This is a genomic window from Haloarcula sp. 1CSR25-25 (assembly GCF_032027985.1).
Classification (GTDB): Archaea; Halobacteriota; Halobacteria; order Halobacteriales; family Haloarculaceae; genus Haloarcula.
Genome location: NZ_JAHYBW010000010.1, coordinates 1 through 57671, shown reverse-complemented (window position 1 = coordinate 57671; position 57671 = coordinate 1). Strand labels below are relative to the sequence as shown.

Annotated in this window: 49 protein-coding genes, 5 pseudogenes and 1 CRISPR repeat array (1 of these 55 running past the window's edge); of the genes and pseudogenes, 26 read left to right on the top strand and 28 right to left on the bottom strand. The window is 55.8% G+C overall.

All coding sequences use genetic code 11. The annotated features are described in order from the left end of the window. Positions 1–394: the beginning of a hypothetical protein gene (locus KZ498_RS21185; protein WP_312621417.1), read on the bottom strand. Its footprint begins 443 nt before the window's first position; 394 of the gene's 837 nt are visible here — the first part of the coding sequence; its start codon is at positions 392–394; its stop codon lies beyond the left edge, outside the window. 711 nt (positions 395–1105) lie between these two features. Here KZ498_RS21185 and KZ498_RS21180 point away from each other — a divergent pair. Together KZ498_RS21180 and KZ498_RS21175 are read left to right on the top strand one after the other, a co-directional pair. Beyond that, the gene (locus tag KZ498_RS21180) at positions 1106–1801 is read left to right on the top strand and encodes a PH domain-containing protein (RefSeq protein ID WP_312621416.1); all 696 of its coding nucleotides are present in this window, start codon (positions 1106–1108) and stop codon (positions 1799–1801) included. A 6-nt stretch (positions 1802–1807) separates the two neighbouring features. Then, a complete protein-coding gene (locus tag KZ498_RS21175) occupies positions 1808–2380 on the top strand; it encodes a PH domain-containing protein (protein ID WP_312621415.1) in 573 nt (190 codons plus the stop codon). Positions 2381–2924: 544 nt separating this feature from the next. Here KZ498_RS21175 and KZ498_RS21170 read toward each other — a convergent pair. Further along, the gene (locus KZ498_RS21170) at positions 2925–3794 is read right to left on the bottom strand and encodes a CPBP family intramembrane glutamic endopeptidase (protein ID WP_312621414.1); all 870 of its coding nucleotides are present in this window, start codon (positions 3792–3794) and stop codon (positions 2925–2927) included. Between the two features lie 102 nt (positions 3795–3896). On the opposite strand from KZ498_RS21170, the gene KZ498_RS21165 reads away from it, so the two are divergent. From KZ498_RS21165 to KZ498_RS21140, 6 genes and pseudogenes are all read left to right on the top strand, one after another. Next, positions 3897–4244, top strand: a complete 348-nt coding sequence (locus KZ498_RS21165; protein WP_312621413.1) for a winged helix-turn-helix domain-containing protein — start codon at positions 3897–3899, stop codon at positions 4242–4244. A gap of 2 nt (positions 4245–4246) precedes the next feature. After that, positions 4247–4585, top strand: a complete 339-nt coding sequence (locus KZ498_RS21160; protein ID WP_312621412.1) for a hypothetical protein — start codon at positions 4247–4249, stop codon at positions 4583–4585. A 293-nt stretch (positions 4586–4878) separates the two neighbouring features. Next, a complete protein-coding gene (locus KZ498_RS21155; protein WP_312621410.1) occupies positions 4879–7587 on the top strand; it encodes a PAS domain S-box protein in 2709 nt (902 codons plus the stop codon). A gap of 99 nt (positions 7588–7686) precedes the next feature. After that, positions 7687–8521 (top strand): annotated as a pseudogene (locus KZ498_RS21150) (IS5 family transposase); the annotation flags it as partial. Positions 8522–8652: 131 nt separating this feature from the next. Beyond that, positions 8653–9501 (top strand): hypothetical protein, encoded by an 849-nt coding sequence (locus tag KZ498_RS21145; protein WP_312621408.1) that lies wholly within the window; start codon positions 8653–8655, stop codon positions 9499–9501. 717 nt (positions 9502–10218) lie between these two features. Continuing rightward, positions 10219–11793 carry a GAF domain-containing sensor histidine kinase gene (locus KZ498_RS21140; protein WP_312621406.1) on the top strand — a complete coding sequence of 525 codons (1575 nt, stop codon included), beginning with the start codon at positions 10219–10221 and terminating at the stop codon, positions 11791–11793. A 222-nt stretch (positions 11794–12015) separates the two neighbouring features. Here the strand turns inward: KZ498_RS21140 and KZ498_RS21135 are convergent, their stop codons facing one another. The 4 genes and pseudogenes from KZ498_RS21135 to KZ498_RS21120 form a co-directional block, all read right to left on the bottom strand. Next, a complete protein-coding gene (locus KZ498_RS21135) occupies positions 12016–14196 on the bottom strand; it encodes a universal stress protein (protein WP_312621404.1) in 2181 nt (726 codons plus the stop codon). Continuing rightward, positions 14193–14651 (bottom strand): NAD-binding protein, encoded by a 459-nt coding sequence (locus tag KZ498_RS21130; protein ID WP_312621402.1) that lies wholly within the window; start codon positions 14649–14651, stop codon positions 14193–14195. Before KZ498_RS21130 ends, KZ498_RS21135 begins: the two co-directional genes overlap by 4 nt. 151 nt (positions 14652–14802) lie before the next feature. Then, positions 14803–15012, bottom strand: a pseudogene (locus tag KZ498_RS21125) (ArsR family transcriptional regulator); the annotation flags it as partial. Between the two features lie 702 nt (positions 15013–15714). Then, a pseudogene (locus tag KZ498_RS21120) lies at positions 15715–16254 on the bottom strand (hypothetical protein); the annotation flags it as partial. A gap of 161 nt (positions 16255–16415) precedes the next feature. On the opposite strand from KZ498_RS21120, the gene KZ498_RS21115 reads away from it, so the two are divergent. Then, a complete protein-coding gene (locus KZ498_RS21115) occupies positions 16416–16697 on the top strand; it encodes a hypothetical protein (RefSeq protein ID WP_312621400.1) in 282 nt (93 codons plus the stop codon). Between the two features lies 1 nt (position 16698). Next, entirely contained in the window at positions 16699–17085 is a 387-nt protein-coding gene (locus tag KZ498_RS21110; RefSeq protein WP_312621398.1) for a hypothetical protein, read from the top strand. 62 nt (positions 17086–17147) lie between these two features. On the opposite strand, the gene KZ498_RS21105 is transcribed toward KZ498_RS21110, so the two are convergent. Then, positions 17148–18197: a hypothetical protein gene (locus KZ498_RS21105; RefSeq protein ID WP_312621396.1), complete on the bottom strand. Its 1050-nt coding sequence runs from the start codon at positions 18195–18197 to the stop codon at positions 17148–17150. 144 nt (positions 18198–18341) lie between these two features. Between KZ498_RS21105 and KZ498_RS21100 the strand changes: the two genes are divergently transcribed. Then, a complete protein-coding gene (locus tag KZ498_RS21100) occupies positions 18342–18605 on the top strand; it encodes a hypothetical protein (protein ID WP_312621395.1) in 264 nt (87 codons plus the stop codon). 733 nt (positions 18606–19338) lie between these two features. Here the strand turns inward: KZ498_RS21100 and KZ498_RS21095 are convergent. Then, entirely contained in the window at positions 19339–20760 is a 1422-nt protein-coding gene (locus tag KZ498_RS21095; protein WP_312621394.1) for an oligosaccharide flippase family protein, read from the bottom strand. A 90-nt stretch (positions 20761–20850) separates the two neighbouring features. Between KZ498_RS21095 and KZ498_RS21090 the strand changes: the two genes are divergently transcribed. Further along, positions 20851–21180 (top strand): hypothetical protein, encoded by a 330-nt coding sequence (locus KZ498_RS21090; RefSeq protein WP_312621393.1) that lies wholly within the window; start codon positions 20851–20853, stop codon positions 21178–21180. Positions 21181–21182: 2 nt separating this feature from the next. On the opposite strand, the gene KZ498_RS21085 is transcribed toward KZ498_RS21090, so the two are convergent. The 3 genes from KZ498_RS21085 to KZ498_RS21075 form a co-directional block, all read right to left on the bottom strand. After that, the gene (locus KZ498_RS21085; RefSeq protein WP_312621392.1) at positions 21183–22487 is read right to left on the bottom strand and encodes a hypothetical protein; all 1305 of its coding nucleotides are present in this window, start codon (positions 22485–22487) and stop codon (positions 21183–21185) included. Positions 22488–22674: 187 nt separating this feature from the next. Further along, positions 22675–23076, bottom strand: a complete 402-nt coding sequence (locus KZ498_RS21080; protein ID WP_312621391.1) for a hypothetical protein — start codon at positions 23074–23076, stop codon at positions 22675–22677. After that, a complete protein-coding gene (locus tag KZ498_RS21075) occupies positions 23077–23946 on the bottom strand; it encodes a ParA family protein (RefSeq protein WP_312621390.1) in 870 nt (289 codons plus the stop codon). A gap of 202 nt (positions 23947–24148) precedes the next feature. On the opposite strand from KZ498_RS21075, the gene KZ498_RS21070 reads away from it, so the two are divergent. Continuing rightward, positions 24149–24514: a hypothetical protein gene (locus KZ498_RS21070; RefSeq protein ID WP_312621388.1), complete on the top strand. Its 366-nt coding sequence runs from the start codon at positions 24149–24151 to the stop codon at positions 24512–24514. Between the two features lie 380 nt (positions 24515–24894). Here KZ498_RS21070 and KZ498_RS21065 read toward each other — a convergent pair whose 3' ends face one another. The 3 genes from KZ498_RS21065 to KZ498_RS21055 all read right to left on the bottom strand — a co-directional run bounded on the left by KZ498_RS21065 (position 24895) and on the right by KZ498_RS21055 (position 27677). Beyond that, positions 24895–26121 carry an orc1/cdc6 family replication initiation protein gene (locus KZ498_RS21065; RefSeq protein ID WP_312621387.1) on the bottom strand — a complete coding sequence of 409 codons (1227 nt, stop codon included), beginning with the start codon at positions 26119–26121 and terminating at the stop codon, positions 24895–24897. Between the two features lie 726 nt (positions 26122–26847). Next, positions 26848–27354 (bottom strand): twitching motility protein PilT, encoded by a 507-nt coding sequence (locus KZ498_RS21060; protein ID WP_312621385.1) that lies wholly within the window; start codon positions 27352–27354, stop codon positions 26848–26850. Beyond that, the gene (locus KZ498_RS21055) at positions 27351–27677 is read right to left on the bottom strand and encodes a UPF0175 family protein (RefSeq protein ID WP_312621384.1); all 327 of its coding nucleotides are present in this window, start codon (positions 27675–27677) and stop codon (positions 27351–27353) included. The genes KZ498_RS21060 and KZ498_RS21055 overlap by 4 nt, the downstream gene beginning before the upstream one ends. A gap of 342 nt (positions 27678–28019) precedes the next feature. Here KZ498_RS21055 and KZ498_RS21050 point away from each other — a divergent pair, with 342 nt between their 5' ends. The 4 genes from KZ498_RS21050 (at position 28020) to KZ498_RS21035 (ending at position 31051) form a co-directional block, all read left to right on the top strand. Beyond that, positions 28020–28367: a hypothetical protein gene (locus KZ498_RS21050; RefSeq protein ID WP_312621383.1), complete on the top strand. Its 348-nt coding sequence runs from the start codon at positions 28020–28022 to the stop codon at positions 28365–28367. 52 nt (positions 28368–28419) lie between these two features. Next, positions 28420–28878 carry a universal stress protein gene (locus KZ498_RS21045; protein WP_312621382.1) on the top strand — a complete coding sequence of 153 codons (459 nt, stop codon included), beginning with the start codon at positions 28420–28422 and terminating at the stop codon, positions 28876–28878. Positions 28879–29357: 479 nt separating this feature from the next. Continuing rightward, positions 29358–30152, top strand: a complete 795-nt coding sequence (locus tag KZ498_RS21040) for a sugar phosphate isomerase/epimerase family protein (protein WP_312621380.1) — start codon at positions 29358–29360, stop codon at positions 30150–30152. 95 nt (positions 30153–30247) lie between these two features. After that, positions 30248–31051 carry a sugar phosphate isomerase/epimerase family protein gene (locus tag KZ498_RS21035; RefSeq protein WP_312621379.1) on the top strand — a complete coding sequence of 268 codons (804 nt, stop codon included), beginning with the start codon at positions 30248–30250 and terminating at the stop codon, positions 31049–31051. Between the two features lie 69 nt (positions 31052–31120). Here the strand turns inward: KZ498_RS21035 and KZ498_RS21030 are convergent, their stop codons facing one another. The 5 genes from KZ498_RS21030 to KZ498_RS21010 form a co-directional block, all read right to left on the bottom strand. Next, the gene (locus KZ498_RS21030) at positions 31121–32209 is read right to left on the bottom strand and encodes a Gfo/Idh/MocA family oxidoreductase (RefSeq protein WP_312621377.1); all 1089 of its coding nucleotides are present in this window, start codon (positions 32207–32209) and stop codon (positions 31121–31123) included. A gap of 138 nt (positions 32210–32347) precedes the next feature. Beyond that, a complete protein-coding gene (locus KZ498_RS21025) occupies positions 32348–33205 on the bottom strand; it encodes an ATP-binding cassette domain-containing protein (RefSeq protein WP_312621375.1) in 858 nt (285 codons plus the stop codon). 98 nt (positions 33206–33303) lie between these two features. Then, positions 33304–34929 carry an ABC transporter permease subunit gene (locus KZ498_RS21020; protein WP_312621373.1) on the bottom strand — a complete coding sequence of 542 codons (1626 nt, stop codon included), beginning with the start codon at positions 34927–34929 and terminating at the stop codon, positions 33304–33306. Between the two features lie 162 nt (positions 34930–35091). Beyond that, positions 35092–36345 (bottom strand): substrate-binding domain-containing protein, encoded by a 1254-nt coding sequence (locus KZ498_RS21015; RefSeq protein ID WP_312621372.1) that lies wholly within the window; start codon positions 36343–36345, stop codon positions 35092–35094. 121 nt (positions 36346–36466) lie between these two features. After that, positions 36467–37564 (bottom strand): Gfo/Idh/MocA family oxidoreductase, encoded by a 1098-nt coding sequence (locus tag KZ498_RS21010; protein WP_312621370.1) that lies wholly within the window; start codon positions 37562–37564, stop codon positions 36467–36469. 218 nt (positions 37565–37782) lie between these two features. Between KZ498_RS21010 and KZ498_RS21005 the strand changes: the two genes are divergently transcribed. Further along, the gene (locus KZ498_RS21005; protein WP_312621369.1) at positions 37783–38586 is read left to right on the top strand and encodes an aldo/keto reductase; all 804 of its coding nucleotides are present in this window, start codon (positions 37783–37785) and stop codon (positions 38584–38586) included. Positions 38587–38700: 114 nt separating this feature from the next. On the opposite strand, the gene KZ498_RS21000 is transcribed toward KZ498_RS21005, so the two are convergent. Continuing rightward, complete coding sequence (locus KZ498_RS21000) at positions 38701–39768, bottom strand: 2,3-butanediol dehydrogenase (protein ID WP_312621368.1); 1068 nt, start codon at positions 39766–39768, stop codon at positions 38701–38703. A 124-nt stretch (positions 39769–39892) separates the two neighbouring features. Continuing rightward, positions 39893–41125 (bottom strand): mandelate racemase/muconate lactonizing enzyme family protein, encoded by a 1233-nt coding sequence (locus KZ498_RS20995; RefSeq protein ID WP_312621367.1) that lies wholly within the window; start codon positions 41123–41125, stop codon positions 39893–39895. A 381-nt stretch (positions 41126–41506) separates the two neighbouring features. Between KZ498_RS20995 and KZ498_RS20990 the strand changes: the two genes are divergently transcribed. Beyond that, on the top strand, positions 41507–42304 hold the full coding sequence (locus tag KZ498_RS20990) for an aldolase/citrate lyase family protein (protein ID WP_312621366.1): 798 nt from the start codon (positions 41507–41509) through the stop codon (positions 42302–42304). 144 nt (positions 42305–42448) lie between these two features. Here the strand turns inward: KZ498_RS20990 and KZ498_RS20985 are convergent, their stop codons facing one another. Next, positions 42449–43951, bottom strand: a complete 1503-nt coding sequence (locus tag KZ498_RS20985; protein WP_312621364.1) for a CoA-acylating methylmalonate-semialdehyde dehydrogenase — start codon at positions 43949–43951, stop codon at positions 42449–42451. A 152-nt stretch (positions 43952–44103) separates the two neighbouring features. On the opposite strand from KZ498_RS20985, the pseudogene KZ498_RS20980 reads away from it, so the two are divergent. Together KZ498_RS20980 and iolM are read left to right on the top strand one after the other, a co-directional pair. Next, positions 44104–44853, top strand: a pseudogene (locus KZ498_RS20980) (SDR family NAD(P)-dependent oxidoreductase). 83 nt (positions 44854–44936) lie between these two features. After that, the gene (gene iolM / locus KZ498_RS20975) at positions 44937–46091 is read left to right on the top strand and encodes a scyllo-inosose 3-dehydrogenase (RefSeq protein ID WP_312621362.1); all 1155 of its coding nucleotides are present in this window, start codon (positions 44937–44939) and stop codon (positions 46089–46091) included. Positions 46092–46183: 92 nt separating this feature from the next. Here iolM and KZ498_RS20970 read toward each other — a convergent pair whose 3' ends face one another. Continuing rightward, positions 46184–47923, bottom strand: coding sequence for a thiamine pyrophosphate-binding protein (locus tag KZ498_RS20970; protein ID WP_312621361.1), 1740 nt, complete (start codon positions 47921–47923; stop codon positions 46184–46186). 77 nt (positions 47924–48000) lie between these two features. Continuing rightward, a complete protein-coding gene (locus KZ498_RS20965) occupies positions 48001–48978 on the bottom strand; it encodes a TIGR03557 family F420-dependent LLM class oxidoreductase (protein WP_312621359.1) in 978 nt (325 codons plus the stop codon). A gap of 271 nt (positions 48979–49249) precedes the next feature. Here KZ498_RS20965 and KZ498_RS20960 point away from each other — a divergent pair, with 271 nt between their 5' ends. Together KZ498_RS20960 and KZ498_RS20955 are read left to right on the top strand one after the other, a co-directional pair. After that, positions 49250–50011: an IclR family transcriptional regulator gene (locus tag KZ498_RS20960; RefSeq protein WP_312621357.1), complete on the top strand. Its 762-nt coding sequence runs from the start codon at positions 49250–49252 to the stop codon at positions 50009–50011. A 263-nt stretch (positions 50012–50274) separates the two neighbouring features. After that, positions 50275–50905, top strand: a pseudogene (locus KZ498_RS20955) (IS6 family transposase); the annotation flags it as partial. A gap of 1041 nt (positions 50906–51946) precedes the next feature. Here KZ498_RS20955 and KZ498_RS20950 read toward each other — a convergent pair. Further along, on the bottom strand, positions 51947–52657 hold the full coding sequence (locus KZ498_RS20950) for an endonuclease/exonuclease/phosphatase family protein (RefSeq protein WP_396276156.1): 711 nt from the start codon (positions 52655–52657) through the stop codon (positions 51947–51949). 492 nt (positions 52658–53149) lie between these two features. Between KZ498_RS20950 and KZ498_RS20945 the strand changes: the two genes are divergently transcribed. After that, entirely contained in the window at positions 53150–53401 is a 252-nt protein-coding gene (locus KZ498_RS20945; RefSeq protein ID WP_312621355.1) for a hypothetical protein, read from the top strand. 46 nt (positions 53402–53447) lie between these two features. Continuing rightward, positions 53448–53993 (top strand): transposase, encoded by a 546-nt coding sequence (locus KZ498_RS20940; protein ID WP_312621575.1) that lies wholly within the window; start codon positions 53448–53450, stop codon positions 53991–53993. A 319-nt stretch (positions 53994–54312) separates the two neighbouring features. Here the strand turns inward: KZ498_RS20940 and KZ498_RS20935 are convergent, their stop codons facing one another. From KZ498_RS20935 to KZ498_RS20925, 3 genes are read right to left on the bottom strand one after another with little or no spacing between them, the layout of a single operon-like run. After that, the gene (locus KZ498_RS20935; protein ID WP_312621354.1) at positions 54313–54612 is read right to left on the bottom strand and encodes a hypothetical protein; all 300 of its coding nucleotides are present in this window, start codon (positions 54610–54612) and stop codon (positions 54313–54315) included. Next, on the bottom strand, positions 54609–55010 hold the full coding sequence (locus KZ498_RS20930) for a hypothetical protein (protein ID WP_312621352.1): 402 nt from the start codon (positions 55008–55010) through the stop codon (positions 54609–54611). The genes KZ498_RS20935 and KZ498_RS20930 overlap by 4 nt, the downstream gene beginning before the upstream one ends. Further along, the gene (locus KZ498_RS20925) at positions 55010–55882 is read right to left on the bottom strand and encodes a ParA family protein (protein ID WP_312621351.1); all 873 of its coding nucleotides are present in this window, start codon (positions 55880–55882) and stop codon (positions 55010–55012) included. Before KZ498_RS20925 ends, KZ498_RS20930 begins: the two co-directional genes overlap by 1 nt. Before the next feature lie 369 nt (positions 55883–56251). Here KZ498_RS20925 and KZ498_RS20920 point away from each other — a divergent pair, with 369 nt between their 5' ends. Further along, the gene (locus KZ498_RS20920) at positions 56252–56446 is read left to right on the top strand and encodes a hypothetical protein (RefSeq protein ID WP_312621350.1); all 195 of its coding nucleotides are present in this window, start codon (positions 56252–56254) and stop codon (positions 56444–56446) included. A gap of 165 nt (positions 56447–56611) precedes the next feature. Beyond that, a CRISPR array of direct repeats spans positions 56612–57654; the repeat unit is 37 nt; unit sequence GTTTCAATCCCGTGCTGGGTTTTCTGGCCGTCGCGAC. Between the last annotated feature and the right edge of the window lie 17 nt (positions 57655–57671).

The window sequence follows — 57671 nt, the reverse complement described above, 5'->3', positions numbered from 1 at the left end:
CCATCTCATTAATCGCGGCGAGTGCCATCGTTCCGATACCGAGGATGAACCCAATGAGTCCGAGTCCGACAGCGGTACCGAACACGATAAGTATGAACAACACAGTTGCAAGGAGAAGCGGAAGATAATGTGCTCGGGCTGCAGTAAAAAACTGGGTGAGCGACGCGTCTGCTCCGTCAATCGCGGCCTTAGCGGTTCGGATAAAACCACCGAGAACAAACGGGAACACAATTAGCCATGCGAGTGAAACACCTGCTGACAGTAGTGGTGATTGAATCAGGTGATCCACGTACTGGAGTTGACTTACGACCCCGACGAGGAGGCCGGCGACGAGCAGTATCGGATTCGATCGGAGGGTAGTGGAGCCATCTTTGAATGCGGAGACTGTGACCATTGTATTCACGAATAACCGTCGTCATGTATTAGATCGAACGTAGTATCAAAACCAGATTTAACCATTTTGAGCCGTAGTGACCACCGTTTCGGTAGGAACAGCGCAAAGAACAATTTCAATTCGAGTTGTCGCGGTACTGAAACGCTCTGTACAGTCATAGCTAGGTACTCGTTAAGAGTTGCCTCTGATGTCGAAGAGACTCAACGCGTCCTCACGCAGCTCAACACTGCTGACCACGTCGGGAACGCAGCGGTTATAGGGAGTATACTGCGTTTTCGAATGTACACGCGATTTAGGACGTGAGTAAGTACGAATTCGAGTTAGCTGTCTTTCTCTGAGTGAAACCCGACCTAACTGCTATACCCGAATGGCGCTGTCAGCGCCTAGAATTGTCCCCACCCGTTGGACCGGAGTGCAGCAGGCAAGCGACGACGCACTCCATCAAGTGTCAACTGTTGATACCGGACCAGAAGGTCAAGCCCAATTTGAGATCACGAACCAGGGCGAAACGTCGCTACTCGTTCGGTTCGTCGACATCTCTATGGACGTTCCAAATCCGACGGTTGATCCGTAGCAAGAATCGTTCGACCTCTCGGCACTTGGTGGTTCTCCGTAGATGTAACGATCACTCCTTTTTTGAGGTTGCTTGAACGGTACCATCGCTATCGTCCTGTCGAGATTTTAATACAGTCATCTGATAAAGTGTCTTGTATGTCCGAATCATCTACGATCGACTCAGAAATCTCAGACTGGTTGACTCTTGATAAGGACGAAAGGATTGTGTGGTCTGGGAAACCCCACGAAAGCAGTTTAATTCCGGCGTTAGTCGTCGGAGTCCCCCTCTCCCTCGTCCTCATTGGGCTATTCATTATCGCCGGGTCTTATCTCCAGCGCGAGAATACACAGTACGTTGTGACGACCGATGGGTTGTATAAGAAGACAGGAGTCCTCTCACGTGACGTCCAGCGCATCGATTTCGGAAAGGTCCAGAATACCTCCTATAGCCAGGGATTCTTCGGCTCTCGGTTCGGATACGGAAACGTCGATATCTCGACCGCTGGCGGCTCCGGTATCGAGATGCAGTTTCGGTCAGTCCCCAAACCGCGCGAAGTTCAGGAGCTCATCAACAAACGTGTGAAGGGCAGCCGTGGTGAACCGACGACGGAATCGGGTGAAACCAAGCGTGATGTGCTTGACGATATCCTCGTCGAACTCAGAGAGATCCGCTCTACTCTCGAAGCACAACAGGAGACTGCAGGAAACACATCGGCCATGACGTCCAACATCGGTAATGCGGCTGAGAAAAAATCAACTGGCGAGGACGACACCAGCGATAATGAGTTCGTGAGTAGCAACCAGAATGCCGAGACCTCTAATGCTGATCAAGAGTTGGATGACGAACGGTAGCCAGCCATGACGGAGTCAATCGATCCGGCTATCCCGCTCGATTCCACCGAATCAGTCGAGTGGTCCGGTCGCCCGCGAATCACTACCATCCTTCCAGCAGTCGTGATTGGCGCTCTGTTATTCTCTTTCGGAATCGTCGTCAGTGTTGCTGAAGAGACCCCGCTCTTCCTCGCTGTCGTTCCACTCGGGGTGGCGATCCCGCTCTGGAAGTATTTCGCTCTCCAGGGTGTACAGTACGTGATAACCGACGACGCACTCTACGTCAAACGCGGCATCTTTACCCGGTCTGTCACACAAGCAAACCTTGAAACCGTCCAGAACAGCTCCTTTGGGCAGGATATCACGGGGTCAATTTTCGGATACGGCTCAGTCACGTTCGAAATCGCTGGTGGGGGCGACCTTTCGTTCCGGGCGATCGAAGACCCACGTGCAATCCGGGAACTCGTCGATCGAACAGCCTTGAACGACGATGGTCTCGGTGGGGCCGATCGACGGGAATCCGTTATCCCTGGAGATCTGACGCAATGGCAACAAATTCGAGACGAGATACGAGCGATTCGTAACTCTCTCGAAGGATAGTCGTTTGGAAAAAGCTAGAGGAGCAGAGTGTCATACAACTCTTCACAACACGTTACTTTCATATATTATGCACCGGATAAAATATGGAGGAGGTCTGCGTATTTAATGATAAGAAGTATCTCACTGTTGATGATAGTTAAGTGTATAGACACTCTCCGACATCTGTACCGAAGACTGAATAACCGAGTACTGGACCTTTCCCGTGTGTCGTACGCTCTCCTCATCGGCTTCGTCTCCGCTGTGGCCGTATTTGTTGTTAGAAGTCTGCTTCCGGGAGGCGGCATTATACTCACAGTTCAAATGCCTGTGAGCCATGGCTGTGTGCAACCGGCATACTACCTGGCCAGCTCTAGCAACCTGTGCGCGGGACAGATTCGGATGCGGATCTGTCTGTCTCGTCAGCGGTTCGCTATCGTCCAACATCCGCGATGGCGCGGAATGCGAGCGCCTGAGCCTCTTTGATCTCAAGCAGCCTCGTGGTACTGAGTGACATCCTACAACGAGTCGGAAACGTAGCGTGGGATATCTACGGAGACGAAACCTGTCAGACACTACGTTCTCGACGATCCGTTTCGAACGCAGGAACCGTCGATCCAGCCGTCAGGGTCTGGCGACCATAGTGGATGACGATCGCCCCCGCGATCAGCCAGATAGGGACCGCGTAGGCACCGAGCACTGGGATACCTGCCCCGGAGAGGTTACTGACGAACGCACCCCCGAGCCCTGACGCCGTGTTGATACCGCCGTGGAGTACCATCGCCAGAAGGATGCTCCCGTCGGTGTTGTTGAACAGCCACGTGAAGATGATGGCGAACCCGACGACGAGAATCGCATACAGTGGGAACGGCTGATCGCCGTAGCTCCCAATCTCCAACACGAACAGCGGGAGGTGCCAGGCCGCCCAGACGACCCCGATGACAACACTCGACGTTAGGGCGTCGAAGCGGTCTTGGAGAGCTGGGAGCGCGACGCCTCGCCAACCAAATTCCTCCTGTCCACCACCCATGACCACCATGAACACCAACATGATTGGATACATCGGCACGTACCGCGTGATCCTGTCAGCGGCGAAGTCACCAGTGACGAAGACGAAAATCCCACCCATGACGACGCTGGCGAGCACGGGCAGGCCTAGCGCGACCGCGTACCAGCGTTTGCTGACTCGCCAGTCGAGTCCGTCATGCAACCAGGCACGGACGCTTTCGCCGCGGAGCCACGTCAGCGCGACTGCCGCGATCGCGGGCCCGAACCCGCCGGGGATGATGTGCAACTTCGACACCGAGGACTGGAGGCTCAGCGGGAGCCAGAGTGTCCACGAGATGCCGAGTGCGAATGCGAAAAACGTCGTTGCAGGACGTTCGTCGGCGAGCGATGCGAGGCGTGAATCGCGGATGGAGACTGGACGTCCCGTCATCACATCCAGTGCTTCGACGGGTGTATCAAAAGCAGTACGAGCAGGGCTTCAGGGGCTGAAGTGGTCGCCACGCCTTTACTGGCCTTCTGCGAATAGCTACCAATGAGTGAGGATGAGCCGGATATCGAGACTGTCGCTGGTCTCCTCGAAGACCAGACGGTCCGGGAAATCCTCACCGAAACCAGCCGAGAGCCCATGTCAGCACACACTCTGAAAGACCATTGTGACGCGTCAGGGCCGACGATCTATCGCCGCCTCGAACGATTGCGCGATGCCGACTTTGTCGTCGAACAGACCCGCCCGGATCCGGATGGCGGGCATCACCGCCAGGTCTACGCGCCCAACCTCGATCGCATCACCATCGATCTTGGGGACGGGAACCTGTCGATTCAGATCACGCGGCGCGAGCGCATTGTCGACCGGTTTACGCGACTCATCGAGGAGATGTAACCATGTTCGACGTTATCCGGGCAATCCCGAGCGTGTTCGTGCTTCAGACCGGCGGGCAGCTATCGGGACTCGTGCAGTCAGGTCTGTTGGCATACGAACTGGTCGGAGCCACACTTGGTGTGTTCATCGCGTATCTCGCGTACCGCGGTTACCGCCGCAATCAGAGTCGGCCAATGCTGTTCGTCTCGCTGGGGTTTGCCCTCGCACTCGGTGTCCCACTTGTCCTTACGTTAGTGTATCTCGCGCTCCCGGTCTCGGGTGGCCGCGTCGCCGTCCAGGTCGTCACCCAGACCTTCGAAATCGCCGGCCTCGTATGTATCATCTACGGCCTCCGGACCTGAGAGAGTTGTTTCCAAGTGAAAGATATCCGCTTCGGCTCGTGAATCAATAGGCACTTCTCGCTACGGCCTACTCAGTTCTCAAACTCGCTCAACTAGACAGTGCCAGACCAGGTATTCTATAAAATTTTTAACAATAGTTGTTGAGGAAATCACGTCCGAGTGTATATTTAACCGTCGATGACGTACCCCTGTTTTGTTATCAATCCTGATATTCTATCCAGAGGTTATTTCATTTCTCTTTTGAGATATCTATTATGAATAGTTCTTCCACGGGACCAATTTGCGTGCTTCATGTGGATGACAAATCAGATTTTGCCGACATGGTAGCCACCTTCCTCGAACGGACAAGTGATAGGATCACCGTCGAAACTGCAACGAGTGCCAGCGAAGCCTTGGAGCGACTCACCGACGAGGACTTCGATTGTATCGTCTCCGATTACGACATGCCCAGCCAAGACGGTATCGAGTTCCTCAAAACTGTCCGCAAGGACGACCCCGACCTCCCTTTTATTCTCTATACCGGTAAGGGCTGCGAGGAAGTCGCCAGTGACGCTGTCTCTGCGGGGGCGACCGACTATCTCCAGAAGGAGAGTGGAACCGACCAATACACGATACTTGCTAATCGCATCCGGAACGTAGTCCAGCAGTATCGTGCCAGCCAGCGTGCTGCCGAACTCGACCGCGTCCGCACCCTCCGCAGCAACGTTAACCAGGCGCTCGTCCGTGCGGAGTCGCGTTCGGACGCTGAGACCCGCGTCTGTGAGATTCTCAGTGAGGCCAATCCCTATCACTTTGCATGGATCGGCGAAGTCCATTCCAGCACCGATGCGATCACACCACGAGCGTCGGCAGGCATTGACGAAGGCTACCTCGAGGAGATTACGGTCACTGCTGACGGGACCGACACCGGACAGGGGCCTGGCGGTACGGCCGCCCGGGAACGTCGTGTCACCGTCACCCAGAACGTCCAGGACGGTCCCAACTTCGACCCTTGGCGTGAGCACGCCCTCAAGCGCGGGTTCCAGGCAGTTGCCGCTCTTCCGCTAGAATACGATGACACACTCTACGGAATCCTCAGTGTGTACGCTAACCGGCCGCATGCGTTCGATGCGACCGAACGTGACCTCCTCACTGAAATTGGCGACGACATTGCGCATGCAATCCATTCGTTGGAGATACAGGAGCAACTCCGCGAGGAACATAAGGCCCTCGAACGCTACGAAACGATAATCGAAGCGTCTGGTGATCCAGTGTATACGCTCGATTCGGAGGGGAAATTTATGTTCGTTAACGACGCACTTACCGAACTCACCGGCTACAAGGAATCCGAGTTGCTGGGTGAGCACATCTCGATAATCATGAATGAGGACGATATCATTACGGGTGAAACGATGATCAAAGAGTTAGTGCGCAGCGACGAGCAATCCCGTGATACATTCGAGATGGACCTGGTATCCGCCGACGGTGATCAGCTTGTTTGCGAAGCTCACATCGCGTTGCTACCGTTTGACGAAGAGTTTCGTGGGACGACTGGCATCATACGTGACATCAGCGAGCGGACGGAACGCAAACGGAAGCTCGAAGAGACGAACGCGGTACTCTCGACGCTGTTCAAGACGCTTCCTGTCGGTGTTCTTGCCGAAGACGCATCCCGAAACGTGCTCGCGGTCAACAGGCGGCTGTTTGAGTTGTTCGAGTTCCCCGGCACTCCAGCGGATGCGATCGGCATGAATTGTGAACAGCTAACCGTACAGGCCAGTGATATGTTCGTCAACACCGACGAGTTTGTCGGCCACATCAACGAGTTGGTGGCCGAACGGAAGCCAACGGACAACGAAGAATTCTCACTGACCGACAGCCGGATGCTCGAGCAGAGTTACCGACCAATCGAACTCCCTGATGGAGGGGGCCACCTCTGGACCTATCGTGATGTTACTGAACAAACAGAACATGAACGGGAACTCGAACAGCGAACCGCCGAGTTGGCGGAGTTGACCAGCCAACTCGAAGACCAGTATCGGTATCTCTTCGAGGAGGCACCAGTTATGATCGTAGAAACACGCGCCGCGGACGAGGAACCAATCATCGAGGATTGTAACCAGTTGTTCGTCCAAACTCTGGGGTACGACACGGAAGACATTCTCGAACAACCGCTAGCGGCGTTCTATACTGATGACTCCCGGCGACAGCTTCTGGAGGACGGTGGCTACGAACGCGCGCTCTCTGGGGAGTTTATGCGCGAAGACCGGAAACTGGTGGCGGCTGACGGGAAACCCGTCGAAACGCTGTTGCGCGCCGTCCCCCGGTACGATGCCACGGACACTATCATTGGAACGATTGCGTTCTACATCGATATTAGCGAACGGAAGGAACTGAAACGTGAGAGAAATCGGCTTGAAGAGTTTGCGAGTATCGTCTCTCACGACCTCCGGAATCCGTTGAATGTCGCACAGGGGCGAGTAGAACTGGCTCGTAAGGAGTGTGAGAACGAGCACTTAGACGCTATCACTCGCGCCCACGAACGCATGGGGACGCTGATCGATGATCTCCTCACACTGGCACGTCAGGGCGGGGAAGTGACTGATACCGAAGCAATCGATCTGGCGACGCTTACAGAGACTTGCTGGGGGACTGTGGCCACTACAGAGGCGACACTTACGACGGATGTTACCCGGACAATCTACGCTGACAAAGGCCGTCTCAAGCAACTCCTTGAGAATCTCATGCGGAATGCGATCGAACACGGTGGCGAAGGTGTGACCGTCACCGTAGGCGAGGGAGATGACGGCTTCTATGTGGAAGATACCGGACCAGGGATTCACGAAGACACTCGAGAGACTGTGTTCGAGATTGGGTACTCTACGGCTGAGGACGGGACCGGTTTCGGTCTGCACATCGTCGAACAGGTGGCTGACGCTCATGGCTGGGACATTTGCGTGACTGACGGTTCCGAGAGTGGTGCACGGTTCGAGTTTACTGACGTCGAGTTCGCTGCTGAATAGACACTCTGTACTGACCGAACGGCGGCTGGTCTAAGAAGTCGTTATTGAAAATATAGATTCGTTGGGCCTTGTTGAAACCCTTGCTGACAAACACGACTGATGAGTAGCGCGAGACAGAATAGATTCCCTCCCAAATCACGCCTCCTCCAGTTCGTTGAGCGTGCTATCGTGTTGGCCCGTCGTACTGTTCTCGGTTCTCGACTCGCTATTCGCGGAGGCGGTTCTCGCTTCGCCAGCACGTCGTCTTGCTCTGTCTCAAAGTGAAGAAGACGACCACGTACCGCGACCTCTTGACGAACTTATCGAAATGCCTCGTGTCCGTGACGCCCTCAATCTCGATTCAATCCCCGCACCCTCGACACTCTGCAAAGCGTTCGACCGCTTGGAGATGGCCGTCTGGCGGGTGTTACTGAACGTCTCGCTCGCAGACTTGCCATTGAACGGTGTCACCGGTATCGATGCGTCCGGCTTTGAGCGGGCGCATGCCTCAACTCACTACACGAAGCGAACGAACCTCACTATTCAGCAGTTGAAGACAACACTGTTGGTCGATACAGCGACCAACGCCATTCTCGATGTTCACGTGACGACAACGCGGAAGCACGATACGCAGATTTCGCCATAGGTACTGGAACGGAACGCGGCGTCGATTACGGTATTGACCGGTTACAAGGGATACGACGACCAGAAACTCCGGCGACTCGCTCGTGACCACGAGATTCGCCCACTCATCAAACATCGAGAGTTTACCCCACTCCACAAGGCGTGGAATGCACGGCTGGACAGCGACCTCTACCATAGGCGGAACATTAACGAGACAGTCAACGCGGCGATCAAACAGAAATTCGGGGCATTCGTCCGGTCACGCCTGTGGTGGAAGCAGTTCCGCGAACTCGTCATCAAGTGCATTGTCCACAATCTGGAGCGAAGCCTCGCCATCTCACACGAGGGGCCGACTGTCCGTAATTCCGAGAGGAACGGACTGCTGAATATAGAGTGTGCATCGATCAAATGGGGAACAGATATAGTCTCGAGCGCTGAATTCGACCGTGTTAGGTGGTAACAATGACCGAACAGAAAGCAAATCTTCGAAGGTGGATGGCACCCTCTGGCCGTGGGGGACAGGTCCTTCCGATTACCCGATGGGTCGCGCGCTTCATTATCCCGTTTCTAGCTGCAGCGTTTCTGGTCCTCTACGGATTGCCCAGCCAGACCACTACGTACTTTGCTTGGACGATCCGGCCCGAGATGACGCCAATCGTAATGGGCGCAGGCTACGGAGCTGGCGTGTATTTCTTTTATCGGGTATCCACCGTTGACGAGTGGCACACGGTCGCACCGGTCTTCCTCGGGATTGCCACATTCACGTGGTTGATGGCTATTGCCACCGTGCTCCACTGGGAAAACTTCAACCACAGTCACTTCACGTTCGATCTCTGGGTCTTCCTCTACGCAGTCACCCCCGTCCTCATTCCAGCGATTTGGGCGCTCAATCAACGAACAGAACTTGGGGAATTGGAAGGAGGCGAACTCCGTCTTCCACAAGCGGTACGGGTGCTTGGTGGTGCCTTAGGAGCAATCGTCACAGCCAGTGCCGTCGTCCTGTTTATCACACCGGAACTCATGGTGGGTGTGTGGCCATGGACCGTCTCCCCCTTCACGGCGCGAATTTTAGCGGGATGGTTCGCTCTCTTTGGCGTCGTTAACGGCGTCGTCGTGCTCGATCCACGCTGGAGCGCCTCCAGAATATTGGTCCAAAGTCAAATACTTGGCTTCACGATGGTCCTGATCGGTGTCGTCCGTGTCTGGACCAATTTCGACCCATCGAACGTATTGACGTGGGGCGTCGTCGGAGGGATGGCGCTGTATATGTTCGCCATACTTCTCCTGTATATCCGGATGGAAACTGGCTAATCGCCTCCCGGATCGACTCAATTCGTGTTTGATGGATCCGTGCTGTGTATTCAGCAAGACTGCTGAAACCTATCAATGAGTGAGGGTTTCAACAAGACCATTCGTTTCAGTTCTGGACGAGCGAGTACGCCGCTCAGTAGGTTTGCGTGTTGACTCCTGATTGAGACCAATCTTCTTCACTGAGAGAAACTTCTACTACCTATGGATTGGCTCGCTGCGTATAATGGATTTCTCGTCCGTGTTGGGCTGTATCTCGTGATTTTCTGGCCGACGGTCGGCTACTACGTCTATCGAGATACCATGAAGCGGAATTTATCGTCGCCAAAAGTCCGAGGGGTTGCATACGGAGCGTTCGGGATATTCGGGTTGGTGATTTATGTGTCCCAGAAAGCGAGAACCGAGGCTGACTCTGCGTGAGTAAATCCATATTAGTCGGCGCATCCCCTTATTTTAAATAAAATAATACAGGGTAAATTTTTGAATCGGTGTGCTGGTTTACGTAGTGGACAGGGGAGACGGTTGTATCATAGTCCACATTGTCCCCTCTGTCCACTTTGTTTCGTGTTTCCGTGCCTGTGCCCAGCGGCTGAGTCGGTATATCGGCTGAAGCCCTGGCAGTGGGAAGAAATTAATCGAACAAGATCGACCGCACCAGCCAATTTACCCGCCCTATTTGAGACAAACTCTAACTCGAATATTTGGGATTGATTTAATTGGGTGGGCTTATACCTCTCTTCACGTATTATCAGTATGGTTTCCTCTCCGAGTGCTGACCTTCTGACGACCGCTTTGGACGTGTTTCCGGCGGAAGCTGCTGTGTTAGCTGCTGATGGAGAGATTCTCTATACGAACAATCAGTGGCGGGCGTTCGGTCTAGGGAATGGTCTCGTCGGTGCGGACGCGGCTACGATCGGTGACAACTATCTCACGGTGACGACCGCTGCAGACGATGCCTCTGCCCAGGCGGCTGCAGATGGGCTCGAAGCCGTCCTCGTCGGTGAGGAGGAGCAGTTCAGTTTGGAATATCCGTGTCACTCCCCCACTGAACAACGCTGGTTCCTGATGACTGTACAGGGATTCGAGCAGCAGGGTGCTCGCTTCGCCGTGATGGGCCATCTTAATATCACGACGCGCAAACTCGCAGAACTCGAAGTCCACGAGCAGAACGCGTATCTCGAAGGCCTCCACGGAGCTGTCCAAGATATGCTGCAAACCGACTCTCAAGAGGAGGCCGCTGAGCGGGCCATCCTGTATCTCGACCGCATTCTCGATTTCCCGATCGTCGGCCTCTGGCTCTACGATGAGTCTCGCGAAGTTCTTGAGCCCGCGGCAGTTTCCGAACGAAGCGACGCCCTTCTTGAAACGATTCCAACCTATGAGGGGGGTGAAAGCCTTTCGTGGGACGTGTTTACCACGAAGGAAACGCGCGTGTTCGATGACCTGACGAGCGTCCCAGAGCGGCACAATCCTGAGACACCGCTTCGAAGCGAACTTGTTCTCCCGCTGGGGGAATATGGCGTGCTCAACATCGCGGCAACCGAACCGAATGCGTTCGACGAAAGGGATGTCACGTTGGCTGAGATCTGGGCCGGCACCGTGACTCAGGTACTGGCCCGGCTCGACCGTGAAGCACAACTCCGCGAGCGGGAACAGGAGGTGCTCCGGGAGCGCGACCGGCTAGAGGAGTTCGCAAGTTTGGTGTCGCACGATCTTCGGAACCCGCTCAGCGTCGCGACCGGCCATCTTGAATTAGCCCAAGAAGACTGCCAGAGCGACCATCTCGAAATTGCTGTGGAGGCACTGACCCGGATGGAACAGCTTATCGAGGATTTGCTCACGCTCGCCCGCCAAGGCGAGGCTGTCGGCAGCCGTGATGCGATTCATCTTCCATCGCTGGTCGAGGGTTGTTGGGCCACCGTCGAGACAGGTGATGCGACCCTAACCGTGGCGACCGATCGTACAGTGTTGGCCGACGAGAGTCGGTTGAAGCAGGTGTTTGAGAACCTGTTTCGCAACGCCATCGAGCACGGTGGCGGAGATGTACACATCACAGTGGGCGACCTCGTTGATGAGTCGGGCTTTTTTGTTGCGGATGACGGGAGCGGCATCCAGGAGGCCGACCGCGAGACGGTGTTTCAGGCTGGATACTCGTCAACGACCGAGGGGACGGGGTTCGGGTTGAAGATCGTCCAAGACATCGTGGAAGCACACGGCTGGGAGATTCGAGTCACAGACAGCACAGAGATGGGCGCCCGGTTCGAGATTACGAAGATCGGCTTCTTTGATACATAGATTCCCTGTATCGACCGCAACCGGGATAGAATCTGTCACCTGTTGAGGGTTTCAACAGAGCCTGGTGATTGGACCAGGGTGTTCTCGTCAGAACGCCCTTTTCTGCGGTGTCGTCAGAGCGTATATTCAGTATCGTAATCGTGTCTGTTTCGTTACGAAGTAGCTGAGTCATTCGCAGTTGTCTATACCGGTACGGTAGCTCGGGCATGGAAAAAACAGTGGCTAGAAAGTGAGGCGTTCAAACAACCGTCGGATGAACCCCGGCTGACGCGAGTCGTGCGAGTAAATTGTAACAGTCGTACAGCCAGGGTTCGGGAATGTTGGGCGCACGTCGAACAGCGCTCCCCGGAGGCTGTCGTCGACCCCGCGACGTACCAACAGGTCGGGCTGAGAGGGCTGCCCACCATCAGTTCTGAGCGATTCCGAGTGGACCGGCACCGAGAGCATCTTCGACAGCTCCGCCTGATACTCAGATACAGTCTCGCGTTGTGTATCGGCCTTTTTGTCGCTAACAGGGTACCAGAGCGAAATTGCACCGTCGTTAGCCGCCGCGATAGCCTCGGCAACGTTCACAGCGAGAGGTGGGTACGGACCACGTTCACCCGAGAGAACGACGTGTTCCGGTTCGTCGTATCCGAGGTTATCAACGAGCAACACGTCACAGGATGCGTGTCTAACGACCCAGTCGATTGGGTCCCCGACCAGTCGAGACCGAAGCCGGAGCGGTTCGTGTTCGGCCACAATAGTGTCGACACCACGGCGTTTGGCGAAGTTGACGATGGCGTGTTTCGTGTCGTGGCTGACGATTTCATCAGCCTCAATATCGATGTCGAGGTCATCCGCCAGCGCCTCAGTCCGCCTCTCAAAGGAGATATCCGACGAAGACTGGGCCGTCACATCGTCGGTTAGCGGGGCTTGGTCGGGTACCTCCTGAAACCTGACGGCGACGACACGGCCGTCGTCAGGCCTGACAAGGTCGGCCGCCAGCTCGATAAGAGCCCGTTCGCGCGCACTGCCATCGTTTTTTGTCAGGGCGACAAGCACCTCATTGCGGTTCTCGTCAATGGTGGATTCGACCTCGGTGAGTGACTCTCGACCAACCTGTCGGCGGATAGCATCGGTCGCCGCACCCTCTCGGTCGACCCGAGAGCGGACATAGAACAAATACCAAGCGATACTGCTAACGATGATGACGAGGGCACCGACGAGCGCGACTGTTCCCATCTGGGTCAACAGCAGCAGGCCGGTCACCCCGCCGAATATTTGTATCCACGGGTACAGCGGGGAGGTGAATTCCGGTTCGTACTCGACGCTCCCCTCGCGGAAGGCGATAACAGCGACGTTGATGAGAGCGAACACCATAATCTGGAACGCACTCGCAAGCTTTGCGATATCGAGGATTGGGACGAAGGCGATGAGCACGAGCAACACTGCGCCGGTGAGCGTAATGGAGTTCAACGGCGTGCCGAACCGCTCGCTAACGTCCGAGAGCGACGGCGGGGCAAGCTGGTCACGGCTCATCGCAAAGGGATAGCGTGACGAGGAGAGGATGCCCGCATTGGCCGTCGAAATGAGCGCGAGGATGGCCGCGATGATGACCGCAATGACACCGGCCTGTCCCATCGTAACCTCAGCGGCAACAGCGACCGGAGTCAGCGAACCGGCGACGCTTCCGGGGTCAGTCACACCGACCAGCACCGCGACAATTGCGACGTACAGTATCGTCGTGAAGGCAAGCGACCCAAGTATCCCTAGTGGGATGTTCCGGCCAGGGTCCTCCACTTCCTCGGCGACGCTAGCGACCTTGGTGACGCCCGCGTAGGAGACAAACACCAGTCCGGTGGCCGCAAGTAGGCCGCCGAGACCGTCGGCAAAGAAGTTCGCGTAGTTGGCCGATTGGACGCTGGGGGCACTGCCAGCGGCGAACCAGCCAAGCGCCGCCAGCATCACAACCACGATGGCAACCTGTAGCCGCCCCGTCTGTTTGGCACCGACGATGTTGATGAGGATAAGGACAACCGCAAGCCCCAGCGCGACCGGTTTCAGGGGAAGGTCGAAAAGCAAGAGAAGGTACGGGACCCCGCCAACCAAGGCGAGTGCGCCCTTGAACGACAACGAAAACCATGTCCCGACGCCCGCGACAGTTCCAAGTAGGGGACCCATCCCACGTTCTATGTAAATGTAGGTCCCTCCGGCTTCAGGCATCGCAGTCGCCATCTCCGATTTCGAGAGGGCAGCTGGAACGACGAGCAGGCCGGCCAGCGCGTACGCCATAATAACGGCGGGACCGGCGATACCCAGCGCCAACGCCGGAAGAATGAAGATTCCACTACCGATCATTGCACCAATACTAATCGCCAAAACGGAGGGAAGTCCGAGATCTCGTTCGAGGTCTTTTGTCATGAATGGGACGGTAGTTCCGGCAGGATCTGTTCGAGGGTGTTATTCAGTTCCGTTGAGAGATAAGTCGGCACGCAGACGATGCTATTTGCTAGGTGTTCGAAGGCTTCGCGTCGCTCTGGATCATTGAGTAGAATGACAATTGTATCGATTTCGGACTGTTTGCGAAGGAGTTGTGTCACCAGTAGCGTCTGCTGGTCACGCTGGAGCGCAACCACCGCGACGATCGCGTCGGTGACAGAATCAAGCGTCTCGGCCGCGGTCACGTTGCCGACTGTCGTCCGAACGCTGTCCGGAGTCCGTGCAGCGACTCGATCGCTATCAGTGACAAGGTGGGCCCCTTCGGCGTCGGTATCTGATGCAAGTAGCGCTGCGACATAGCTATCGCTGACGACGAGTAACGACGTTTCTGCGGACAAGCGGACGGTTGTGTCATCCGAGTGAGTTCGAATTGTCATTATGACTGAGAGCGGTATCGGGCCAACAAGATGCCGCCCGGAACGCTCGGTTCTCACTCGCCCATATATGCCGACAACTGATAAGATTGTAGGTTTGATTTCTGATTCAGAAATATTGGGCCATCTATTTCGTATTATCAGAAATATACTGTTAACTATTATCGACAATCGCTTTGGCTCCGAACTGATGGAATGATCGTGTGTATTCATTGCGGATGATATCCTCGTCAACGACCTTGAGACCGATATCATTGAGATCGCGACCAATTCGGCTGAGGTCGTTCCCGTCGATGCCAACGACCTCAATATGGACATTCTCATCGCCAGTCATCACTTCCCGAATGGCTACAACGCCATAGACGATCGCCGTAGTTGATGTCCGAGCGAGGCGTCCCAGTGTCGTCGATAGGCTCGCTTACTTGGACCCCTCCTGTTTGGTGAGCGTCAACGCTGTCGACTGGATATTTGAGTGGCTTTCTAGCGCAAGGCCAGAGTCTTTACAACACTCACCAGTACGCCAATGTGGGAACGCAACAGCACGCGTGCAGTACGGTTCAGAACTCAGAACGCGGCAAACCGCGTTCCCAGCAACCCCGGAGTGCGGTAACTGTTCCGTGAAGGTGAAACGCGAGCACGGTTCCCGCACTTCGGCCATACAGTCCCCCAATTTCGCAAGTCAGCCAGTCCTGATTACTTATTCAGCACCCCCATCCGTCGCGGCGTGGCCGAACGGGCAGAAAGATTATATTTAAATCAGCCGTGCTATTTGATATGGAACCTATCGGCTTTCTTATTATTGGTGTCGCCGGTGCATTGATTGTTGGTGTGATTTGGCTTTTGGGCCAGTGGTAGCGATCGTCACATTCATGCGAAACCACCCAACGTGAGCGGCGGTACAACATCCGACAGCGCATTGAGCACATCGCCCAGGACATAAAGAGACTCAACGGCGCCTGTAAGGAGAACTTGCTTGCGAAGTTCCACAACGAGACCGACAGCCCGGGCGATGTCGAAGCGCGATTGCAGCGGCTGGAACAGGAAGTGCTTGGGGACGACGAGTAGTCTACTCGCTGTCGAAAGCCTCGGATAGTTTCTCTCGCATGAACTCCCGCCGGAGTTCTCGCTTTCGCTCGTCGGTCAGGTAGTCCTCGAACACCACCTTCGCACTCGCACTGCCCTGTTCGTTCGCGATATCCTGAACGTGTCCCAGCAAGTCCTGCGTCGTCTGTGAGTAGGCATCATACCAGAACCGGCGGCCCATGTGTGGCTTCCGGGCAACGCCGTCGATCTCCTCGGGAACCCCGGCCGTGTCGGCGAGGTCATGGAACCACCCGGCCATTGTCGTGCAGTCGACGTGGCCGGTTTTCGAGCGCTGCGAGGGGAACAGGTAGCCATCAACGCGGGAGACGTGCCGGCGGGCCACGTCCTCGCCGAAGACGATGGCGACGGTCCCGGGGCCGTTCTTTCGCTCGTCGAACCGGATGTACGGTTCGTCGACGTCGAGATGGAGTTGGTCCTGGTGTAGCACCGCGACTTCGCCGGCCCGCAGACCCCAACCCGCGAGGGCAACGACCAGCATCTGGTCGCGGCTGGCGACGGCGGCGGTTCTCGTTCGAGACGTACGTCCACGCGTGTCCCATCGAGGATGCCAACGGCCGGACAATCCACGTTGCGAGTGTCAACGGTCGCCGGCTCGCTCTTCGCGACGCGGGCGAACTGGTCGCCGATATCGAGACCGTGCTGGAGGCCCGGCAGGATTACGAGATGCCGCCGACAACCCTGTCGGAGTACTACTACGGCGACATCTCCAGGGGTTTCGTCGACATCGAGGCCACGAAGTCCCGCGTGCGAGGGGACTGCAAGACCCGGATACAGGACAACATGAGTCGTGAGGGCGAACTCCCGAAGCGGGAACTCGTCGAGACGCTGGTGTACGACAGTCAGTTCCGCTACCCCGAGCCCGTCGTCGAAGAGAAGCTCGCCGAGCTCATCAGTCGGGATATTCGGGAGCACAAGGACGGCCGGCTGGAGTGGCAGCGGTTCTGAGATGGCTGAATTAGTGCTTGTAGTGTTCGGCGTCGGCGCTGTTGCTGGGTACGCTGCCCGTGACATCCAGACCCGCGGCGACGGCCGCGACGAGATCGAGTCGTACCTCAACGAGCGCGAAACTGAGTTGCGCGAGCGCTACCAGACCACCGAGATGGACTACGTCGAGTTCGGCGAGCGCATCGCCGTCCTCGAGGACCCAGACACCGAGCGCATCATGCGCGACGCCGTCGCGGTGGACCGAATCGGGCCGGCGACAGCGTTTCGGCTCGCGCAGTGGTTCGACGGCTGGGAGGACTATCGGGACGCTGACCAGGACGCGTACGAGCCCGTGAACGGGCATCGGCCCGAACAAGGGCCGGGCACTCGCAGCACGACACTGAGCTAACCAACAGTCGGGGCAATTCGGGCGTTGGTGTTGGTTAGCGCATATTGGCAGAAGGTATATTATTACAGTCGTCGATTAACGTAATCACTAAAATATGGGCCTTCCGCATCAATAGGCTCGTATTGATTATTAGGGAAGACTCGATTTCTAATCTCATCAGAGTTACCTCCAGCCGCAATAGTGACAGTCACATCAGAATCAATAGTTGATTCTAGCAAATCCACCAGAAGCATGTCATCATCAGCGATACTGGTTCCGATAACAACCAGTTCCTCAATATCCTCAAGCAATTGTTCTGCCGCTTTCCAATTTTCAGAGTAAATTATATTTTTCCGATAATCCTTCGCTGACCCGAGTGGTGGCATGAGTGCAGGTTCGTGCAAACTGTCAAAATTTAGAGCCAGGTCTTCATAATCAATCTCGTGAAGTTGTTCGAAGTTCAAAGGGATGTTTCGTCGAAGCTCAGTATTAGAAACGATATGTCTCACTCTATTCAAAAAGTCACCTTCGTTGCCTGTATTATAACCAGCACCAAAATCATTAAGTAAATTAATAGTTCCATGTAATTTCGCGATAGGTATGCCATTTTGATGCTGGTCGGATGGGTAGTGGTATTGTTGGCCAGTGTAGCAGATTGATTTCTCTAACATTACATCGTAATTCAAAGATATCACTCCAAATCTGGTGTCATAGTTATGTAATGCTAAATCCGTGTAGTAGCTTCCCTGTGGTGAGAAGATATTTGAATATCGTCGAAATAGTTCATAAAAATAATAAAATGAAGACCCTATTGCACGGCTGGCATCTAAGTCGGTTGTAGCTGAGTCAGCGTCACTTGAGGGTATAGTTTTTTGATAAATTTCATTAAAGAATTCTTCCTCATCAAAACAAAGTTGGTCCGCTTCGATAGCGTCCGGATCTTCAGGGATATCCAGTTCCTCCAAAATATACTCTAATAAGAACTCGAATTGGGATTCCCTCAGCAACCCATTTGAGTACCCATCAACAAATAGCCCACAGCGCATCGGCGGTGCTTCTTCACTAGATAAGTCTGGACTGTGTCCATGGCTTGCACCAGCTCCTATAAGATAGCATTTTGAAATCCTATCCATAGTAATCGTATATTCTTGTTAGGTGTTAATGATTTATCTGAATAGGGATTCCACAAGGGTTGGTAGTGTGGTATTTTTGTCCGGTGCTTTCACTTTCAGCCCGGTAGGCTGGTGTATACCCTCTAGGCGACACAGCATTCAGCTATGCACGCATCAGCCGAGGGGCTTGCGGGCCCGCCAGCCAGCGACGAGGGCACGATCGTCAACGTCGACGCCACCCGAACCAATCGGAGATATCTGGACGGGGACACAAAGGCCTGCGAGGCGTGTGGCGAACCAGTGGCCGTCGATACGGAGCACGTCGGAGCCTGGGTGCGGGTAGATGACGAACTGGGGAATCTGTTCTACCGGCCCGTTTTCTGCGACGAAGAGTGTTGGGCGGCGTGGGCGACTAGCAGTCGAGAATGAACGCGAGATGGAAGCTTGAGGCTAATCGGTGTTGTGGGAAGCCAGTATGTTAGAAAAGCGCTCTTCTCGTTCGAAAGTCGGTGGTAGAATCCCGACTATCTACGTACGAGTACTCCGTGTTGAATGTCGAAGCCTCGCTGTCGGCTCAAACGTAAGCCAATATGGCGAGAGTAGTCTGCTGTAGGAAGTTGATTGTGTTCGGCCGCATAACCACGGATTTCATCAGCGAACTCTTTTACCACATAACCGTCAGTTTCCCCCGATAGCTCTTCGAAAACCTCCTTCAGCGACTCTTTCTTTTTGTGGTTTGGGTCATCGCATTCCCGCACGACGAGGTCGAACTGTTTTCGGCTTTTTGTGTCCATCTATTGGTTTCGGTCGATGGCAATTTGCGGACGATGCAGGTCGCCATACGGCTCAAACAGACTTCAACGCCAGCCAACCAGAGTGAAAGTAAAACTGAAAATACAGACCCGGTTTTCGCTAATCTCCGTCAGTGTCGGTATCTCGATGGGTTTCCATCCGTGATACGAGCATCTGCATCCGTCGCTTGCTTTCGGGACCCCCACAAAAACCAGTCATGTTTCCGTGAGTTCAGAGAAATCGCTCTGATGTGTGTCGTCTATAACATCAAACGCGCTGTGAAACAGTGAATTCCACTGCCTTATGGCGATTCAACACAGCCGTTTAAGAGGAATAGTTCCAATCGGGCTATCGAGTCTCATATTATAATCTACATGCTAGAAGAATAAAAGTCCTCAGTGACACCCCTTGCGAGATCTCTGAATTCCGGACTCATTGTGAGTAGGACGAGGAAATAGACTACACCACCAATACCAATGAGAATCCCTGTCTCCATCCACCCTGTGACGACTGTAGATTGATCCCATGCATATGTGATGATAAGCATAATGAATCCAGCACCCACCTGTTCGAAGAATTGTCGTGTAACAAGATTCTTAATGCCAACTCTGGGATGGAGGAAATTGACACAAAGAACAAATCTCGTCATGATTGCGGCAACAATTCCAAGAGCAACTCCAACACCCCCGATAGCTATTCCCATCCCGAAGCATCCAACGAGCAAGACCATAGAAGATGCAAGATTGATACGGAAAACAACACTGGGACAATCTAAACTCCCAATGATAGATGTCATTGGTGATGCAAGCGATTTCACAACACGACTGAAAGCAAGAACGACCAAGAACAGATACGCTCCGGTGAATTCGTCTCCGAATATCACAGCTATAATGTGATCTCCAATCGCTAAACTACCGAAGAAGAGCGGGATTGATAAGATGGCAGTGAATGACATATTCTCTCTGATTGCCTTCTTGACCTCATGTCCACCGGAATGAAGATTGCTCACTTTCGTCTCAAGGGATCCCTGTATCACTGATGTGATGAGAAGTGCGGGAGCAACAAGTCGTGCTGCAACTCCATAGAGTCCGACTGTTGATGAAACGAACAGAAGTCCTATTATCATCTGATCAGTAGAATCATTCAATCGACCCACAATCCCACTCGGGATACTGTATCGAGCATATTCCCAAATCAATCTCAATGTCTCGCGACTCGGGATTGATGGATAAATCCCTAAGACAAACAATCCTATCACAAGAAAGACAACAATCCCAATCGTGTTTCCTATCACAAGACCAGTTGTACCAAGACCAATTAGAGCGAACTGAACAACTGCCCTGAACGCCGTCCTCGAAGTCTGTAACCACTTTGCCTTCCCCACTTCACTGATTCCGATGATCATTCTTGTGATAGATGTCGCAATCACAAAGGGAGCGAAGAGAATAGCAACCAGTTGAGGGACTCGTGGATCCCAATTCCCATTCAATGCAGACATTCCAACAAAGATAAGAATCGAGAAGGTGATAGATATCGGAATGAGGATGATTCCGAGAGCTCCGAGTATCTCGTCTCTGTTTGCATCCTGTTCAGATATTCGTTTCTTCAGTGCGGCAATGATCCCATTGATCCCACCATCGAGAGTCGCGACTATCGAGAGAACGAAGAAGTAGACTCCGATCTCTGCTGATCCCAGATGCCGGCTGAATGCCACCACCACAATGAATCCCAAAACCATCTGGACAACATTCGCGAATGATCCTGATGCAACCCGTGACCGTTGACTAGCCATTTACGTATTTCTAAATACGGTTCTCTGAACTAAATAATATATTCCATAATCAAAACAAAGTCTATTCAGGCACTGTCTAGTTGAGCGAGTTTGAGAAGCGAGGAGGTCATCTGGTATCTGAAGGAGACATCTGAAGATGTCCGAAAGCGTATCCTCACACAGGGAAAAAAGGAAAACTTGAGTAATGCATCTGAAAAATTAGTCTCGAACACTAACCACCGTATTGAGGTTCGTAGAAATGCAGAATGTCATGACCGGCTAATATTTGTTGACGATCAGTGCTACGCTATAGGTGATTCACTCCCAGCGGCTGGGTCAAAACCGATGTACGCCGTCAAGTTCGATGCTACTGAAAGGTTTTGTCAACCTTGGGAGCAAATGTGGGAACAATCTCAAGAATTCGAAGTTTTTGAAGATTGATTCTAAATTATATCGCTGTCAAACGCCGCGCTCAGTTTCTCTCGCATGAACTCTCGCCGGAGTTCTCGCTTTCGCTCGTCAGTCAGATAGTCTTCGAACACTACTTTCGCACTCGCGCTCCCCTGTTCGTCGGCGATATCCTGCACGTGTTTCAGCAGGTCCTCGGTCGTCTGTGAGTAGGCGTCGTACCAGAAGCGCCGGCCCATGTGAGGCTTCCGGGCAACCCCGTCAATCTCCTCGGGGACGCCAGCCTTGTCGGCGAGGTCGTGGAACCAGCCCGCGATGGTCGTGCCGTCGACGTGGCCGGTTTTGGAGCGCTCCGAGGTGAACAGGTAGCCATCAACGCGGGACACGTGCCGGCGGGCCACGTCCTCGCCGAAGACGATTGCGACGGTCCCCGGGCCATTTTTTCGTTCGTCGAACTGGATGTGTGGGTCGTCGGCATCGAGGTGCAGCTGGTCCTGGTGCAGCGCCGCGACTTCGCCCGCCCGGAGGCCCCAGCCCGCCAGTGCGACGACGAGCATCCGGTCGCGGCTCGTGATAGCGGCGTCGAACATCGCCCGGACGTGCTCGGTCTTCAAAGCGACGGGGTCCGTGTCCGACGAGCGAGTCCACGAGAACCAGTCCTCAGCGCCGTTCGTGGGATTGACAGTGGCCACACGCCGATCTTCGAGCCAGCCGTACCACGTACGGATTGCATCGTGCACGCGTGCGATGGTGGACTCAGCGTATTCATCGGCCATGTAAGAGAAGGTATCCCGGCAGCGGTCGACGGCTTCGGTTTCCGAGATGTTGCTGTCGGCGTCCACGGGAGACAGAAGATCGTCGGTCCCGTGTCGCTCCCGATAGGAGCGAGCGTAGCGTGCGAGTCGGTACCGGATGGTCTCACGGGTGCTATCGGTCCAGTCGTTCGCTGCGGATTGCTTTGCGTCGAGGTACTTTTGGAAGGACTCCCGAGTCTCGTCGTGGTTGATGTCCCAGTTGTACCCGCTGTGTTCAGTGGTGTATTCGAGGGTTTCCGACCAGAACTCGCCGAACGTCGTGTCGTGGTACTCTTTCAGCGCGTACGTGAGCCCGCGGAAGCCGTTGTTCGAGAGCCACTCGTAGGATGGTCGGTCGGTCTCGGGGTCGAAGTCGTCGCGACGGAGCGCCGGGACGACGACGGCTTCGTAGGCGTCGGCGAGTTGGGGCTCAGTGAGTAGTGTCCAGGGGACGTCGTCGGTGGAGTGCCACGGTTTTGTCCGTTCGACTTCCGGGGAGGCGTCGTGCGCTCCCAGTTCTGGGTCTGAATCAGCCGATTTCGGCATACTGAGGGAAACACACTAAATCATAATAGTTCTGTTGGGACAGGAGACGTAGTCCAGACTTATGGCTCTACGGTGGTTTGGCAAATATTGCTTTAAAGTTCATATCGCTATATAGAATCCGCATAGACCCTTTCTGACAGGAACCGGTTATAGGGAGAGTCAGACAGTCGAAAACTGGCGGTTCGATTTATTTCAGATGCTCGTAGCCCCAACTCTCCAGTATTTCAGCCACAGCATCTGGGTTCTCTGCCGCGAGTTCGACGAAGGCCTCACGCAGATCAGTTACCGAGACATCCTTCGACCGCATGTCGAGTTCATCGGCTACGTCAGCTCTGATTTGATCTTCCAGTTCGGCGTATTCGTCGCGAAGAAATGCAACGTGTTCGTTATCCCTGTCCTCTTTGACTGTCTGTCGGCGAATCACGTACGGGATTTCGTTTGTACTCATGCTGTCGGAGGTGTCGCGTTCGGGTTCAGAATGCGATTCGACTTTCGTTTCGGGTTCTTGATCCGACACTGGATCGCTTTCCTCGTCGGTCGAATCGTCGGCGAACGGATCCTCACCAGGCCCCTCTTTCATCCCCGCCATTTAGGCCACCTCCTCGATAGCGCCGGGTTCTGGTGGGTTCGGGGCTTCAATCTCGGCTTGCACTTCGAGATAGCGAGCGAGCCGGTCGTACTGAGCTAGCGTGTCGAGCTCGTAGTCACGGCGGCGGTTGCGGTGGTCGCGGACGTAGGTGAACGCCGAACACTGCTGTGCCCACGAGCCTTCCATCAGTGACGTTCGGTCACCGAACGTCTCCGGCGTCGAGTAGGGTATCTCGCTGAGGATGCGCTCTTGATCGTTCGTGCCCTTGACACCGACCGGAACGGCAGCCAGCACGCCTACATCTATTTCGATAGTCTCTTCCAGTCCAGCGACGAGTTGTTCCAGACCCTCGACGGCGGCTTGGCCCTTCGCGCTCGGTTCGACCGGGATAACCAGTGATCGCGTGGCGTTGATGGCGTTGTGCAGATGTGGGCCTTCCGTGGCCGGCGGGTCACAAATCAGGACATCGTACTCGTCACGGACGCCGGCATCAGCGAGTGTGCTAAGTAGCGCGGCGTGGATATTAAACGCATCCCCGACAGCGGCGGCCTGGTCCTGTTCGCGGCGGAGCCAATCACCGAGATCGGCGAGTTGATTGTGCTCGGGGATGATGTCAACGCCGTGTTCCGCGGTGACGATGAGGTCCTCAAAGTCTCCCTTCGGCCGGTTTATCATATGCCGGGCGAGATGGTCGATGTCTTTCGAGCGGTCCTCGTCGACACCAAACAGACGCGATAGGTTGCCTTCTTGTGGGTCTAACGGGACGACCAGCGGTTTGAGACCGGCGCGAGCATGCGAGACGGCCAGATTTGCGGCCGTCGTCGTCTTGCCGACGCCCCCAGCCTCGCTGTAGGTGCTGTACGAGAGCATACCCAACTATTGTAGCCACTGGTTCAAATAACCTATTGATTTAATCAGTTGTTTCAATCAATCGGTTCAACCGACTGGTTTAATCATTCTATTCAACCCACCAGACAAACCAACAGAAACAGTGGGGTGTGAACACTCGAAACAGGGTGTGGCCAAGCTAACCAACACAAACGCTATTGTGCCCGGTCGTGTTGGTTAGCGTGTGAGCGACAAGGAGTACGTCCACCAAGCTCTGTCCGCGCTGCAGCACATCGACGTCAAGGCGCTGGACCAAGACGGTGGCGACGCCCACGAGGAGGCGGTCACCGCCGTCGACGAACTGGCCGCGATGCTGGAGAGCGATGGCGGGGTCGAGGACCAGGACAGCGTGGACACGCCCGAGGAATGGGCCGACGACGCGGATGACTGGGACGAGAAGGTAGCCGACGCCTACGAACAGGCCGAAATACCGCGCTCGAAGGGCACGGTGACAGTGAAGAATATCGACGACCGCGAGTATTACTACCTCCAGTGGCGTGAGGGTAAGCAGGTGAAGAGTCAGTATGTTGGGCCGGTCAAGCCGGCGTAGTTTTACTCCGGGAACAGTGGTGTCGGTACGGTTCAAACAATCGTTGTGGGTCTAAGTTGTCATGGAGTTCAGGAATTGTGACTTCCAGTGCTGCTTCAATCCCACAAGGGTTCGTCTGAAACTCCGTCAACGACGTTGCCATTGCGCGGCGGTGTAGACGACGAGGCCCTTCATTGTGGCAAGAGTCGGTTCTGGAGCGCACACACCACTGTTATATGTAAAAAGCCTACCACCGGACACACCACTCTTTCAAGTGAAGGACTCACTGTAACCACACCACGCTTGCAAGTGAAACGGCGTCCGTCAGACACACCACTCTTTCAAGTGAAGCGCGTTGCCCCGCCCGCTACATACCTTCACTTGAAAGGGTGGAGTCCCTTTCATCCAACGTTGTTCATAGCGGCAATGTCACGGATTGTATCGATCTCCGTTGTGAGGTGAAGGACATCAGACATCGCCTCAACAGCACTGGTGAACGGAACATCGAGTTCGTAATCGTAGTAGTTCCCTCGGGAACCGCTCCGATTTTCATGCGCTGAGAGGATACCTAACATCCGAAGGTCTGACAGATGGTTATGAAGCGACCGCTGCCCCAGCGCATCGGTTTCGGACGACTCACAGAGTGATCGATACTCCTCGTAGAGGTCACGGGTCCGACAGGGCGTTTCCTCTTTGGCTGCTTTCGAAATGACTGTTAAAAGTGCAAGGCGGCCATGCGTCGTCAACTCGCGCATCCCCTCTTCCACCCGTTCTTGTTCGAGTTGTGAGCGAGCATCCTCGATATGCTCTTCTTTGATCATTTCAGCCTCCAGGTTTTCCGCGATTTCACCACCTAACCGAAGAAGATCAAGGGCCTGCCGGGCACTGCCACTGTCTCTTGCAGCGAGAGCGGCACACAACTGTAACACACCGGTATCGATTGACCCATCCGTGACAGCGACTTCGACACGTGATTCGAGAATGTTTTTCAGCTCTGTCGCATCGTATGGCGGGAACTGGAGTTCCCGCTCACAGAGTGTGTCCTGAACCCGCGGGTCAAGCTGGTCGCGAAATTTGAAATCGTTGCTGATGCCAATAACACCGACCTTTGCCGAGTCGAGATTCCCATTGGCCCTGGCTCGGGGAAGCTCATAGAGCAGCTCATCTCGGTCGCCAATTGAATCGACTTCATCAAGTACGATGAGAATGGTTCCTCCGATGGCCTCAAGCTCCTGATAGAGCTTTTTAAACACGGTTTGCTGTGGATACCCGGTCGTACTGATTTCGCCACCGGATGGACGGAGTTCATTGACGAGTTCCACAGCCACCTGATACGAGGAGTTGAGCGTCTTGCAGTTGAGCGAAATAATGGAGAGATCGATATCATCGTACGCAGCGACGTCGTCCTGGAGTCTGTCAAGAAGATACTCGGTAACGGCTGTTTTCCCGACGCCAGTATTCCCGTAGAGAAAAATATTGTTTGGCTCCCACCCATCGATGACCGGCTGGAGAGCGTTCATATAGTCCTCAATCTCTTCATCTCGTTCCTCAATCCGTTCCGGTTGGTAGGACTCCCCCAGGGCGTCTTTGTTCCGGAAAATATTCTGTTTCCGCTCGAACCGACGCATAGCCAATCTTCACAAGAGGAGTATATAAAACCACCTCTGCATCTGTTTCAAGTGAAGACACCCACACACACCACTGTTTCGAGTGAAGAACTAGAGTAGAGTATTTGTTAGAGCAACAGTCCACTATTTCATCTAAAGCTCTGACACTAGTCTAATGGCAAAATTCCTGGTTTTGGTGGTAGCGGCCTTGTTACTCCTATATTTTGCCGATGCGTGATAGTTAGATGACTGCTGGAGTTCCACCGGAGTCTTCACCCTTCACCAGCTTCACGTGAAAAAGTGGTGTGTCTCTCCCCGGATTTCCGTGGCTTCACCCCGACACAGACTTCAGACTAACCAACAGTTCCCCCCTCGGCGGCGATTTGTTGGTTAGTAATTCTGTTCTATTAGTCAGTGAACGACTTGCCCAGTTCGAGACAGATTGCGATGGTCTTGCGCTGCACGCTACCGAGACCGCTATCGGAGTCGTTGTTGAGTTCGCCGCGCATAGATTCGATATCGCCAACGACGCGATCGCCGTCGATATACCTGAGGAGTAGGCTGACGACGCAGACAGTGGAATGAGAAGATTGAGGGAACCGACGAGCAGGCCGAGATTCCGCGCTCGAAGGGCTCGCTGACAGTGACAATTATCGACGATTGGGAGAATTACTACCGCAACTCGAACCCAGCCACCGCCCAGATCTGCACTAAGCGTGATCGGGATATCAGTTGTTCATGCTGACGCTATTCGTCGAGGAACACATCGAGATCCCGAGCGGGTGAGTGAAACCCAGCCTCGTCGATCCAACGTTTAAGATACGTGTCTGCGGTCGTTGCTGTAATTCGATCATCCTCAACAGAACGGACAAGCAACCCAATCGAGCCAGTTAGTTCGATACCCCGGTGATTCGCAGTCGCACGTGCATCACCATCATCCGTGATCACTGTTCCAGCAACGTCGTCTGCAACTGCCAGTGCTTGAGCCTCACCTGGGTCAAGCGTTTCCAAGAGAGACTGCTCGATTTGGTGTGCCTCCGCTGATGGCTCAACGACAGGAATATCTTCTTCAAGCGCAGTTAACGCGTGTTCGAGATAGCGATGTGTTTCAAACCCTTCGGTGAGTTCCATCTGGACAGCAGGAACCGTGACGAGTCGAGGCAGGTACGCTATGAGTTCGATATGATCCACCTGCGCGAAGTTCGATAGAACAGTTGTATTGAGAACGGTCGCGTTAGCAGGCGCACCTGTCATTCGAGATTCCGAGCCACGTCTATTTCATCGCGTGCGGCGTCCATGTCCTCCGGTCCAAATCGAAGTTCAACACCCTCCTCGCGAAGGATGTCTCGCATCTCGAAGCGGTTAAACCCAGCAAGCCGAGCAGCAGTCCCGAGCGTAATTCGCTCCTCTTCATACAATGAGACAGCAGCCGCAACCCGTGCATTCTCGTGTTCTTCGAAGTATTCACGGAGTACATGGCGGATTGCGTCGCTCTTATTTTCGAAGATGCCCGCTTTGACCGCCCCCTCCATGAGGTTCGTTAGATCATCCGGAATGGTGGCAGTGGTTCGAGACATGGCTTACTAGCTTCTAACTCTGCATACATTATATGAATTGCGGCGGAGTGCCAGTAGCCTATCATCGCGAGTACGAGACCCATGCGACATCAGTTTGTTGATTGCTTTTAGAATTTTGACTTTGGAACCATAAGTATGATATATATCTTTAAAAAAGAGAATATGATTTAATATATGTCTATTTTGGTATGATTTGGGCAAATTATAAATCTAAAATCCAAATATAAATTAGATTGATGATGAGTGACTATCCTTGAATCGCATGTGGTTGGCAGTATTGTATGGCCGACAGTTTAGTCAGGTCCGAGAATTAAAGCCCTGACAATGCGACATCGTTGTTGTATGGTAGTTGGCATATTACCCGTCCCGTTAGCGGATGAACCGCTCTCAGATGCACTTGCGTACCTCGACAATCTCGGAGTCAACGCGGTTGAATTCGGCTGTGGTGGCTACCCCGGCAAAGATTATATCAATCGAACGTCCCTGTTGGATGATTCCGACGCGCAGGCAAATCTGTGCGCGACGCTCGAAGCGTATGATATGGCTGTCAGAGCGCTGGCGACCCACAACAATCCGCTACATCCCGGTGAAGAGCGCGCCGAGCGAGGCGATTGTGAACTTCGTGAAGCATTCGCCTTCCCGATCACTCGACGTGAGCACTATCACATGTTTTTCAGGATTGCCCGCTAGCGGTCCCGAAGACAAGCATAACAATTATTATGATCGTATCTAAATTTTGTGTATGTCGAAATCGTTAGATAATGTCCTGCTCGCGGTTGGGGAGAACGACAGAGACCACGTTGAGCGACTCCTTGACGCAGTTATCGCAGTCGCCAAGCCTGCAGACGCGACTGTGTACCTGTTACACGTGTTCACGAACAATGAGTACGATCAATTGATGGACGACTTGGACTTAGACCGGACCTCTGGAGCGATCCAACCGGATGAACTGGCTTCCCGACACAACAGTGTCAAAACACCGGCTGAAAAGCTATCTGATCTGGAGATAAATTACGAGATTCGCGGCGTCGTCGGGAACCCCGACACCGAAGTTGTCCGTATTGCAGATGAACTCAATATCGACCAGTTGTTCATCGGCGGCGCGAGCCGGACACCGACTGGTAAAGCGGTGTTTGGCGACCATGCACAACAGATTCTCCTGAATGCGAATTGCCCAGTGACTTACATCCAGCGGGAGTAAAGCGACGGACCCGGTCCATTCTCCGTTTGGTTGCGAGCTATTAGTTCGACTGGAATCTTCTGAGTGCGCTCTGGTTACAATACCCACTGAGGAATTACAGCACGCCATTCGTGTCTTCCGAACACACAGTTCTCTAATATATGTGATAATGTATATTTAAGGTAGATTGATAACAGACGTACCACTGTTATTCTTGGAGCAGAACTCGTTCGGACATTACGAACGGAAAAGTACAATCTTGGAGCAATGCTCTACAAGAGCAGGCTTGAGTCTATTGGCAAGGCGTATGTCGTTAGAAGTCAGGTATCTAGTTCGCGAGGGCCGAACAGTGAGAATCAAAGGCGTAGTAGCGACCAGAGATCTACCATGTAGATGGCCGTATGATTGACGCCGTAGATAGTAGCTGCTATCGGCGGTCCCCAATTTATATATCGGCCTAGAGTGTGGTGACTTGTATGGGAGTCGGATACACGACTATCATGTACGGCGAGGAATCGTTACTGGATGGAATTGCTGACATCGGTGCGTGTCGGTATGACGGCGTGGAGACGAGTTTAGGAGAAATCGATGCTGTGGGGGCAGATTCGTTTAAGCAACAGTTGTCTGCTTACGATCTCGACCTCTACTGTGCGATGGGTGAATGGCTCGAAACGCAGGAGGCGGCAGACCGTATCGCTGCCGGGGCGGAAACAGCCGCCGACTTGGGGGCACCGTATCTGGGTATTCTTCCACCCCACCGAGGGACAACCGATGACGCCGAGTTTGAGCGGTGGCTGGGTGAGATCTGCGACGCCGCGGTCGACGCCGACATCACACCGGTCCTCCATCACCACGGTGGGACCCGCGTCGAACAGCTTGACGAAATCGAAGAGTGGCTCGACCGCGCTCCGGATTCTCTGGGACTGCTCTGGGATACGGCCCACCACTATCCGTACGACAAGGGCGATCCAGAGGGTAACCTATCCGACGGCATCCGACGATTCGCTGACGACATCGAATACGTTCACCTGAAAGATGTCGCGCCTGGTGCTGGTTTCGATGAACACGTCGCCGCGCTGTCGAAGGGGAAGTTTCGACTCGATACTGTTTTCCTCTACTACAACGCCTTCACCGACCTCGGCGAAGGTGTCATCGACTTCGCCGCCGCCCATGATACACTTGCAGAGATCGGCTACGATGGACACATCACAATCGAGATAGAGAACCAAACAAAAGACCCGATTGCACACGCTAAGGCGAATCTGGACTATTGGTGGCAGATTACCGGCCAGTAGTCGGTTCGACTGAATTGCTTGGGTACTTCTATCGTGCGGGAATCCCAGATCTGTGTATAAAACGTTTTGTCCCTGGCTGTGTGACATGTAGCCGTATGGGAATCGGATACGCGACCATCATGTATGACTCGGAGGCTGTCGTCTCCGAGGGGATAGGCGATTTCGCAGCGTGTCGGTACGACGGTGTCGAAATCGGACTGGGAAAGGCCGAAGCCATCGGTGAGACGAAGCTGCGGAAACTTCTAGACAAGTACGACCTCGAGCTCTACTGTGTTATGGCCGGGTGGCTCAATACGGAAGAAGATCTGCAAGCCGCCATCGACGGCGCGGAACTGGCCGGCTCGCTGGGGGCGGACTTCCTCGGGATCTTGCCTCCGCCTCGAGGTGTCGTCGATGACGATACGTTCGCTGACTGGCTCAACCAAATCGGAGCCGCCGCGAAGGACGCCGGCGTCACACCAATCGTGCACCATCACTTCGGCGCACACATCGAACAGCCCGAGGAAATCCGCCGCTGGCTGGATGAGGGACCGGACAACGTAGAACTGCTGTTCGACACGGCCCACTACTACGCCTACGGCGATATCACCGAGGGGATCGAACGGTTCGCAGACGATATCGCCTACGTCCATCTCAAGGATATCGACCCCCCGGCGGAGTTCGAGACCCACGTCGAGAACCTCACCGCTGGCAAGAAAGACTACGACAGCATTGTCAACTACATCTGGGCGTTTACGGACCTCGGCAAGGGCGTTATCGATTTCGGTGCGGTGTTCGAAACCCTGGACGAAGTCGGGTACGACGGCCATCGGACCATCGAAATCGAGAACCAGAAGGACCATCCGCTGGTCCACGCCAAAGAAAACATAGACCACTTACGGTCGGTTACTGACCGCTGAGCGGCGTCAGAGCCCTTCCAAAGCCGACCACTTGTACTGAAGAAGACGACCGTCCCAGTCGGTGAACCGCTACGTCCGTGGGTCGCCGACCAGTTCATGCCCTTGGAACTCACGGAACAGGTCGGCGATGAGTTCCACGTCACGCTGTGCGTCGGTCGGTGTGGTCCGCGGAGTAGCGTTCCCCTCGACACACTCCTTGAAGTACTCGAGTTCGCGCTTGAACGCCTCGTCGGCCGAGGGCGTGTGAATTGTCTCCTCGGTTTCCTCGGTCCCCTGTTTAACACGAACATCGGCCGGGGTGTTCTTGATGAACGCGTTCGAAAATCCGATGGAGACGGACCGGTCCGGGGCGTCGACCTGAATCCGCTCGTCATACCACATCCGGTCGGTGGCACCCGATTCCAGCATGCAGCGGAGGTCGCCCTCGTACCGGAGCTGTGCCGTCAGATACTTCCAGTCGCTGAATACGTCGACATGATCGATACCTGTGACGGAACCGAATACGCCGCGGAGCGCGTTCACGTCGTGGCAGATGCTCTCCAGGTGGTAGCCGTAGGCGCGAGTGAGGGTCTCGTCATCGGTCCCGATAGCCGCCTCGCACTGACGCTGGCGGGCCGCCATGCTTTCCTCGATGAACGCATCGTCGAGGTCAGCTTGGACGAGGTCGTAAGTGTCCTCGAGGACCGAACCGACATCTGGGGGAATGACGACGCTGGTGGCGAGATCGATCTGATCGATGTCCTCGACCAGCTCAGCGAACCGCTGGAAACCGGGGTCGTATCTCTTCATATACCCGACCATGCAGTCGACATCAGCGGCGTCAGCGGCTTCGACAACGCACTCTGCGTCTTCGGGTGTGACGGCTATGGGCTTCTCGACGAACGTGTGTAGCCCCGCTTCAAGCGCCGAGATAGCGAGGTCGGCGTGGGTTTGCATCGGTGTCGCGATAACCACGCCATCGAGGTGGTTCTGTTCCTTCTCGATGAGCGTCTCGCTGTCCTGGTAGCGGTGGGGAACGTTGTATCGGTCGCCCAGCGTTTCGGTGGTGTTCGCTCCTGGGTCGGCCAACGCCTCGATTTCGATGTCCGGAATCTCGGCCAGATACGGCAGATGCATTATCTGGGCGATACTCCCGGCTCCGATCATTCCGACTTTCATGACATACGAGAATGAGAGAGACATTCACAAATAGGTTTCCCTCGGGAGGGCTATTTCGGCTCCAAGAACTCCTGTTCGATGGATGCGAAGACGAGAGAGAGAATGTCGAAAAGCAGTGTCCAATTGTCGGCGACGGCGCTACTGAATCGCGCCGGTCATGCGACCGACGAGGTCCTCGCGGTCAATGGTGCCGTCGTTTTCTAGTTCTGCGACGAGACTTCCGGAGCGGAGCACGGCAACGCGGTCCGCTACGTCGAACACTTCCTGCAGGTTGTGGGTGATGAAAATGACTGTCTTCCCGGATGCCTGGAGCTCTTCGATCAGGTCCAGAATCTTCTGTGAGCCCTCGACGGACACCTCGGCCGTGGGCTCGTCAAGGATAACGACTCTCGGATCGGAAATGAGCGCCCGAGCGACGGCAACGGCCTGCTGCTGTCCGCCAGAGAGCTCTTCTGTCACCGCGTTGGGATCAATCTCGAAACCGATCTCGTCCAGGGCTTCAATCGACCGCTCTTCCATATACTCCCTGTCGATACGGCGGAGAAGCTTCCCTCGAAGCCCGCTTTTCGTCGGTTCGCGGCCCATGAACACGTTCGAGGCCACGTCGTGTTGCATCGACAGCGACATGTCCTGAAACACTGTCTCAATGCCAGCCCGCTTGGCCATAGACGGCGAATCGAGGACGATGTGTTCGAGCTCGCCGGTTTCTTCGTTACGCATCTTAAACGTCCCGGAGGTCGCCGGAATAACACCTGAGAGGAGCTTTATGAACGTCGATTTCCCAGCTCCGTTGTCACCGACGATGGACAGGACTTCGTTTTCTTTTATTGAGAGGGATACGTCTTCGAGCGCAACGACGCCGCCGTAGTGTTTCGAGACGTTCTCCACGGAGAGGATAGTGTCCTCGTCCGTTCCCGCACCGGCGGGCGTAGTCATATCTCCATCTACTGTCTGCTCGTCTGCCTTTGACATGGTGGAAGGGTCGCCATCCACCATTATAAATGTGGTGGGTTATACCGGAGTTACTGCCTCGTTGAGCCGGTCGTCACCGAGAACAATAGAACTGCTGATAACTGAATAAAACGCCCCGTCGATCAGTTCACGGCCGAAATCTGCGTTAGGGTGAAGACGATGACCAGTGCCCAGAGAATGACAGTCATCACGACTGACAGTGCGGCGTTCCGACTACTGGCCTCGTGGAGTATCTGCGTCGAACTGTACAGGAGATACAGGGACGGGAGGAACACGAGTGCCGCTGCTATCGCGACGACCGGCCCGATGAAGTCCCATCCGGACAGAAGAATCGGCAGGAACAGCAACACGGCCGGAGCAAAGCTATAGATGACTCCTTGGAGCGTGGTGTCGAAGTCGCGCCGCGTCCCGATGATTTTCACGGACGCGTGCAGGAAGATTGCGGTCAGGAGGAGAAGCCCGGCCATCGACATGAACGTCACGAGCGGGAGCGTCCCGAGCGCGGCGACACCAGGACTCACGATAGCAAAGGAGAAGCCCCAGCCGAGAGCGAAGTCAACGACTGTCACCGCAACCAGCGTTACAAACGTAACGATAAGCGTCCCGATGGTCGCAAACAGGAGTGGCTCGTCGATGCCCTGGACGTCGCTGCGGACGTACTTGAAGAAGCCATTCGTATCGCTGATAATCTCCTTAATCGGATCGATGTAATCGTCAGTCAGGTACTCGATGCGAACGTCCCGGCTCAGCACCTCGATCAACACTGCCGAGATGATGAAGATGCCAGTGAAAACCTGGAACAGCCGCACGCCCAGCCCCGCGAGCACGAGGATGTTCTGCGTGAGTGCGAACACGAGCGCACCCAGGAACGTGCCGGGCATCGACCCTTCGCCACCGAAGAGGTTGGTCCCGCCGATGACGACGCTGGCAATGACGATCAGTTCAGTTCCCTGTCCGGTTGACGGCGATACGGCCTGCGTAAAGGCTAGCTGGCCGATGCCGGCAAAGGCCGCGAGTAGCGCGACCAGCATGAAGTTGATAATCTTCACGTGGTCGGTCTTGATACCGGTTCGCTGAGCGCTCTCCTGATTCCCGCCGGTGAACATCGAGCGGTAGCCGAAGGCGGTCCTGTTGAGGACGTAGTAGCCAAGGACGAGGAACGCGATGGTCCAGACGATCTGAATCGGGAACTGCTGGAGCAATGCAGGCCCAGAGCCCAGTTCCGCAACGCCCCCGATGTAGAACAACAGGTCGGGATAGTTGTCGCTGCCTATCGTTGCGGTTTGCCCCTGGAGAATAACGAGGTTCGCGCCCCGAAGCAATGTCAGCGTCCCGATAGTGACGATAAGCGACGGAAGCCCGAGTTTGGTTATCATCAGTCCCTGGAACAGCCCGTACAGGGCCGCAAACAAGAGCACCAACAACACCACGAACAGAATGGGGTAGCCGGTCCCATACATGGTCGCTACCAGCGCGCCACAGACAGCCATCAACGACCCGACCGACAGATCGAATTCGCCGGAGACCATCAGCATGGTCATCCCGTATCCGATGATGGCTGTCACCGCGGTGTTCCGAACGATGCCGACCAGATTGTCTGTGCTGAGGAACACGTCCGCCCGGACGATTGTCCCAAGCGCCAAAAGGACACTCACTGCGAGTATCGCCCCGACCTCCCGACTCTGTAACAGTCGTGATACGCTGCCTAATCCACTGTCTCTTGATACTGAGGCATCAACCTCTGCCATACCTAGTCGAACGCATTCACCAATTATAAAACATTGGTTTTACGGCATATATCGAGTGGCTATACGAGCGGCTGACAGCCTCCCAAAGGGGAAAAATTACAGCGATAAACCAACGGTAGACAACCGTCAATAGTGTCTGCAGGGGTACGGGGAACAGTTGGGTCAGTAGTTGTTGTCCTGCCAGCTCTGCAAGTCGCCCCACGATCCGGAACGACGCCGGGCGAAGTCGAGGTTCGATTCGTCGATGACGGAGATCCCGGTGTTGAAGTCCTTCATTGGAACACCACGCTCCATGTAGTTCCACATCATGTTGACTGGCATGCTGCCCTGGCTGTACGGGTCCTGTCCTGCGGTGAAGTCGATAGTTCCCTTTTCGATCCCGTCTAACGTCGGTCCGGGGAGGTCGAAGCCACCGACCGTCATCTCGTCTTGCAGGCTGTTGTTCTCGACGAGGCGCCCGCCGGCGATGGCGCCCTGAAGGGCAGTCCCCAGGATGAGATTGATATCTGGGGTGGAGCTGTACTTCGTGTCGACGCGGTTGATTGCCTGCGACAGGTCCCCGCTAACGTTCAGCGTGTCTAAGACGGTTACGTTGTCCTGTGCTTCGAGTGCCATCCGAATCCCTTCCGCACGCGCGGAAAGCGCCGGGTGGTCCGGCGCGGAGGTCGTCGGCAGTGCGACGATTTCCCCGTCGACCTTTTCCGTTGCTCGTTCGTACCCAGTTTGACCGACTGCCACGCCGGCCTCGACGAACTTCTGGCCGACGTACGGGATGACGGTTCCGAACGTGTCCATCATCTCGCTGTATTGGCCCGAGTAGACGCTCGTGTTGAACGAAGCGACGGGAATGTCATTGTCGATGGCGTTCTGGATCGGGCCGGTGTACTGGTCCTTGTTCAGAATACTCGTCGCAATAGCGTCTTCGCCGTTATTGAGCCGCGATATGGTGGTGTTGAGTGTCTCTATCTGTTGTGCCGGATCGTGGCTCGACGGACCGATGAACTCGCCCGACCAACCGACGTTGTTCAGCGCGTCGTTCATACCGACGATGATGCCGGTCATGAACTCGTCGACGACGTGCGTGACAAACACCATCTCGCGTTCCTCGTGTGTCGGGTTTGCGAGGTCCATGCTGTCGGCGGTGGGCGGGGGGACGAGCGGGACTCGGAGTGCTGTTGGAAGCGAGTCTGAGCCGCCTCCACCGTCGCTCTGGCCACCGGAACCGTCGCCACTTTCGCCGTCTGCAGATTCCGTTGGTGTCTGGCTGTCAGACCGGAGCCCACCACAGCCGGCCAGCGCGGAAAGGCCACCTGCGATGCCGACGGCGCTCATCTGTTTCATCAGATTTCGCCGTGAGACGCCGAGATCGATCGATACTATCTCGTCACCGTGTTCGGATGCGTTACCGTCAGGCATACACTTTACCATTGGTGAACAGGTAAATAAGTATTTCTATTAATCATCTATGTCACTGGTTGCACAGCTTGCGCACTGTCGAGAGAAGCTTCTCGGAATCCTCTCACTGTCGTCCGCACCGTCAGACGTATACTCGCTCACCACGCTCGTCGCTCTCCCGTATGCCCTCAACCACGCGCTGAACGTCGACGCCGTCCTCGAAACTCGGTCGGTACTGTTCACCATCCCGAATGGCGGTGAGAAACTCGTAGTTCTCATGGACGAACGTGTGCTCCCAGCCGATGATATGGCCTGCTGGCCACCAGCGGTCCATGTAGGGGTCATCGTCGTCGGTCACCAGAATCTGTTGGTAGCCGCGGTCGTCCGACCCCTTGACCTGGAGTTCGTTGAGTCGCCGGAGCGAGAACTTCAGCGCCCCCTCGGACCCGTATATCTCGATAGCGTTGTCGGCCTTTCGCCCGGTTGCGATCCGAGACCCCTCCAGAACTCCCTCCACACCGTTCTCGAACTCCACGAGGGCCGAGTACTCGTCGTCGGTCGTCACCGGTCGGGTCCCGTCGCCGTCGGGGTCAGGTCGCTCCGTGATCTGCGTCACCAGTGAGCCGCTGAGGCTCTCGATATCGCCGATAATCCAGCGAACGAGGTCGATTGTGTGCGAGCCCACGTCACCCACGACACCAGTCCCGGACACGTCCGCGTCACAGCGCCAGTTCCAGGGCAGGTTCGGGTCGGCCAGCCAGTCCTGTAGACAGCGCCCCTTCACGCGGTAGATCTCGCCCAGTTCACCTTCGTCGACCAGTCGCTTGGCCAGTTGGATCGCCGGCACATAGCGATAGTTGAACCCCGTTGCGGCCACAGCGTCGCTCTCGCGGGCGGCGTCGCGCATCTCCGTCGCCGTCTCGATATCGGGCGCGAGCGGTTTCTCACACATGACGTGGACGTCCGACTCCAGGGCCGCGATAGTCGGCTCGGCGTGGACGTGGTTCGGCCCGAGGTTGTAGAACACGTCCACCTCGTCGACCACGTCGCGCCAGTCGCCCGCCGTTCGGTCGAAGCCGAAACGGTCCGCCGCGTCACTGACCGCTTCTTCGTTCCGGCCGATGAGTACATCACGGTTCGTCGCCGGCGCGTCAGGGAAAAACATCGGCAAGCGCGCGAGCGCGTTCGCGTGTGCCCTCCCCATAAATCGGTAGCCGAGGAAGCCGATGTCGAGGGTCATGCGGTCACCTCCGTCCTACCGCGAGCGAACGCTATTGTTTGTCTGACACATGTGCGATACGTCTCTGACAGATTCAACTGCCAGCGAGTCCCGTTAGTGTGGGGCGCTATGCGCATCGAGTGAAATCACGACAGCGCATGAAATAAAGATTTGGAGAAGCCAAACGGGAGTCTACCGAAGCCGATACCACTATACGACCCGCATCTATATCGGCGGATATGCTCGAAGGCGAAACACGACTCGGACTCGGGACGTACACACTCACCGACGCGGACGGCGTCGAGACGATCAAAGCGGCCATCGAACACGGCTACCGCCACATCGACACCGCCCGGCTCTACGGGAATGAAGAGGAGGTCGGCGAGGCCATCGCCGCCGCCGATATCGACCGTGACGACCTCTTCGTCGCAACGAAGGTCGCACACTTCGAGGAGCCAGAGAAGACGACCGAGTACGTCGAGCGGGCCATCGACGAGAGCTTCGAGAAACTCGGCCTCGACCGCATCGACCTGCTGTATCACCACTGGCCGCGCGGGCAGGACGACATCAAGACGGTTCTGCCGGTCCTTGCGGACCGCGTCGCCGACGGCCAGGTCGACAACCTCGGAGTGAGCAACTACACCGTCGACGACCTCGAACTCGCCGACGAACTGATCGACCGCCCCATCGACGCGCTCCAGGTCGAGATGCATCCGCTACTCCAGCAGAACGACCTCCGGGCGTTCCTCGCCGACACCGACGCCGATCTCGTCGCCTACTCGCCGCTGGCCCAGGGCGAGGTATTCGACGTGGACGTCATCTCCGAGGTCGCGGCGAAGCACAGCGTCTCGGAGCCGGTCGTCTCGCTCGCGTGGGTACTCTCGAAAGAGGGCGTGACGGCGATCCCGCGGACGAGTTCCGTCGACCACCTCCGCGACAATTTCGGCGCGCTAGACGTCGAACTCGACGCCGAAGACGTAGAGCGGATCGACGCTATCGAGCGGACCCACCGCTGTGAGGACCCCGACTGGATGACCTGGTGATGGCCGGCAGTTCGGTCCCGGTGGTTTTTCTCCCCGCTACAGGCGTTGAGACGGGCTTTATGCGTTGGTTCCGCACTGCTAATTCGGCCGACTACGCGACGCTCTCGACCGCGGTCATGGTTCGACGAGGATCTTGACGTGGCCGGTGTCCGGCGAGCGTAGTTCCTCGATGCCGTCCTCGACGAGCGCGTCCAGTCCGACCCGCCTCGTGACGAAGGTGTTCGCTTCGATGCCGCCGTCGCCCAGCGACTCGATGACAGCATCGAACTCCGTCCGGAACGACTGCGGCGGGAAGCCATAGCAGTACGTGCCACGGAGGGTCCGCTCGCCCGTGACGACCCCCTGGAGGTCTACGCTCGTCGTCCCACTGGTCATACTGCCGACGGTGACACAGCCGCCCCGGCGCGTGCTCTCGATAGCGGCGTTGACTGCCGGGGCGACGCCGGCGAACTCGAACGAGGCGTCGACGCCGCCGTCGGTCGCGGTTGTGATCTGTTCTGCGGCGTCGGACTCAGTCGGGTCCACAGCCACGTCACCTCCTAGTTCGAGCGCGCCCTCGCGCCGCGCCGGGTTCGGCTCGGAGGCGAAGATTCGCTTCGCGCCCGCCTCAGCGAGCGCCCGGATGACCGTCAGCCCGATGGGGCCACAGCCGAAGACTGCGGCAGTGTCGCCGGCGCGCAGTTCCGACCGGCGGACCGCGTGGAGGCCGACAGCAAGTGGTTCGATGAGCGCACCCTTCCAGACGGGCACATCTGCGGGGAGTCGGTGGACCTGTCCAGCCGGAACGACAGCCTCCTCGGCGAAGCCGCCGGCCCCGGTCTGGAGGCCGATCGCTAGCACGTCCGCACAGCGGTTGTAGGCTCCGTCCTCGCAGTACCGACACTCGCCACAGGGAATGTTCGGATGGACGGCGACAGAGTCTCCGACCTCAACGCTGGTCACGTCACCGCCGATCCCGCTGACGGTCCCACTGAATTCGTGTCCGATGGTGATCGGCCGGCTCGCGCCCGACCTGGGGTGTGGATCTGCAGGTGTGTACTCAGCGTGTTCGTACTCGTGAATGTCCGTTCCACAGATGCCACACGCCGCCACGTCGAGTCGTACGTCGGTCGGTCCGACCGGGGACGGCTCCACGTCGTCGATCCGTACGTCGCCCGCGCCGTAGAAGCGCGCGGCTCTCATGGGTGTCGCTCCGCTGTGTCATTCGATTGCATGCCTGTTGAATCTCTCTCCCGGGAGCGTGCTAACCCTTTCGGTCAGACAGTACCGCGAAAACACATCAACGTCCACACGAACGGCGTGGTTACTACTTGCGGTGCTGTTCGACGACGTCCCAGTCCAGTTCGATGCCAAGGCCCGGCGAGTCGGGGATCTGGATGCGACCGTTCTGGATGAAGTCCTCGTCGCGGGCCAGCAGGTCTTCCCACCATGGGACCTCACGGGCGTGGTACTCCAGCGCGACGAAGTTCGGCACGGTAGCGCCGACGTGGGCCGTCGCCGCGGTGGCGACTGGGCTGCCGATGTTGTGCGGGACGAGCGCCTGGTAGTACGCTTCGGCCATGTCGGCGACCTTTTTCGTCTCTGCAATACCGCCGGTCTTTGGCACGTCGGGCGCGAGGAAGTCGACGGCCTGGTCCTCGATGAGGTCCCGGAAGCCGTGGCGGCCGTAGCGGTTCTCCCCAGTGAGAATAGTGGCCTCGACACGCCGTTTGAGTTCCCGCATCGCGTCGGTGTTTTCAGGGGGTAGCGGGTCCTCGATCCACGCGAGGTCGTACGGTTCGAGCGCGCGACAAAGCCGCTCGGCCGTCTCCGGGCTGAAGTTCCAGTGCAGGTCAACTGCGATTTCGGCGTCGTCGCCGATCTCTTCCATCACGGCCTCGACGACGCGCTGCTTGTGGTCGATCTCCGGCGGGTCGAAATGGCGCGACAGCGTGTCGATCTCCTGGCCCGACGGCACGTCGAGGTCGAACTTGACGATGTCGAAGCCGTCCTTGACGGCGGCACGGGCGGCCTGGGCGTAGGCCTCCGGCTCGTAGGTCTCCTCTTCCTGACCTTCCTCGGCGGACTCGACCATCGCCTCGCCGGCGTGACAGTCGGCGTAGACGGCCACTTCCTCGCGGACCTTCCCGCCAAGGAGCTGATACACCGGCTGGTCAAGGAGCTTGCCCGTCGCGTCCCACAGCGCGAGTTCGACGCTGCTGATGGCGATAGTGCCGACGCCCTCCTGGGAGCCACGCCCCGAGAGACTCTCGCGCATGAGGTTGTAAAGCCGCTCTACGTCTGTTGGGTTCTCACCGACCAGTACGGGTCGGAGGTAGTCCGTGATAATTTCGTGGACTCCCGGGGACGGATAGGCCTCGCCGATGCCGGTGACGCCCTCGTCGGTCTCGACGGTGACGATGGTCCACGGGAAGTTCCCGTCGATGACCAGCGTGTTCAGGTCGGTAATCTCTGCCGGTGGGCCGTCCGCGCGGCGCGGCGTCTCGTCGAAATCGGCCCACATCGTCGCTGCGAGCTTGGATGCGAAGTCTTCGTACATTGTTTGTCAGTTTTTGTCATTTCACTCCGTCTGCCTGCGTGGACTGAAACGGTCGTAGTGACTGCGTGTTCCGCCTCGGCAATCCGATACCATCCGGCATGACTGGACTGCGGCCGAACTGGCACACCGGATGATACCGAATTCCATCGTTTCTGGTATCTACGTTTGTCCTGTTATATGTTCCGATGCATGAGGATAGTGTCTGTACACACGTGCCGCGTTTCGTCGATGACCGGCAGTACACAGGTATCAACGTGTGTGTCGTGTACCCGTATATTTTTATACCTCCAATCGAATATTTATGATAGATTACCAAGTAACGCCAGCCGCTGATCAGTGGCGAGACGTCCCCCATCAGTCACTGGCGGTCATCAATTAGACATGACTCATCTCAAAGACGCAATTGAATCGGCCGACAGCCCGTTCGGGACCTGGATATCGGTCGGTCACCCAACAATAGCGGAGGCAACGGCGCAGTTAAATCTGGACTTCGTCCTCGTCGACATGGAACACACGACGATGGACCTCGAAACGGTAGAGAGCATGGCACGCGGCGTCGACGCCGCGCCCGGCGACACGGACATGTTCGTCCGTGTCCCGTGGAACGACCCGGTCCGACTCAAGCGAGTCATAGACATTGGCGTCGCCGGAGTGATGGTTCCGATGATAAGCTCCGCCGAAGAGGCCGAGGAACTCGTCCGCTCGTTACGGTATCCACCGGACGGGATTCGCGGTATTGCCGGTAGTCGGGCGACACGTTACGGGAAGAACTTTGAGGAGTACGTCACGAACGCGAACGGCTCCATCCTCACCATCGCTCAGATCGAGACGGAACAGGGTATGGAACACGCTCAGGAAATCGCCAACGTGGAGGGCATCGACTCGCTGTTCGTCGGCCCAGCCGACCTCTCGGGCTCGCTCGGAATGTTCGCAGAGTGGGATTCGTCGGAGTTTGACGATGCTGTCCAGTCCATCATCGATGACAGCCACGCGGCCGACGTGCCCGTCGGAACGCTGACGACCGATATCGGGGCCGAGGCAATCGAGTCCCGGGTTGACCAGGGTTTTGACTTCCTCATCGCCGGCAAGGACGTGGCCCTGCTGATGGACAGCGTCGAAGTGGCTATCGACAACTACGCTGAAGCGCTGGACAAGCCGGTCTCCGCCTCCGACGACTGACCGCGCCACAGACCCGACAGCCAAAACTGGCCGTATCTCATTCTGTGATTGCCGACTGGAGAGCCGATGTTGATCGGTTCTCGAAACGAGTTCGCACACGCGAAAGAGACGAAGTTGTGGAGCTGGGGTCGAAAGCCGTGGATTTCAGTGACTGTAGTAGCGCTCAATAGCAATCGTCTTGTCCGTGTAGAAGTTGATCGCGTCCTCGCCTTGCGCATGGAGGTCCCCGAAGAAGGACTCCTTGCGGCCGCCGAAGTGGAAAAAGCCCATTGGCGCACAGACACCGACGTTGATACCGATGTTGCCGGCGTCGACCTCGTAGCGGTATTTCCGGGCTTCCGCACCGTTTTCGGTGTACAGCGAGGAGGCGTTCCCGTACTTGGTGCTGTTGACCATCTCGATGGCCTCGTCAATGTCGTCGGCCTCCGCTAGGGCCATCACCGGACCAAAGATTTCCGTCTGAGCGATGTCCATGTCGGTCGTGACGTTTTCGAGCAACGTCGGCCCGAGGAAGTTCCCATCAGGGTAGTCGGGGTGTTCGAAGTCGCGTCCGTCGACGACCAGGTCTGCGCCCTCGTCGACAGCGTCTTCGACCATCTCTTTGACGCGTTCGGCGGATTCACCGGTGATGAGCGGGCCCACGTCGGTATCCTCGTCAAGGCCACTCCCAACAGTCAGGTCGTCGACAGCGTCGAGAACCTGTTCGCGGAGCGGTTCGTAGCTGTCGCCAATCCCCACGACGACGTCGTTGGCGAGACACCGTTGGCCGGCGTTGCCATACACCGAACCGATGACATTCGGAATCGCCTCTGCCAGTTCAGCATCCTCAGAGACCACAGCGTAGTTTTTCGCACCGCCCTGGGCTTGCACGCGCTTGCCGTGCTCAGCAGCAGTCTCGTAGATGTGGCGCGCGACTGGCGTCGATCCGACGAAAGAGACACCTTCGATGTCTTCGTGTTCGAGGAGCGCGTTGACTGTGTCCACGCTACCGTTGACGAGATTGACTACGCCGTCGGGAAAGTCCACCGCGTCGATAGCCTCGAAAATGATCTGCGAGCTCAGCGGGACTTTCTCACTGGGCTTGAGAACGAACGTGTTGCCCGTCGCAACGGCGTATGGCAGGAACCACAGCGGGATCATCGCCGGGAAGTTGAACGGCGTAATGGCTGTGAACACGCCAAGGGGCTGTCGGATGGCGTGTTCGTCCATTCCCTTGGCGACATCTTGGACGTTGCCGCTGCCCTCGCGCATCATGTTCGGAATCCCTGCCGCCACTTCGACGTTCTCGATACCGCGACGGATCTCGCCGCGAGCCTCGTCTAGGGTCTTCCCGTGTTCGCGTGTTAGTGCCTGTGCGATGTCCTCCTGTCGCTCCTCGAGTTCCGATTTCAGATCGAAAATGTACTGGACACGCTCGACTGGTGATGTTCGGGACCACTCGTCGAACGCTTCATTCGCGGTCTGGATTGCCGCATCAACTGTCTCTTCATCGGAGAATGGCACCTCCGTCAGTGTCTCATTCGTTGCCGGATTGACAAGCGGTTGTCCGTCATCGCTGTCAACGGAAACCCACTCGCCACCGACGTAATTTTTTACAGTGTTGGGTATTGCAGTCGCCGCTTGCGACTGCTCTTGCTTGCTCGTCATGCAAGATACACCTCTCGGTCCACCCATAAATGTGTTACGCCACCGTGTGCGTTCGTAGCCATCAATGTGGACCGATTGCAAGCCGCACCACTCTTACTGTTCCACTCACAGGGACGATATGATCTGTTACGTACGAGTACGACGATGAAACCGTGATTGTTACTGGCGGAAGTTCCGGAATCGGGGGTTCGATTGCCTTGGCGTTCGGTGCTGCAGGGTCTACGGTTATAAACGCCGACATCACGCCGGAGCCAAAGGACACGGATGCAACGGAAACGACCCACGAGGCTATCAAGACCGATGGCGGAACGGCCCACTATGTCAAGATTGACGTCTCATCACGAGCGGACATCGAATTAGTTGTTGAAGCAGCCCGTGATTACGGGGGCGTCGATGTGATGGTCAATAACGCCGGCTGGTTTACCCGTGACGACTTGTTTTAGATCGACGAGGAAACATTCTCCCGGATTCATAGTATCAATACGGGGGGCGTCTTCTTCGGCTGTCAGGCGGCTGCTACGGACATGAGAGACAGAGAAATGGGAGGGACCATCAAAAACACGGCATCAATCAGTTCGACACACGCTCAGGCCGACCAGATCCCTTACGAATCCACCAAGGGTGCGATCAAGATGATAACCCAGGGCGCAGCAATTGAAATCGCTGACGAGGATATTCGTGTCAACGCAGTTGCGCCGGGGCATATCGTGACCGAGTTTGGCTCCGGAGCGGAGCAGAAGAAGGATTCCGTTGCGGCTGGTGACCTAATGAAGCCGATACCGTTAGATCGTCCGGGCTACCCCTCTGATATCGCGCTAGTGGTCCTGTTCCTAGCCAGTGAGCAAGAAGGCTACGTGACCGGCGAAACCATCTACCTCGACGGCGGGTGGCAGACGTTCTGATTGGATTGTTATAGCACCGGTCGCGGGTGTCACTTAACCGATTACCCAGTACAATTATGACCCGGTAGTCTCATTGGTATACTATGCGTGCCTTAGTGCTCGATGCGGAGTGGAACCCACAGTCAGATTACGACCTGTCCGAGGACGAACAAGACCGACACCGCGCGATGAACAGTGCTAGCGTCTGGCAGAACCCCGACCTACGCGTCGAGGAGCGGGAGAAACCGGAGCCAGCCGAAGACGAGGTACTCGTCCGCGTCAAGTACGCCGGCATCTGCGGTAGCGATGTCGCCATGACCGAGACCGACGACGACGGCTACATGCACTACTCAGCGTACACGCAGTTGCCGAACGTCATCGGTCACGAGTTCTCCGGTGAGGTCGTCGAGACCGGCGACGGTTCAGACCTGTTCGAGGCCGGCGACCCTGTAACGGCGGAAGTCACGGACTACTGTGGCCGTTGCCAAATGTGCCGCCAGGGCTTTCACGGCCACTGTGAGAACTTCGAACAGATTGGCTTCACGCTTGACGGCGCGTTCGCGGAGTACGTCACCGTTCCCGAAAAGATCCTGTGGGGCGTTTCGGAGCTTTCCGAGCAGTACGACGACGAAGATGAGCTGTACCGGGCCGCTGCGACAATCGAACCAAGCACTATCTCGTTCTACGGGCTGTTCGGACGGGCCGAGGGGATCTGGCCCGGTGACTACCACGTTTACCACGGCGTTGGCCCTATCGGCTTGACGGGAATGAACGTCTCGCGTGCAGCGGGCGCAGGCAGGGTCATCGCATTCGAGCCCTCTGACGAACGCCGTGCTATCGCAAACGAACTCGGATTCGACCACGTCTACAACCCTATCGACACCGACCCCGTAGAGAAAGTCATGGAGGTGACCGGCGGCGAAGGTGCGGACGTACACGTCGAGACCAGTGGCGCCGTCGGCGCAACCTATCCGGTCATCGAGGACACATTGGCCGAGCAGGCCAACATCGTTCACATCAGCAACGCCGGCAGCGACCCTGATATTGCACTTCGGAAATACCAGGGTAACAGCGCCCAGATCTATGGTTCTGAAGGGCATACTGGACAGCAGGTGTATCCGCGTACCATCCGACTGATGTCGAGCGGCCAACTCGACAACCTCCCGATGATTACGTCGACCTACGACCTCGAAAACGCCGACGAGGCCGTCGCACAGGCACGCAAGCGTGTGGACGGTAAGGTTCTCATCGAAGTATAGCGGCGAACTATCGGTTATTCGTGTTCGGCCGACTTCACAAAGCGACAGTTACGTCTTAGACCCGATTGGTGCTCAAAAAGAGCCGGTCGCTGTTACTCTTCGAGGTCCGCGAGATCCCATTTACCGGTGATGATTGCACCAGAGTCGGGATTATCCGGCTCGACGACGGCTTCGACGAACGAGGGACCGTCGTAGGCGAACGCCTCTTCCAGAACACCGGCGAGATTCTCGGGCTTGACAACGCGGTCAATGAAGCCGATGTTGAACGATTCGGCCATATCCATGAAGTCAACCATCGTTTCGTCGTCGAACTCCGTGTCGATGACCCGGTCCCAGCCGTACTTGTTCACCTGTAGGTTCCGAATTGACTTCCAGCCATTGTTGTTGACGACGACGTAATTCACATCGATGTCGTGTTCGACAGCGCAGGCGACTTCCTGGTTACACATGAGGAAGCTGCCGTCGCCTTCAAAGTCGACCACTGTCCGCTCGGGGTTCGCAAGCTTCGCACCGATGGCGGCGGAGACTCCCCATCCCATCGTCGAGAAGCCGCCACAGGAGATGTTCGTCCGGGGTTCGTACACCGGAAATTCGGGGTTGATCGTCTCCTGGGGCTGGCCGGCGCTGGTGACGATACTGCCCTCCCGGGGGAGCACTTCGCGGACCGCCCTGGCCACGCGAGAGATGCTCATCGGCACGTTGTCGTTCTCCCAGCGCTCGTCGACCTGTGCCTGCCAGTCCTCCCACAGCTCTTGGATCTCGTCGTAGTACTCGTTGTTCTCCGTCGAAACGGGGTCGGTACGGTCCTGAACCGCATCCGTGATCTGGCGGGTGACGACCTTCGCGTCGCCCTGAATTCCGACCTCGACTGGGTAGTTCTTCCCGATTTCTTGTGGGTCGATATCGACGTGAATTAGTTTGCTCGGCGGGATTTCAAAGCTCACGCCCTCTTCGAAGGAGGAAGTGTGCATATCGGTGAACCGACAGCCGACGGCGAGGATTACGTCGGCATTCGCCGCGAGCTCGTTTCCAGCTGAGGAGCCAATCCAGCCAGCGTTCCCTACGAACAGTTCGTGGTCCTCTGGAATGATGCCCCGCGACTGGAACGTCGGAATCACCGGGGCCTGAAGATGCTCCGCGAGTTCTTGAACTTCGTCCCAGGCCTCTGCGAGCATTGTGCCGCCCCCTGGGACGATGACGGGGCGGTCGGCCTCGGCCAGAAGGTCAGCGGCCTCCGAGACAGTGTCAGGGTCCCCGCCGGGTCGGCTGTGGGGTCGGTGCTCAGTTGGTTCGGGGAGTTCTACGTCCGCGGCCGCGCCCTGCACGTCCATCGGTACATCGATGTGGACCGGACCAGGGCGACCGGACAGCGCGGTCTGGAACGCGCGACGGAGGATGCGCGGGAGGCGTTCCACATCGTTGACGACGAAACTCTTCTTTGTCACTGGCTCCATGACGCTCGGGAAATCCCCTGGTTTCTGGCGCTCAATCTCTTGGAGAATCCCCTCTCCGTACTCGTGTGTCTGGGGTGCACCGGTGAAAATAACCATCGGGATTGAGTCTACATAGGCTGTCGCCGCTCCAGTGACGGTGTTTGTAGCACCTGGGCCGATTGACGTGAATACGGCGAGTGGGTTACCACTGGCGCGTGCGTACCCGTCCGCCAGGTGTGTCGCACCTTGTTCGTGTCGAGGCTGTATGACCTCTACCTCAGATTCATTGAAGGCGTCCAGCAGGTTCGTGCTCCCGTGGCCCGGGATACCCACGAGGTACTCAACGCCCTCCTTTTCGAGATAACTAGCGATAATTTCGCCACCGTTCAGTCTTGGCATCTCATCAAAAACGTACACGCGGGATTTATTAAACGTTCCCCCACACGTGTCACGTTTTTATTGGAGAGTCGCCACGTCTACAGCGTAGGAATGACTTCATCGCCCATCACTTCAAAGAACCGCACCGGGTCGGGACTTGTATTGCCGAGCGCAATGCGGTCGAATCCCATCTCGGCGTACTCCTCCAACTGGGCAGCGATAGTCGACGGATCGTCGGCGATGAGGAACTTCCCGTCGATTTCTTCCTTTGTGGCTTTCTCTCCCTCCTGCTCGATCTCTTTTGGATTCGCCATCGCTCGGTCGAAGACATTCTGAGTTGTCGCCCACCACGGACGTGTGGCGGCCCGGGCCTGCTCGTAGTCCTCGTCGTAGGAGGCAATCACTAACAGCGTCGTCTCGATGCTGTCCGGGTCTCGGCCCTCCTCTTCGGTGTAGCGGCGGATAGCGGGATAGAGACGCTCTGTGTATTCTTCGCCTTTCTTGACGGTAATGAATCCGTCACCGTACTCGCTGGTCAGTGAGGCCGTTGTCGGGCCGTTTGCGGCCAGGTGGATTTCTGGGCGCTCATCGGGCATCGTGTACAGTTTCGCATCGTCAACCTCGTAATGGTCGCCCTCGTAACTGAAGAAGTCCTCCGAATCATACAGCCCGTGAATAATCTCTAAGGTCTCTTCGAGGCGGTCACGCCGAACAGGATAGTCTGGCCACTCGTGGCCGAGTGGCTTCTCGTTCATTGCTTCCCCAGTAGAGAGTCCGAGAACGACCCGTTTATCATGCATTTCTTGAATCGTTGCGAACGCCTGCGCCATCATCGCCGGGTGATAGTGTTCGCCCGCGGGCGTGACACACGTTCCGATAGGGATGTCGACGCGCTCAGTAGCGGCCCCGAGCCACGACCACGCGAAGCCTGCTTCCGCATCGGTGTGGAACCACGGATGGAAGTGGTCCGACGTCCAAATGAAGTCGAACCCGTTGTCCGACGCCAGTACGGAGTACTCCAGAAGCTCCGACGGACTATACTGCTCCTGATGGGCCATGTAATCGATAGCAACCATGGTATCATCCGTTTGTGGGCTCTGGGTAATATCAGTTTCCCATGCCGTATGTGAAACAGCTGTCTTGCAGCCATAGACACCCACCTCGGCTCTATCAAACAGTTGTTTGCGAAACCGAGATTGAAGATGTCAATTTAAAGATGTAGGACGTACTACGAAGGGATATGAACCTCTATGTGGGATATCAGCAAGAACATTGTTCGGAACTACCGAACAAATGTGTTCGTGGCTTACGAACAATTTTAAAATTAGTACAATGCAAAAAATTGGTATGACAAGACACGACAGTTCAAAAACGGTTGAAGCAGTCCAAAAAATACTCGGTATGATAGAATTTCTTTTGCACCAGGACGGTGCTGGAATCACTGAAATCGCTGACGAGTTGGGTCGGTCAAAAGGCCCAATACACGGACACATGTCGACACTCTACAAAAATGAGTATGTGATCAAGGAGGACAAGACGTATCGACTTAGCCTCCACCATCTCAAACTCGGAGAGACAGTACGGGATCGACTGCAAATATACGATGTCGTCACTGAGGAACTTGACAATATTTCATTAGTTTGTGGTGGGCTTGCAGAGTTCGCAATGTCCGAACACGAACAGGCCGTGTATATCTACAAGAGTGCCGGAGAAAACACGGTCCAGTCCGCATCGTCACCAGGAACGAAAATAAATGCATTGCTCTCCTTGGGCAAGGCAATGATGGCGCACATGTCAGAGTCACGTATCAATGAGATTATTGAACGCCACAGGCTTCCAAAGTATACTGAGAACACGATTACAACGAGGGAGGCACTGTTTGCGGAACTCGAAGAAATCCGTATCTCTGGGTATGCCTTCGATCGCGAAGAGAAAATCCAGGGACTCCGATGTGTCGCTGCACCAGTTACAACAGAAACTGAAATTATTGGTGCCATCAGTATCTCTGGGCCCGCAAGTCGGTTTGAAGGCGAATTCTACGAGGAAGAGCTGCCCGGTAATGTTACGCGGTCAGCGTATGTTATTGAGATCAATTCTCAGTTCTCTTAATAAACTCCTCTGTTCGGATGGTGCGAACATGCGAATCGAGGCCGTCTCAAGTTCTGATTTGGCAGAGATGGTCAGTTGCTCGGAATAACATGCGTACATATGTTACTCCAGTCGAAGTTGTCTATTAGAATGATGCCAGCCGGATTTTCTTATCGATGTTGCATTCTTCGAGCATATACTCAGAGAATATGTTTGTAAGCCCCGTTCGTAACATAGTGTTCAGATAAGATTGAAGAGTGAGGCACGGCGGTTTTGAAGTGTCTATGCCCAAAAACGCCGGCCTCAGCGGTAGTATCGACCAACTCGACTTAGATTTTGTGGAGGGAGAAGCGACACCGCGACCGCTGATGAAGGTGAGTATTCAGCTGCATCTGGCTAGACTATTCACTTTCGAATACTGTTTCTATTCTTGAAATATTCGGTGTCCAACGCGCTCGTTTGACCGTGCATAATTGGTTCACAAAGCTGATTTACAGTCCGAAAATGGTCGGTTACCGGATCACATTGCGGTTGACGAGACCGTGATCCAACTCAATGATGAGCAGTACTGACTGTACGCTGCCGTTGATCCACAGACGAACAAATTGCTCCATACGATGCTTAGACCTACCACAACGAAGGTTCTGTCTCATCCGTTTCTTGCTGCTCAGCGAGAAACACGACGTTGACGACGCCGGGTTTCTGGTCGATGGCACTCAATCGTTACAAGCTGCGTGTCTCTGACATGGATTCGATTTCAAATACGAAAAACATGGAAATTGGAACGCCGTCGAATGTGTTTTCAGAGAAGTAAAACGGCGAACTATCTATTTCTCAAACTGTTTTAGCAACACCGAAGCAGAAAGAGCCGACAATTGGCTCAGATCATTCAGCTTTGCATGGAATCAGCTTATCCGAACACGAGGATTCGGAGAGGCAGACAATATTTTTTACATTATACTCGACGTTTCGTCAAACTGTACTATCTAATCGATGCCCTTGCATTCTTACTGTACAAAATATTCTATCGGTTTCTCGAGAGTAAAGTGGATAGAAACATATAGACAATGTTAATCACAGATAATCTACTATCATCAAAAGGAAAGACGATATATCCCATCTATCCAAATACAGAGGAGAAAATATCCAAAGAGAAATATGAAATGGGGAGAAATAAGATACAATATCCCAAAATAGTATTAGATTCGGAGGAATGATTAGAACCGATTCGTATTCCGCTTGTGGCTGCTGCGACCGGTTGATAATCGGCCCGCCTGCGGACCGAGACGGTCCGAAAGAACGGAAGGGAAACGCGCGCTTACGGCAGCGCTGTCCGGAGATCCTCACAGAGATTGTCGGCGTTTCGATGTCGACTGATAGCCGGACCAGGGTCTCGAGAACCCCCACGGTGGGAGACCCGTGGCTGACCTCGTAAAGGAGCATCAGCGACAGCACCTTGACGAGACTCTCAACGCCACCGAGACTGGCCATATGGATGGACAACTCGAAGTCCTCGATGAACGCCTGGGATTCGGCAAGCGTGCTGAATCGCTTCTCATTGAAACGGCAACAGTGTCTCGTCACAAATATATGACCATGGAATTCGTTCGCCTGATGTCACCCCGTTCCCGATCCAGCCGGTGTGTCCATGACGGGTGTCCTTTACAGTGATACATATATTATCAGGTCCAGAAGAGTCTGTCCAGAAGGAAAACATGAGATATAATCTGGGTAAGATCGTATCTTATAATTGGATTTCGGTCAATAAACACACCTACTGAGTGAAGAGTCCAGGATAGCTCACGCTGAAAGAAAGGCACACATCAAAATCATCCTCCGAGGTTGTGGAAGTTCAGAAGTTCGGAGGATGGGTTTTGACAAAGCATACGGTATTTGATATTCGACTCTGGTGACTGTTTCCTATGGGGGTCGCTCAGATGCTCAAAGTAGAGTGTTTCAGCGAGTGTTCTCGATTTCGACCATCAACGGCATGTGATCGCTGGCCTCGGTCCACTCGTCAAACTCACCAATTTCTAACTCACCGACTGACCTGAGTAGGGGTTCGGGCAGAAACGCGTAATCGATGTGGTACGGTCGTTCAGCCTTCTTGTGCATGTAGAACGTTGCGGTGTCTTCATTTCCAAACGTGGTGTCGGTCAGTTCGTGATACACACTCCGGAGTCCATGGCTGTTCAGTATGCCAAGTACGTCCGAGAAATCACCGCAAAGAGAACTGTTCGGTGACTCATCCCAGATTATGTTCCAATTGAAATCACCAATAACAGCAGTATTCTTGTCTACTTCCTCGGGATGGCTCTTCAGGAATGAATAGACCTGACCGATGTATCGTTGCGCGGGGTTCTGTTCATCGTTCATTGCCCACACGCCGACGACATCAAGTTCTGAGGTCTCCACAGAGAGGAAATATTCACAGTCGTCGACTCGGGGTTGAACTGCTTCGATTCTGAGTCCATTCCGGGTGAATACGCCCAATCCTTTGTGCTCGTTGTCACCAATCCATCGCCAGTCGGTGAACTCTGACCAATCGCCTTTGGAAGCAGGATTTTCACACTCTTGAACGACGAGAATGTCTGGGTTATGTTCGATGATCTGGTCTTTCTTGTTCCGAAACGCCATATTGCAGTTCCACGTCGCTACTCGGGTCATATCCGTGCGTACCAACCGTACGATAACAAGCCTGTTGTCAATTAAACGGGTTTGGGGTTTCGGAAATCACACCCACTTGCCCTTCTCTTGTACCGCCTTTTCGAGACTCATGTTCGGAACTGACAGAGACCATGTGGCATGGGACATCGAGACAACCGGCCTCTCGTGGTCGGACGAGATTACTGTGAGCGGATTCTGGCTTCCAGATGGGCGTGCTCGGCTCCTCCTCAATACCGGAGGGCAAGACGTGGACACAGAAGCGTACGAACAGCACTTGACCGACGTGAGCGGTGGTGTCCCGGTTACGATCATGCCGGTTCGGGATGAAGCGGGAGTCCGAACGTTCAATCGACGCTTGACGAGTTCGTTGAGCCGACCGAGTACGAGAAGTGGAAACGGATTCGGAAGGCGCTCATCAGACCGTTCAACCGCGCCATTGAGACGCTCTTCGAGGAGACAGACCTCGGTGACAACATCCGTGAACCCGTGAACGTGGCTATCGATATCACCTCGTGGTTGTTCTACCCGACACCGTGGAAGAACTACAGTCTCCGGCTCCCGAAGGACGCCTACCCTGGGATGGTGAGTGGTCTCAAGGACTCGCACATGCGCGGGTACAAGTTCGCCACGCTCACCATCATCGGGAAGGACACGCCGATTGTGCTGGCCGTTGAACCGGTCAAGCAAGTCTCTGGGTGGGAGGGTTCGGGTGCGGGAACGAACGTCGGTTCCCGAAGTCGTTGAACGCTTGCTCGATACCGCTGAACGGTACGTGGACATTCACAAGGTGATGTGTGACCGTGAGTTCAGCACGCATCAAGTTCGAGAGACTATCGACCGGAAAGGCATGACGTACATCATCCCGAAGCCGGTCCAAGCGAAGCAGGATAGAGAGAACATTCGGAAGGTAAATGAACACCCGGAGTACGACGCGGCAACTGTAACGTACCCGCTCACCGTCGACGAGCGAACCCATAACTGCACTTTCATCTATCTCCCGTCAACAAGGGAGTCGGGTGGGTATACGGTGTTCACCACGAACGCGGATGCTGACCGGGACCGTGGTCATGGCCTTGTCGCGCAGTACCGCGACCGGTGGATGATCGAGAACGAGTACAAAACCATCAAGAAGAATTTCTTGCCGATGACGACCTCGAAGGACTACCGTGTCCGGTTGTTCTACTTCGTGTCTGCCGTCATCATGTATAACATCTGGCGGCTCACGAACCTCTTGCTCAGGGATATGGTAGATACGGACCTTGGGGAGTCGCCACCGGTCACGGCGGGTGAGATTGCCGAGATAGTCGGATTGTGTCTCGGCACAGGCATCGGATAGGACGCAGACGGTTGTCTAAGGCGCTTCGCGGTGAGTGGCGACACTCTGTGTAACCCTTTGATTTCGTGCCCACATACCAGCTAACGGACACTCAGCGGACACTCCGACTGTTGCTGTCGGTTCACCCACTTCTCATAGCGACCAGATGTGTCGAGAATCCCGGTGTTTCGTTTGTCACTCGGCCAAACTCCGAGTTTCTGTATTCGAGATTGAGGGGAATTAACCGTTAGTTCTTCACGGTTCTACATGGATTACTTATCGCAGACTCAGCAGTCGATGCTACTCGATAGCCACCGAATCCGCCTGACCTACCAGATTTCTAGAAAGAAGTGAGGTCTGACTGGTCGTCGTCAACACCGGAGACGCTCTGCCGTCGCACACCGCTCGGCGGGACGATCTCCCCGGCTTCCAGGGAGTCGGTCAACCGGTAACGCTCACCCTGGTCTTCGAGCAGCCTATCGTCAATGAGCCCGTCCAGCGCGGCCCGGACATTTTCCGGCGAGCGGTCAGTGTGACCGACAGCCACCGTGAACAGCGACCGGCGGCTCGTCCACTCGCCCTGATACTCGTTGGTCTGTGCCAGCAGCGTGTTCAGCACGCGGCGTTTGGTCTCGTTCATTTCAGATGCTCGTAGCCCCAACTCTCCAGTATTGAAGCTACAGCGTCGGGGTTCTCTGCTGCGAGTTCGACGAACGCCTCACGTAGGTCTGTCACCGAGACATCTTTCGAGCGCATGTCGAGTTCATCGGCTACGTCGGCCCTGACTTGGTCTTCCAATTCGGCGTATTCGTCGCGGAGAAAGGCGACGTGTTCGTTATCTCGGTCCTCTTTGACTGTCTGGCGGCGGATGACGTACGGAATTTCGTTTGTACTCATAGTGTCGGTTGTGTCGGATTCTGATTCGGTGTGGGATTCGGCTGTCGTTTCGGGTGCTGGGTCCGGCGCTGACTCGTCTTGCTCGTCACTCGGATCATCGGCGAACGGGTCCTCCCCAGGGCCTTCTTTCATGCCCGCCATCAGGCAGTCACCTCCTCGATAGCGCCGGGTTCCGGCGGGTTCGGGGCTTCAATCCCGGCTTGCTGTTCGAGATAGCGAGCCAGTCGGTCGTACTGAGCCAGCGTTTCGAGCTCGTAGTCACGACGGCGGTCGCGGTGATCGCGGACGTACGTGAACGCCGAACACTGCTGTGCCCAGGAGCCTTCCATCAGTGAGGTCCGGTCGCCGAACGTCTCCGGCGTCGAGTACGGGATTTCGCTGAGAATGCGCTCTTGGTCGTTCGTTCCCTTCACGCCGACTGGGACGGCAGCGAGGACGCCGACGTCGATTTCCAGCGTGTCTTCGAGCCCCGCGACGAGTTGTTCCAGTCCTTCGACGGCGGCCTGACCCTTCGCGCTCGGCTCGATCGGGATTACCAGCGACCGGGTAGCGTTGATAGCATTATGGAGATGTGGCCCTTCCGTCGCTGGCGGGTCACAAATCAGGACATCGTACTCATCACGGACGCCAGCGTCGGCGAGCGTGCTGAGAAGCGCGGCGTGGATATTGAACGCATCCCCGACAGCGGCGGCCTGGTCCTGTTCACGGCGGAGCCAATCGCCGAGATCGGCGAGTTGGTTGTGTTCGGGAATGATATCGACGTCGTGTTCGGCGGTGATGATGAGGTCCTCAAAGTTTCCCTTTGGCCGGTTTATCATATGCCGGGCGAGATGGTCAACGTCTTTCGAGCGGTCCTCGTCGACCCCAAACAGTCGCGAGAGATTGCCTTCTTGCGGGTCCAGCGGGACGACTAGTGGTTTAAGACCGGCGCGAGAATGCGCGACGGCCAGATTTGCGGCCGTCGTTGTCTTGCCGACACCACCGGCCTCGCTGTACGTGCTGTATGAGAGCATACCCAGCCATTGTAGCCACTGGTTCAAATAACCCATTGATTCAATCAGTTGGTTCAATCAATCGGTTCAACCAACTGGTTCAATTGTTCGGTTCAACCTATCACATAACTTACAGAAACAGCGGGGTGTGCAAACACATCGATAGCGGAGTGTTGGGCTAACCAACATAAAGCCTAATTTGCTTGGTTGTGTTGGTTAGCGTATGAGCGACGAAGAATACGCCCACCAGGCCCTGTCAGCGCTGGAGCGCATCGACGACGAGGCACTGGACCAGGAGGTTCGGGAAGCCCACGACGACGCGTCGCCGCCGTCGGCGAGCTGGCCGCGCTGCTCGGCGGCGATGCGGTCAAGGACCAGGACGGCGTGGACGTGCCCGAGGAATGGGACGACGACGAGGACGACTGGGACGAGAAGATAGACGACGCCTATGACAAGGCCGAGATACCGCGCTCGAAGGGCACGCTGACAGTGAAGACCATCGACGGCCGCGAGTACTACTACCTCCAGTGGCGCGAGGGTGAGAAGGTTCGAAGTCAGTACGTCGCGCCCGTGAGTTCGGCATAGGGCGTTGTACTCCGGAAACAGTGGTTGTGGTGGTGGAAATGGCCAAACAACCGTTGTAGGTCTAACTTGTTGTTGAGTGCGAGAGTTGCGACATCACTCTTCCAGTGGAGTCTAGCCTGTCGTGGCACCTATATAGAAGAGTCAAATATGTGTCATTTTTGCGCTGTTTCAATCCCGCAGTTGGTTTCTGATCCGTCGTGACACAGCGGGAGCGTCACGCCTTGAGTCGCCCACGCGGGGTTTCAATCCCGTGCTGGGTTTTCTGGCCGTCGCGACGGGTCCTGTGTCAGGACGCCGTTGTACAGGATATGTTTCAATCCCGTGCTGGGTTTTCTGGCCGTCGCGACCGGTCCTCCTCCAGGCGCTGGACGCGGCGTTGCAGCCGTTTCAATCCCGTGCTGGGTTTTCTGGCCGTCGCGACCCACTGGTGGAGCTTTATCTGCTGTGTACAATTTGTTTCAATCCCGTGCTGGGTTTTCTGGCCGTCGCGACGTTCGCCACCGTCACACCGCCGCTGGTGGCACTGTTTCAATCCCGTGCTGGGTTTTCTGGCCGTCGCGACCGCCGAGCAAGTCCTGCTCGGACTCGTGGACGGTGGTGTTTCAATCCCGTGCTGGGTTTTCTGGCCGTCGCGACGGATTGGGTCGTCAACCGGACACTCGGCGGTGAGGTTTCAATCCCGTGCTGGGTTTTCTGGCCGTCGCGACGGTACGATAGTGGCATCGGCCGCTGGATTCTGGAGTTTCAATCCCGTGCTGGGTTTTCTGGCCGTCGCGACAACAGCACCGCACCGCCGACGTACTTCGCGCCGATGGTTTCAATCCCGTGCTGGGTTTTCTGGCCGTCGCGACTCTCCGGGGGACGACCTGCAATCGAAGATTGATGCAAGTTTCAATCCCGTGCTGGGTTTTCTGGCCGTCGCGACCACAGCCAGATGGCGCCGAACGGCCATTACCATTGTTTCAATCCCGTGCTGGGTTTTCTGGCCGTCGCGACCTATCGTTCACTACGACGGTGACTACCACTTCCTGTTTCAATCCCGTGCTGGGTTTTCTGGCCGTCGCGACTGTACTCCTCTGGGCGGTGTTCATCGCAGTAGAGGTTTCAATCCCGTGCTGGGTTTTCTGGCCGTCGCGACCTCGGAGAAATGGAGCCATCTGGTCAACGAACAGTTTCAATCCCGTGCTGGGTTTTCTGGCCGTCGCGACGCGACGACGCCGATACC

Excerpts from the sequence above, each read along its gene's own strand:
- KZ498_RS21180 (WP_312621416.1), top strand. The coding sequence starts at position 1,106 with ATGTCCGAATCATCTACGATCGACTCAGAAATCTCAGACTGGTTGACT.
- KZ498_RS21175 (WP_312621415.1), top strand. The coding sequence starts at position 1,808 with ATGACGGAGTCAATCGATCCGGCTATCCCGCTCGATTCCACCGAATCA.
- KZ498_RS21170 (WP_312621414.1), bottom strand. The coding sequence starts at position 3,794 with ATGACGGGACGTCCAGTCTCCATCCGCGATTCACGCCTCGCATCGCTC.
- KZ498_RS21165 (WP_312621413.1), top strand. The coding sequence starts at position 3,897 with ATGAGTGAGGATGAGCCGGATATCGAGACTGTCGCTGGTCTCCTCGAA.
- KZ498_RS21160 (WP_312621412.1), top strand. The coding sequence starts at position 4,247 with ATGTTCGACGTTATCCGGGCAATCCCGAGCGTGTTCGTGCTTCAGACC.
- KZ498_RS21145 (WP_312621408.1), top strand. The coding sequence starts at position 8,653 with ATGACCGAACAGAAAGCAAATCTTCGAAGGTGGATGGCACCCTCTGGC.
- KZ498_RS21135 (WP_312621404.1), bottom strand. The coding sequence starts at position 14,196 with ATGACAAAAGACCTCGAACGAGATCTCGGACTTCCCTCCGTTTTGGCG.
- KZ498_RS21130 (WP_312621402.1), bottom strand. The coding sequence starts at position 14,651 with ATGACAATTCGAACTCACTCGGATGACACAACCGTCCGCTTGTCCGCA.
- KZ498_RS21115 (WP_312621400.1), top strand. The coding sequence starts at position 16,416 with ATGCCGCCGACAACCCTGTCGGAGTACTACTACGGCGACATCTCCAGG.
- KZ498_RS21110 (WP_312621398.1), top strand. The coding sequence starts at position 16,699 with ATGGCTGAATTAGTGCTTGTAGTGTTCGGCGTCGGCGCTGTTGCTGGG.
- KZ498_RS21105 (WP_312621396.1), bottom strand. The coding sequence starts at position 18,197 with ATGGATAGGATTTCAAAATGCTATCTTATAGGAGCTGGTGCAAGCCAT.
- KZ498_RS21100 (WP_312621395.1), top strand. The coding sequence starts at position 18,342 with ATGCACGCATCAGCCGAGGGGCTTGCGGGCCCGCCAGCCAGCGACGAG.
- KZ498_RS21095 (WP_312621394.1), bottom strand. The coding sequence starts at position 20,760 with ATGGCTAGTCAACGGTCACGGGTTGCATCAGGATCATTCGCGAATGTT.
- KZ498_RS21085 (WP_312621392.1), bottom strand. The coding sequence starts at position 22,487 with ATGCCGAAATCGGCTGATTCAGACCCAGAACTGGGAGCGCACGACGCC.
- KZ498_RS21080 (WP_312621391.1), bottom strand. The coding sequence starts at position 23,076 with ATGGCGGGGATGAAAGAGGGGCCTGGTGAGGATCCGTTCGCCGACGAT.
- KZ498_RS21075 (WP_312621390.1), bottom strand. The coding sequence starts at position 23,946 with ATGCTCTCGTACAGCACCTACAGCGAGGCTGGGGGCGTCGGCAAGACG.
- KZ498_RS21065 (WP_312621387.1), bottom strand. The coding sequence starts at position 26,121 with ATGCGTCGGTTCGAGCGGAAACAGAATATTTTCCGGAACAAAGACGCC.
- KZ498_RS21060 (WP_312621385.1), bottom strand. The coding sequence starts at position 27,354 with ATGACAGGTGCGCCTGCTAACGCGACCGTTCTCAATACAACTGTTCTA.
- KZ498_RS21055 (WP_312621384.1), bottom strand. The coding sequence starts at position 27,677 with ATGTCTCGAACCACTGCCACCATTCCGGATGATCTAACGAACCTCATG.
- KZ498_RS21050 (WP_312621383.1), top strand. The coding sequence starts at position 28,020 with ATGGTAGTTGGCATATTACCCGTCCCGTTAGCGGATGAACCGCTCTCA.
- KZ498_RS21045 (WP_312621382.1), top strand. The coding sequence starts at position 28,420 with ATGTCGAAATCGTTAGATAATGTCCTGCTCGCGGTTGGGGAGAACGAC.
- KZ498_RS21040 (WP_312621380.1), top strand. The coding sequence starts at position 29,358 with ATGTACGGCGAGGAATCGTTACTGGATGGAATTGCTGACATCGGTGCG.
- KZ498_RS21035 (WP_312621379.1), top strand. The coding sequence starts at position 30,248 with ATGGGAATCGGATACGCGACCATCATGTATGACTCGGAGGCTGTCGTC.
- KZ498_RS21030 (WP_312621377.1), bottom strand. The coding sequence starts at position 32,209 with ATGAAAGTCGGAATGATCGGAGCCGGGAGTATCGCCCAGATAATGCAT.
- KZ498_RS21025 (WP_312621375.1), bottom strand. The coding sequence starts at position 33,205 with ATGGTGGATGGCGACCCTTCCACCATGTCAAAGGCAGACGAGCAGACA.
- KZ498_RS21020 (WP_312621373.1), bottom strand. The coding sequence starts at position 34,929 with ATGGCAGAGGTTGATGCCTCAGTATCAAGAGACAGTGGATTAGGCAGC.
- KZ498_RS21015 (WP_312621372.1), bottom strand. The coding sequence starts at position 36,345 with ATGCCTGACGGTAACGCATCCGAACACGGTGACGAGATAGTATCGATC.
- KZ498_RS21010 (WP_312621370.1), bottom strand. The coding sequence starts at position 37,564 with ATGACCCTCGACATCGGCTTCCTCGGCTACCGATTTATGGGGAGGGCA.
- KZ498_RS21005 (WP_312621369.1), top strand. The coding sequence starts at position 37,783 with ATGCTCGAAGGCGAAACACGACTCGGACTCGGGACGTACACACTCACC.
- KZ498_RS21000 (WP_312621368.1), bottom strand. The coding sequence starts at position 39,768 with ATGAGAGCCGCGCGCTTCTACGGCGCGGGCGACGTACGGATCGACGAC.
- KZ498_RS20995 (WP_312621367.1), bottom strand. The coding sequence starts at position 41,125 with ATGTACGAAGACTTCGCATCCAAGCTCGCAGCGACGATGTGGGCCGAT.
- KZ498_RS20990 (WP_312621366.1), top strand. The coding sequence starts at position 41,507 with ATGACTCATCTCAAAGACGCAATTGAATCGGCCGACAGCCCGTTCGGG.
- KZ498_RS20985 (WP_312621364.1), bottom strand. The coding sequence starts at position 43,951 with ATGACGAGCAAGCAAGAGCAGTCGCAAGCGGCGACTGCAATACCCAAC.
- iolM (WP_312621362.1), top strand. The coding sequence starts at position 44,937 with ATGCGTGCCTTAGTGCTCGATGCGGAGTGGAACCCACAGTCAGATTAC.
- KZ498_RS20970 (WP_312621361.1), bottom strand. The coding sequence starts at position 47,923 with ATGCCAAGACTGAACGGTGGCGAAATTATCGCTAGTTATCTCGAAAAG.
- KZ498_RS20965 (WP_312621359.1), bottom strand. The coding sequence starts at position 48,978 with ATGGTTGCTATCGATTACATGGCCCATCAGGAGCAGTATAGTCCGTCG.
- KZ498_RS20960 (WP_312621357.1), top strand. The coding sequence starts at position 49,250 with ATGACAAGACACGACAGTTCAAAAACGGTTGAAGCAGTCCAAAAAATA.
- KZ498_RS20950 (WP_396276156.1), bottom strand. The coding sequence starts at position 52,657 with ATGACCCGAGTAGCGACGTGGAACTGCAATATGGCGTTTCGGAACAAG.
- KZ498_RS20940 (WP_312621575.1), top strand. The coding sequence starts at position 53,448 with ATGTGTGACCGTGAGTTCAGCACGCATCAAGTTCGAGAGACTATCGAC.
- KZ498_RS20935 (WP_312621354.1), bottom strand. The coding sequence starts at position 54,612 with ATGAACGAGACCAAACGCCGCGTGCTGAACACGCTGCTGGCACAGACC.
- KZ498_RS20930 (WP_312621352.1), bottom strand. The coding sequence starts at position 55,010 with ATGGCGGGCATGAAAGAAGGCCCTGGGGAGGACCCGTTCGCCGATGAT.
- KZ498_RS20925 (WP_312621351.1), bottom strand. The coding sequence starts at position 55,882 with ATGCTCTCATACAGCACGTACAGCGAGGCCGGTGGTGTCGGCAAGACA.